42 protein-coding genes, 1 tRNA gene and 3 pseudogenes (1 of these 46 running past the window's edge) are annotated in these 57,671 nt (G+C 46.0%); 30 read left to right on the plus strand and 16 right to left on the minus strand.

The features are described from left to right. Positions 1-18 precede the first annotated feature (18 nt). The 12 genes and pseudogenes from mef(A) to Q3C19_RS10735 all read left to right on the plus strand — a co-directional run bounded on the left by mef(A) (position 19) and on the right by Q3C19_RS10735 (position 11,618). A complete protein-coding gene (gene mef(A), locus Q3C19_RS10680; RefSeq protein ID WP_100788660.1) occupies positions 19-1,236 on the plus strand; it encodes a macrolide efflux MFS transporter Mef(A) in 1,218 nt (405 codons plus the stop codon). A gap of 120 nt (positions 1,237-1,356) precedes the next feature. Next, positions 1,357-2,820 carry an ABC-F type ribosomal protection protein Msr(D) gene (gene msr(D), locus Q3C19_RS10685; RefSeq protein WP_100788661.1) on the plus strand — a complete coding sequence of 488 codons (1,464 nt, stop codon included), beginning with the start codon at positions 1,357-1,359 and terminating at the stop codon, positions 2,818-2,820. Positions 2,821-3,050: 230 nt separating this feature from the next. Next, positions 3,051-3,921: pseudogene (locus Q3C19_RS10690) on the plus strand (nucleotidyltransferase domain-containing protein). Then, positions 3,902-4,642, plus strand: a complete 741-nt coding sequence (locus Q3C19_RS10695) for a class I SAM-dependent methyltransferase (protein ID WP_008766909.1) — start codon at positions 3,902-3,904, stop codon at positions 4,640-4,642. Before Q3C19_RS10690 ends, Q3C19_RS10695 begins: the two are co-directional and overlap by 20 nt. Before the next feature lie 37 nt (positions 4,643-4,679). After that, a complete protein-coding gene (locus tag Q3C19_RS10700) occupies positions 4,680-5,177 on the plus strand; it encodes an HD domain-containing protein (protein WP_071150069.1) in 498 nt (165 codons plus the stop codon). A gap of 117 nt (positions 5,178-5,294) precedes the next feature. Beyond that, a pseudogene (locus Q3C19_RS10705) lies at positions 5,295-5,732 on the plus strand (PDDEXK nuclease domain-containing protein); the annotation flags it as partial. Between the two features lie 10 nt (positions 5,733-5,742). Continuing rightward, the gene (locus Q3C19_RS10710; RefSeq protein WP_302729222.1) at positions 5,743-6,762 is read left to right on the plus strand and encodes a hypothetical protein; all 1,020 of its coding nucleotides are present in this window, start codon (positions 5,743-5,745) and stop codon (positions 6,760-6,762) included. A 223-nt stretch (positions 6,763-6,985) separates the two neighbouring features. Next, positions 6,986-7,294 carry a DUF3853 family protein gene (locus Q3C19_RS10715; protein ID WP_117666603.1) on the plus strand — a complete coding sequence of 103 codons (309 nt, stop codon included), beginning with the start codon at positions 6,986-6,988 and terminating at the stop codon, positions 7,292-7,294. A 14-nt stretch (positions 7,295-7,308) separates the two neighbouring features. Continuing rightward, the gene (locus Q3C19_RS10720; RefSeq protein ID WP_117666631.1) at positions 7,309-8,385 is read left to right on the plus strand and encodes an AAA family ATPase; all 1,077 of its coding nucleotides are present in this window, start codon (positions 7,309-7,311) and stop codon (positions 8,383-8,385) included. Positions 8,386-8,601: 216 nt separating this feature from the next. Further along, the gene (locus Q3C19_RS10725; protein WP_119204216.1) at positions 8,602-9,561 is read left to right on the plus strand and encodes a toprim domain-containing protein; all 960 of its coding nucleotides are present in this window, start codon (positions 8,602-8,604) and stop codon (positions 9,559-9,561) included. A gap of 211 nt (positions 9,562-9,772) precedes the next feature. Beyond that, entirely contained in the window at positions 9,773-11,176 is a 1,404-nt protein-coding gene (locus Q3C19_RS10730) for a hypothetical protein (RefSeq protein ID WP_004308779.1), read from the plus strand. Between the two features lie 88 nt (positions 11,177-11,264). Continuing rightward, positions 11,265-11,618 carry a nuclear transport factor 2 family protein gene (locus Q3C19_RS10735; protein ID WP_004308780.1) on the plus strand — a complete coding sequence of 118 codons (354 nt, stop codon included), beginning with the start codon at positions 11,265-11,267 and terminating at the stop codon, positions 11,616-11,618. A gap of 445 nt (positions 11,619-12,063) precedes the next feature. Here the strand turns inward: Q3C19_RS10735 and lnu(AN2) are convergent, their stop codons facing one another. From lnu(AN2) to Q3C19_RS10750, 3 genes are all read right to left on the minus strand, one after another. After that, positions 12,064-12,576 (minus strand): lincosamide nucleotidyltransferase Lnu(AN2), encoded by a 513-nt coding sequence (lnu(AN2), locus tag Q3C19_RS10740; protein ID WP_009038171.1) that lies wholly within the window; start codon positions 12,574-12,576, stop codon positions 12,064-12,066. A 24-nt stretch (positions 12,577-12,600) separates the two neighbouring features. Next, positions 12,601-13,806 (minus strand): macrolide efflux MFS transporter Mef(En2), encoded by a 1,206-nt coding sequence (mef(En2), locus tag Q3C19_RS10745; RefSeq protein WP_005786079.1) that lies wholly within the window; start codon positions 13,804-13,806, stop codon positions 12,601-12,603. 327 nt (positions 13,807-14,133) lie between these two features. After that, positions 14,134-14,218: transfer RNA gene (locus Q3C19_RS10750), tRNA-Ser, on the minus strand. Between the two features lie 128 nt (positions 14,219-14,346). Between Q3C19_RS10750 and Q3C19_RS10755 the strand changes: the two genes are divergently transcribed. Both Q3C19_RS10755 and Q3C19_RS10760 read left to right on the plus strand, forming a co-directional pair. Continuing rightward, complete coding sequence (locus tag Q3C19_RS10755) at positions 14,347-16,878, plus strand: endonuclease MutS2 (protein WP_302729230.1); 2,532 nt, start codon at positions 14,347-14,349, stop codon at positions 16,876-16,878. A gap of 41 nt (positions 16,879-16,919) precedes the next feature. Continuing rightward, entirely contained in the window at positions 16,920-18,131 is a 1,212-nt protein-coding gene (locus Q3C19_RS10760; protein ID WP_071150074.1) for an L-serine ammonia-lyase, read from the plus strand. A 379-nt stretch (positions 18,132-18,510) separates the two neighbouring features. On the opposite strand, the gene Q3C19_RS10765 is transcribed toward Q3C19_RS10760, so the two are convergent. The 7 genes from Q3C19_RS10765 to Q3C19_RS10795 all read right to left on the minus strand — a co-directional run bounded on the left by Q3C19_RS10765 (position 18,511) and on the right by Q3C19_RS10795 (position 28,853). Next, positions 18,511-18,948: a PepSY-like domain-containing protein gene (locus Q3C19_RS10765; protein WP_022162570.1), complete on the minus strand. Its 438-nt coding sequence runs from the start codon at positions 18,946-18,948 to the stop codon at positions 18,511-18,513. Between the two features lie 116 nt (positions 18,949-19,064). Next, the gene (locus Q3C19_RS10770) at positions 19,065-20,339 is read right to left on the minus strand and encodes a HAMP domain-containing sensor histidine kinase (protein ID WP_302729233.1); all 1,275 of its coding nucleotides are present in this window, start codon (positions 20,337-20,339) and stop codon (positions 19,065-19,067) included. Further along, on the minus strand, positions 20,336-21,013 hold the full coding sequence (locus Q3C19_RS10775) for a response regulator transcription factor (RefSeq protein ID WP_022162572.1): 678 nt from the start codon (positions 21,011-21,013) through the stop codon (positions 20,336-20,338). The genes Q3C19_RS10770 and Q3C19_RS10775 overlap by 4 nt, the downstream gene beginning before the upstream one ends. A gap of 40 nt (positions 21,014-21,053) precedes the next feature. Continuing rightward, positions 21,054-21,605, minus strand: coding sequence for a DUF4738 domain-containing protein (locus Q3C19_RS10780; RefSeq protein WP_022162573.1), 552 nt, complete (start codon positions 21,603-21,605; stop codon positions 21,054-21,056). Positions 21,606-21,942: 337 nt separating this feature from the next. Beyond that, positions 21,943-24,396 (minus strand): TIM-barrel domain-containing protein, encoded by a 2,454-nt coding sequence (locus Q3C19_RS10785; protein WP_302729236.1) that lies wholly within the window; start codon positions 24,394-24,396, stop codon positions 21,943-21,945. Positions 24,397-24,416: 20 nt separating this feature from the next. Next, positions 24,417-25,730: a glycoside hydrolase family 43 protein gene (locus Q3C19_RS10790; protein WP_302729288.1), complete on the minus strand. Its 1,314-nt coding sequence runs from the start codon at positions 25,728-25,730 to the stop codon at positions 24,417-24,419. 165 nt (positions 25,731-25,895) lie between these two features. Next, positions 25,896-28,853 (minus strand): helix-turn-helix domain-containing protein, encoded by a 2,958-nt coding sequence (locus Q3C19_RS10795; RefSeq protein WP_302729238.1) that lies wholly within the window; start codon positions 28,851-28,853, stop codon positions 25,896-25,898. A gap of 1,310 nt (positions 28,854-30,163) precedes the next feature. Here Q3C19_RS10795 and miaA point away from each other — a divergent pair. The 7 genes from miaA to Q3C19_RS10830 all read left to right on the plus strand — a co-directional run bounded on the left by miaA (position 30,164) and on the right by Q3C19_RS10830 (position 38,936). Next, positions 30,164-31,081 carry a tRNA (adenosine(37)-N6)-dimethylallyltransferase MiaA gene (gene miaA, locus Q3C19_RS10800; protein ID WP_022162581.1) on the plus strand — a complete coding sequence of 306 codons (918 nt, stop codon included), beginning with the start codon at positions 30,164-30,166 and terminating at the stop codon, positions 31,079-31,081. An 11-nt stretch (positions 31,082-31,092) separates the two neighbouring features. Further along, entirely contained in the window at positions 31,093-32,019 is a 927-nt protein-coding gene (locus tag Q3C19_RS10805; RefSeq protein ID WP_071150086.1) for a diacylglycerol kinase family protein, read from the plus strand. A gap of 77 nt (positions 32,020-32,096) precedes the next feature. Then, complete coding sequence (gene kdsA, locus Q3C19_RS10810) at positions 32,097-32,909, plus strand: 3-deoxy-8-phosphooctulonate synthase (protein WP_022162583.1); 813 nt, start codon at positions 32,097-32,099, stop codon at positions 32,907-32,909. Positions 32,910-32,995: 86 nt separating this feature from the next. Continuing rightward, positions 32,996-35,836 carry a pitrilysin family protein gene (locus Q3C19_RS10815; RefSeq protein WP_302729242.1) on the plus strand — a complete coding sequence of 947 codons (2,841 nt, stop codon included), beginning with the start codon at positions 32,996-32,998 and terminating at the stop codon, positions 35,834-35,836. Between the two features lie 257 nt (positions 35,837-36,093). Continuing rightward, positions 36,094-37,584, plus strand: coding sequence for a DUF5687 family protein (locus tag Q3C19_RS10820; protein WP_302729244.1), 1,491 nt, complete (start codon positions 36,094-36,096; stop codon positions 37,582-37,584). Positions 37,585-37,653: 69 nt separating this feature from the next. Further along, positions 37,654-38,427 carry an ABC transporter ATP-binding protein gene (locus tag Q3C19_RS10825; protein WP_022162587.1) on the plus strand — a complete coding sequence of 258 codons (774 nt, stop codon included), beginning with the start codon at positions 37,654-37,656 and terminating at the stop codon, positions 38,425-38,427. Continuing rightward, a complete protein-coding gene (locus Q3C19_RS10830; RefSeq protein WP_071150089.1) occupies positions 38,424-38,936 on the plus strand; it encodes a C40 family peptidase in 513 nt (170 codons plus the stop codon). Before Q3C19_RS10825 ends, Q3C19_RS10830 begins: the two co-directional genes overlap by 4 nt. Positions 38,937-39,067: 131 nt before the next feature. On the opposite strand, the gene Q3C19_RS10835 is transcribed toward Q3C19_RS10830, so the two are convergent. Next, a complete protein-coding gene (locus Q3C19_RS10835; RefSeq protein WP_302729246.1) occupies positions 39,068-40,834 on the minus strand; it encodes a glycoside hydrolase domain-containing protein in 1,767 nt (588 codons plus the stop codon). A 155-nt stretch (positions 40,835-40,989) separates the two neighbouring features. Between Q3C19_RS10835 and Q3C19_RS10840 the strand changes: the two are divergent. The 6 genes and pseudogenes from Q3C19_RS10840 to Q3C19_RS10865 all read left to right on the plus strand — a co-directional run. Next, positions 40,990-41,622, plus strand: a pseudogene (locus tag Q3C19_RS10840) (HAD family hydrolase); the annotation flags it as partial. Positions 41,623-42,110: 488 nt separating this feature from the next. Beyond that, complete coding sequence (gene rplU / locus Q3C19_RS10845; RefSeq protein ID WP_071150091.1) at positions 42,111-42,428, plus strand: 50S ribosomal protein L21; 318 nt, start codon at positions 42,111-42,113, stop codon at positions 42,426-42,428. 23 nt (positions 42,429-42,451) lie between these two features. Next, entirely contained in the window at positions 42,452-42,721 is a 270-nt protein-coding gene (rpmA, locus tag Q3C19_RS10850; protein WP_021847156.1) for a 50S ribosomal protein L27, read from the plus strand. 230 nt (positions 42,722-42,951) lie between these two features. Beyond that, positions 42,952-44,226, plus strand: coding sequence for a serine--tRNA ligase (serS, locus tag Q3C19_RS10855; RefSeq protein WP_302729251.1), 1,275 nt, complete (start codon positions 42,952-42,954; stop codon positions 44,224-44,226). A 177-nt stretch (positions 44,227-44,403) separates the two neighbouring features. Continuing rightward, on the plus strand, positions 44,404-45,615 hold the full coding sequence (gene gluP / locus Q3C19_RS10860; protein ID WP_071150092.1) for a glucose/galactose MFS transporter: 1,212 nt from the start codon (positions 44,404-44,406) through the stop codon (positions 45,613-45,615). A gap of 241 nt (positions 45,616-45,856) precedes the next feature. Continuing rightward, positions 45,857-48,211: a bifunctional dihydroorotate dehydrogenase B NAD binding subunit/NADPH-dependent glutamate synthase gene (locus Q3C19_RS10865; protein WP_302729254.1), complete on the plus strand. Its 2,355-nt coding sequence runs from the start codon at positions 45,857-45,859 to the stop codon at positions 48,209-48,211. A gap of 397 nt (positions 48,212-48,608) precedes the next feature. Here the strand turns inward: Q3C19_RS10865 and panD are convergent, their stop codons facing one another. Both panD and panC read right to left on the minus strand, forming a co-directional pair. Then, positions 48,609-48,962, minus strand: coding sequence for an aspartate 1-decarboxylase (panD, locus tag Q3C19_RS10870; protein ID WP_022162630.1), 354 nt, complete (start codon positions 48,960-48,962; stop codon positions 48,609-48,611). Positions 48,963-48,995: 33 nt separating this feature from the next. Next, complete coding sequence (gene panC, locus Q3C19_RS10875) at positions 48,996-49,841, minus strand: pantoate--beta-alanine ligase (protein ID WP_302729257.1); 846 nt, start codon at positions 49,839-49,841, stop codon at positions 48,996-48,998. Positions 49,842-50,089: 248 nt separating this feature from the next. Between panC and Q3C19_RS10880 the strand changes: the two genes are divergently transcribed. Further along, the gene (locus Q3C19_RS10880) at positions 50,090-50,914 is read left to right on the plus strand and encodes a glycogen/starch synthase (RefSeq protein WP_302729259.1); all 825 of its coding nucleotides are present in this window, start codon (positions 50,090-50,092) and stop codon (positions 50,912-50,914) included. 24 nt (positions 50,915-50,938) lie between these two features. Beyond that, positions 50,939-52,513: a DUF4270 domain-containing protein gene (locus Q3C19_RS10885; RefSeq protein WP_071150096.1), complete on the plus strand. Its 1,575-nt coding sequence runs from the start codon at positions 50,939-50,941 to the stop codon at positions 52,511-52,513. Positions 52,514-52,643: 130 nt separating this feature from the next. On the opposite strand, the gene Q3C19_RS10890 is transcribed toward Q3C19_RS10885, so the two are convergent. From Q3C19_RS10890 to Q3C19_RS10900, 3 genes are read right to left on the minus strand one after another with little or no spacing between them, the layout of a single operon-like run. Then, positions 52,644-54,008 (minus strand): glycoside hydrolase family 57 protein, encoded by a 1,365-nt coding sequence (locus Q3C19_RS10890; protein WP_302729262.1) that lies wholly within the window; start codon positions 54,006-54,008, stop codon positions 52,644-52,646. A 21-nt stretch (positions 54,009-54,029) separates the two neighbouring features. Continuing rightward, positions 54,030-55,295: a glycosyltransferase family 4 protein gene (locus Q3C19_RS10895; protein WP_071150099.1), complete on the minus strand. Its 1,266-nt coding sequence runs from the start codon at positions 55,293-55,295 to the stop codon at positions 54,030-54,032. Continuing rightward, positions 55,292-57,250, minus strand: coding sequence for a glycogen debranching enzyme N-terminal domain-containing protein (locus tag Q3C19_RS10900; protein ID WP_071150100.1), 1,959 nt, complete (start codon positions 57,248-57,250; stop codon positions 55,292-55,294). Before Q3C19_RS10900 ends, Q3C19_RS10895 begins: the two co-directional genes overlap by 4 nt. Positions 57,251-57,422: 172 nt before the next feature. Here Q3C19_RS10900 and Q3C19_RS10905 point away from each other — a divergent pair, with 172 nt between their 5' ends. After that, positions 57,423-57,671, plus strand: the 5' portion of a protein-coding gene (locus tag Q3C19_RS10905; protein ID WP_302729265.1) for a rhomboid family intramembrane serine protease. 453 nt of this gene lie beyond the right edge of the window; the window shows 249 of its 702 coding nt (coding positions 1-249); its start codon is at positions 57,423-57,425; the stop codon falls past the right edge of the window.

Here is a 57,671-nt window from a genome sequence, read left to right on the forward strand (position 1 = left end):
ATGCAGGAGATAATATCAATGGAAAAATACAACAATTGGAAACTTAAGTTTTATACAATATGGGCAGGGCAGGCAGTATCATTAATCACTAGTGCCATCCTGCAAATGGCGATCATTTTTTACCTTACAGAGAAAACAGGATCTGCGATGGTCTTGTCTATGGCTTCACTAGTAGGTTTTTTACCCTATGCGGTCTTTGGACCTGCGATTGGTGTGCTAGTGGATCGTCATGATAGGAAGAAGATAATGATTGGTGCTGATTTAATTATCGCAGCAGCTGGGGCAGTGCTTGCTATTATTGCATTGTATATGGAGCTACCTGTCTGGATAGTTATGATAGTATTGTTCATCCGTAGCATTGGAACAGCTTTTCACACCCCGGCTCTCAATGCGGTTACGCCACTTTTAGTACCAGAAGAACAGCTGACGAAATGCGCAGGCTATAGTCAGTCTTTGCAGTCTATAAGCTATATTGTTAGTCCAGCAGTTGCAGCACTCCTGTACTCCGTTTGGGATTTAAATGCTATTATTGCCATCGATGTGTTGGGTGCTGTGATTGCATCTATTACGGTAGCAATTGTACGTATTCCTAAGCTGGGTGATCAAGTGCAAAGTTTGAAACCAAATTTCATAAGAGAAATGAAAGAAGGAATGGCTGTACTACGGCAAAATAAAGGATTATTTGCTTTATTACTCGTTGGAACATTATATATGTTTATTTATATGCCCATAAATGCATTATATCCTTTAATCACTATGGAATATTTTAATGGTACACCGATGCATATTTCTATTACGGAGATTGCTTATGCCTCTGGTATGTTGATAGGGGGTCTATTATTAGGGTTATTTGGGAATTACCAAAAGCGAATCTTATTAATAACGGCATCCATTTTTATGATGGGGATAAGCTTAACCATTTCAGGATTACTTCCCCAAAGTGGATTTTTCATATTTGTAGTCTGCTGTGCAATAATGGGGCTTTCGGTTCCGTTTTACAGCGGTGTGCAAACAGCTCTTTTTCAGGAGAAAATTAAGCCTGAATATTTAGGACGTGTATTTTCTTTAACTGGAAGTATCATGTCTCTTGCTATGCCAATTGGGTTAATTCTTTCTGGATTCTTTGCTGATAGAATCGGTGTAAATCATTGGTTTTTACTATCAGGTATTTTAATTATTTGCATTGCAATAGTTTGCCCGATGATAACTGAGATTAGGAAATTAGATTTAAAATAAACAATATTGGAGGGATATTTATGTATCTTATTTTCATGTAATTCTTCCTGCTAAAATCGCAGGGTTTTCCCTGCGTACAAGCAAATGAAAACATGCGATTATAGACAGGAGGAAAATTTTATGGAATTGATATTAAAAGCTAAAGACATTCGTGTGGAATTCAAAGGACGCGATGTTTTAGATATAGAAGAATTAGAAATATATGATTATGACCGTATTGGTTTAGTAGGAGCAAATGGTGCTGGAAAAAGCACTTTACTCAGGGTACTTTTAGGAGAATTAACTCCCCCAGGATGTAAAATGAATCGTCTGGGTGAACTTGCCTATATTCCCCAGTTGGACGAGGTAACTTTGCAGGTGGAAAAAGATTTTGCACTTGTAGGCAAGCTCGGTGTTGAGCAATTAGATATACAGACCATGAGCGGTGGTGAAGAAACAAGGCTTAAAATAGCACAGGCCTTATCGGCACAGGTTCATGGTATTTTAGCGGATGAACCTACGAGCCATTTAGACCGTGAAGGAATTGATTTTCTAATTGGACAGCTAAAATATTTTACAGGTGCACTGTTAGTTATTAGCCATGACCGATATTTTCTTGATGAGGTAGTAGATAAAATATGGGAGCTGAAAGATTGCAAAATCACTGAGTATTGGGGAAACTATTCTGATTATCTTCGCCAGAAAGAGGAAGAACGCAAGAGTCAAGCTGCAGAATACGAACAATTTATTGCGGAACGTGCCCGATTGGAAAGGGCTGCGGAGGAAAAGCGAAAACAGGCTCGTAAAATAGAACAGAAGGCGAAAGGTGCTTCAAAGAAAAAAAGTACTGAAGGCGGAGGGCGTTTAGCTCATCAAAAATCAATAGGAAGTAAGGAAAAAAAGATGCATAATGCCGCTAAATCCCTAGAGCACAGGATTGCAGCCTTAGGAAATGTAGAAGCTCCGGAAGACATTCGCAGAATTCGTTTCAGGCAAAGTAAAGCATTGGAGCTCCATAATCCATACCCTATAGTCGGTACGGAAATTAATAAAATATTTGGGGATAAGGCACTGTTTGAAAATGCATCTTTTCAAATTCCTCTAGGAGCAAAAGTGGCGTTAACTGGTGGTAATGGAACCGGAAAAACAACTTTAATCCGAATGATCTTAAACCATGAAGAAGGAATTTCTATTTCACCTAAGGCAAAAATAGGTTACTTTGCACAAAATGGTTACAAGTACAACAGTAATCAGAATGTTATGGAGTTTATGAAGGAGGATTGTGATTACAATGTTTCAGAAATTCGTTCCGTGCTTGCATCCACGGGGTTTAAGCAGAACGATATTGGAAAAAGCTTATCTATTTTAAGCGGTGGCGAAATTATGAAATTATTGCTAGCTAAAATGCTTATGGGTAGATATAACATCCTACTAATGGATGAACCCAGTAACTTCCTTGACATACCAAGCCTGGAGGCCTTGGAAATACTAATGAAGGAATATGCAGGAACGATCATGTTTATCACCCATGACAAACGGTTACTTGAAAATGTGGCTGATGTAATTTATGAAATTAAAGATAAGAAATTAAACTTAGTCCGATAATTATTTTACTTTTCGTATTTGACAGATCGTAAGTAGGCCGTGAAAGAGGTTATTGATTTTAACTAAACGTTAAGTAGGTTAGACCTCTAATCAGAAAAAATAAGGCCTTCAAGATGAATTTTGAAGGCCCTCTTTCCATAGAAATATACGTAAAGCATAAGGAACACATGGCAAAAAAGGCGTTTCTCAGCATGGGATATAGCTTTTGATATTGAAAGGAGTGATTCAGTATGATAGATAATATTATTCAATCAGTGACAGAAAAATTATCCTCTTTGCCTTATATAGAAGGCATCGTATTAGGGAGTTCCCGTGCAAGAGGCACCCATACAGAGGATTCTGATATAGATATCGGAATCTATTACAATTCAGAATCATTTGACCTGACAGCGATTAATCAAATTGCTACAGAATTGGATGATGAGAATAGAAACGACCTTGTTGTACCTCCCGGAGCGTGGGGTGATTGGGTTAATGGCGGCGGATGGTTAGTTATAAACGGGTATCATGTTGACTTGATTTTACGTGATATAAAACGGGTGGAACAAATAATCAAAGATACGGAGCAAGGAATTGTTACTGCCAATTATCAGACTGGGCATCCCCATGGTTATATAAGTGCTATGTATCGTGGAGAATTGGCGATCAGCAAGATACAATATGCTAAGAATGAAAGCTTATGCGAATTAAAAAATCAGGCAGAAATTTACCCTGGTGCTCTAAAGAAGAGCTTGATAAACTTTTTTATATTTGAAGCAGAGTTCTCTTTAATGTTTGTAAAAGCAAATGCGGGAGCAGAGGATAAATATTATATTGCAGGCCATGTTTTTCGTATTATTTCATGCTTAAATCAAGTACTATTTGCATGCAATAATGCTTATTGCATTAACGAAAAGAAAGCTATAAAACTGCTTGAAACTTTTGAATATAAACCTGAAAAATATGCCGAAAGGGTTAATCATATTTTTGAAGTACTCGGTCTTTCACTTTTTGAATGCTACGATATGACCGAGAAGCTTTATAAAGAAGTGAAAAAAATTGCAACGGAGATAAATAACTTTTTAAACGAGGGGGAATTCAGATGAAAGAAAACAAATATGATGATAATATATTTTTTCAAAAATACAGTCAAATGAGTCGCTCACAGCAGGGACTAGCCGGTGCAGGAGAATGGGAAACATTGAGAAAGCTGCTGCCGGATTTTAAAGATAAGCGTGTGCTTGATTTAGGATGCGGCTATGGATGGCACTGTATTTATGCGATGGAACACGGTGCTTCTTCTGTTGTAGGTGTTGATATTTCTCATAAAATGCTCGAGGTAGCCAAAGAAAAAACACATTTTCCACAGGTTGAATATAAATGCTGTGCTATAGAAGATGTGGAATTCCCAGAGGAGAGTTTTGATGTAATATTAAGTTCACTTGCGTTTCACTATGTAGCAGATTATGAGATTTTAGTAAAAAAGATATATAGAATACTGAAGTCTGGTGGTAAGCTAGTTTTTACGGTTGAACATCCTGTTTTTACTGCCTATGGAACACAAGACTGGCATTATAACGAAAAAGGAGAAATACTGCATTTTCCGGTGGATAATTATTATTATGAGGGCAAACGGACAGCTGTGTTTTTGGGAGAAAAGGTTACAAAATATCATAGAACACTGACCACATATCTAAATACACTGCTTTCAAATGGTTTTATAATAAATCATATTGTGGAGCCGCAGCCGCCGGAAAACATGATGGATATTCCGGGGATGCAGGATGAAATGCGCCGTCCCATGATGCTGATTGTATCGGCGAACAAAAAAGTGGATAGATAGAACTAAAACACCTATAAGGTATAAATGGAGGTAATTTATGTTTAAAGAAAAAATTATTATAGAGATGAAAGAAGTATTCAAAGAAATTCCTTTTGGCATAGAGCATACTCTCAAAGTTTTGAAAAATGCAGAAGATATAATGAAAGGAGAAAATATCGGAGAGGAAGAAAAAGAATTCATCAGTATTATTGCTATACTACATGATATTGGTGCGGTTGAAGCACAAAAAAAATACGGTTCTATTGATGGTGTCTATCAAGAAAAGGAAGGACCAGCAGTAGCGAAAGAAATATTAAAAAAGGTAGGCTATAACAAAAATATTGATAGAATATGCTTTATAATAGGCAACCATCATACTCCATCTAAAATTGATGGACTTGATTTTCAAATACAATGGGAAGCTGATTTGCTTGAAAATTTAACGGTTATGGATAAAGAAAAAGAACAGGAAAAGATAAAAAAGTGTATAGGTGAAAACTTTAAAACAAACACAGGAAAAAGGATAGCTTATAATCGCTTTATTTTAGATTGGTAGTAGATTATTACAGTTATGTATTTTATATCGCAAAGAAAAATAGTAGTTAAGTTTAACCCTAGGGAACCTCTGATTTTATCCGCACTACCATGCGGGTTCCGGATATGGTATAATTATAAGCACGTTACCCGTTACTTGCTGGAAATGGGCAATGGCTTTGCTTTCGTTGCACGACAGAAACATTTCCAAGTCGGAAACAGCGATTTCTATGCAGACCTGATACTATATTCTATTCCACTGCACGCATATATCGTGGTAGAATTAAAGGCTACCCCATTCAAACCGGAGTATGCAGGGCAACTGAACTTCTACATCAATGTGGTGGATGATAAACTGAGGGGAGAAAATGATAACAAGACCATCGGTCTTTTGCTGTGCAGGGGTAAGGATGAGGTCGTGGCACAATATGCCTTGGCTGGATATGACCAGCCGATAGGTATCAGCGACTATCAATTGAGCAAGGCAGTACCCGAAAATCTGAAATCTGCCCTACCGAGTATAGAAGAAGTGGAAGAAGAACTGACCTTATTCCTTGACAAGGACAAGAACCCATAATATAAAGTATATGGCAGGAAAGATACAGACGATGATTCCCCAATATGGAGAACTCAACAGAATATACAGAGACTATATAGATAATTACGCTTTTTCTTTTGACAGGCAGAAATTCATATCGGATTTCTATCAGGAGTATAATGACATGAAATCCTTTGAAGCCGCTATCCTTGAACTGGTGCTTGACAAGCAAAAAGAGCAATACACCTTGATACTCAACAGCCTGAAAACTGAAATAGAAAAGAGCATACAGGCTTATGAGATACGCCCGTTAAGTGACAGAGCCATAGAACGTGCTTGCTATCAGCACATGGAAAGGTATTCTCTGGAAATTGAAGCCCAGCTGGATGTTACAAGAAGTCTGAGCAAGCCGCTGAATGAAGCCAACAACAGGTATGATTCCATTGGTTACAGGGAGCATACAGCCGAAGAGGAAAAACAGGCAGAGAAAGAATATGAACGCTGCAAGGCTGAATATGACAGGGAAAAAGCCAAACTGAACAAACTCTATGATCAGCAAAAGGCTGCAAGAACAGAGGCATTCCAATACATGAAGAAATGTTGTGCGGACATATACCGTCAAAGCTGCCTTTTTCTGGATATATTGAAGAAATACATTCCTGACGGAAAGCAAGAGAATAAATCAAGCGAGCCAATCAGTCAGCAGGAAACGACAGAAGAACAACAGGAATATTTCAGCATGAAATTACTTTCGCTCATTCATGAGGTGTGCGAAGGAGAACAGTTCGAAGAAATTTCCGCACCGGATTTCTATGCCAATATGAATCTTCACCCCTGCAACTGTAAGCTGAAAATAAAACCGAGAGAGAAAATACGTGTATGCTATCTGATATTCCTGATGAGCGAGAAACTCTCCAAACAGGACAGGGACAAATGGAAAGACAGAATGCTGAAACTGCTGGATATTGACGACAGCTACTACAAATCCAAATACAAGGAGCCTGTTTCAGATTTCCCCAGTGACAGCAACCAAAATTTCGCCAAGGAAATGGAACATATATTCAGATAATCCGTGATATATCCTGATACTTTACGAAAGTTCCACTTTTACCACTCAAAATAATTTTTGAGTGGTATTTTTATTTTCTGATATTCAATAAGATACAATGATATTCAGTTTGTACCGTCCCCATCCTTACCACTCATAACCCTACCTAATTTTGCATCGTTCGAGAACAGAAATAACAGCCAGTGCGCAGGGTTGATTGTTTAACGACTAAATAGATTGGACGATGACAAATATCCAAGAATTATTATCAAAACCCGTCTGGCAAATGACAGGCGAAGAATTCATATTCCTGAGTAAGCACGCTTCAGGTCAGGCCGAAGCATTGCCGCAACCCGTTACAGACACGGAAAAGAAGTATGTGTACGGAATACTCGGTATAGCCAAACTGTTCGGGTGCAGTCTGCCCACTGCCAACCGCATAAAGAAAAGCGGTAAGATAGACAAGGCGATTATCCAGATAGGGCGCAAGATTATCGTAGATGCGGAATTGGCTCTTGAGCTTGCCGGGAAGAAAACAGGAGGACGGAAATAATGGGAGGTATGCTTATGGACTATATGAAAGAAATAAAGGAGATTTCGGCAGAACAGGCAATAATCCTTTGGCAAGCTTCACGCCTGAGCCTGTCGAAAATCTACGAGAAAGCACCTGAGATTCTAAAAGTGCAAGGTTCGGTCATTGGTACACTGGGCAATTTCAGTGCATCCATCGGCAAAGCCAAGAGTAAAAAGACTTTCAATGTATCGGCTATCGTAGCCGCCGCATTGAAAAACGGTACGGTACTGCGGTATGTGGCAGAACTTCCGGAAGACAAAAGGAAGATTCTTTATGTGGACACAGAACAAAGCCATTATCACTGTCTGAAAGTCATGAAACGTATTTTACGGCTGGCCGGTCTTCCTGATGACAGGGACAATGAACATCTGGAGTTTCTCGCTTTGAGGAAATACACGCCCGAGCAGCGCATCAGGATTGTCGAACAGGCTATCTATAATACACCGGACATAGGGCTTGTAATCATAGACGGCATCCGTGATATGGTATATGACATCAACAGTCCGGGAGAATCGACACGCATTATATCCAAACTGATGCAGTGGACGGATGACAGGCAGATACACATCCATACGATACTCCACCAGAACAAAGGCGATGAAAACGCAAGAGGGCATATCGGTACGGAGCTGAACAACAAGGCGGAAACCGTTCTGCTGGTGGAAAAGGACAAGAGCAACGGGGATATAAGCAATGTTTCAGCCATGCACATCCGTGCAATGGATTTCGAGCCTTTCGCTTTCCGTATCAACGACAATGCATTGCCTGAACTCATAGAGGGGTACAGACCCGAAGCGAAGAAACCGGGAAGACCGGAAGAGGAAAAGTTCGACCCTTACAGGCATATTACCGAACAACAGCACCGCATAGCACTGGAAGCGGCTTTCGGGCTAAAAGAGGAATACGGCTACAAGGATCTGGAAACCGCCTTAGTCAAGGCATATATGTCGGTAGGTGTAAAACTGAACCATCAAAAGGCGGTATCACTTATCACCATGCTCCGGAACAAACGGATGATAGTACAGGAGAACGGCAGGAAATACACGTTCAAGCCGGACTTTCACTATTAGACCGTCTAACTTGTAATCACTTCACTTTATTCGGCAGGTCTATATATTAAGGATAAAGCGAAGCGGTTGCAGAGAATGTAAAACCGCTTCACTTTATTACCGTATCCTATATATACGAAAATAAAGTGAAGTGATTATACAGACCGTACTTCATAAAAAGGTACGGGCGAAAAGAGAAATAAATATTCCAACCATTATTCAAACACTCATCTTATTATGGATATACAAACAGCAAAACAAATCAGGATAGCGGATTTTCTGTACAGTTTGGGACATTCTCCCGTCAAGCAGCAAGGTATCAACCTGTGGTATAAATCCCCGTTACGGGAAGAGACAGAGCCCTCGTTCAAAGTGAATATCGAGCGCAACCAATGGTATGATTTTGCAATTGGTAAAGGTGGAAATATCATTGCACTGGCACAGGAACTTTACTGTTCCGACTATGTACCTTATCTTCTACAGAAAATCGAGGAACAGACACCACACATACATCCCGTGTCTTTCTCTTTTGGCAAGCAGTCATTTTCCGAACCGAGTTTTCAGGAGTTGGACATTGTACAGTTGACTTCTCCTGCACTGCTTGCCTATCTACAGGAAAGAGGGATAAACACGGCGCTGGCGAAAAGAGAATGTAAAGAAGCCCGTTTCACCCACAACGGCAAACGTTATTTCGCCATTGCTTTTCCGAACATATCGGGTGGATATGAAATCCGCAACCGATATTTCAAGGGATGTATCGCACCCAAAGAAATATCCCATATCAGACAGTCAGGAAAGCCAAGGAGTGCATGTTACGTTTTTGAGGGATTTATGGATTACCTTTCCTTTCTGACCTTAAGACTGGAAAGCTGTCCGCAATCACCCGACTTCGACAGACAGGATTACATAGTTCTTAATTCCGTAGCCAATGTTCCCAAGGCACTCTATCCGTTGGGAAGCTATGAGCGCATCCACTGTTTCTTTGACAATGACCGTGCAGGAATGGAAGCAATACAGCAAATCCGAAAGGAGTATGATGCTACCCGGTATATGCGTGACGCCTCGCAAATCTACAGTGGATGTAAAGATCTGAACGAATATTTACAGAAACGAATAGCCGATAGGAAAGAGCAAGCGCAATCTGTCAAAAAGAGGAATGATACGCTATCCAAGAAACCGAAAGGCTTCCGGTTATAGCCCACTATAACTACACGCTTCGCTTTCGTAGTTGTGGGCTCTCCCGAGGGGATTAGGGCTTTGCCCTAATGACCCACTCAGGGCGTTTCACCCCTGAGAACCCCGAGCAAAGAGTGACCCTCTCTTTGCAATCTCCGCTTATGGGTTACCCCTAAGAACCCCTCTGCGAAAGCGAGCAAAGTAAATCAATTGTAAACAAAGGAAAGAAGCTATGGCAACAAAATCAAGCATACATATCAAGCCTTGCAACATCGCATCGAGCGAGGCACACAACCGAAGGACTGCCGAGTATATGCGTAATATCGGGGAGTCCAGAATCTATGTCGTTCCCGAACTTTCCACCGATAACGAACAGTGGATAAATCCCGACTTCGGCACTCCCGAACTGCGAACTCATTATGACAATATCAAGCAAATGGTCAAGGAAAAGACCGGACGTGCCATGCAGGAAAAGGAAAGGGAACGCAAGGGAAAGAATGGAAAGATTATCAAGGTGGCGGGATGCTCACCCATCCGTGAAGGAGTATTGCTTATCAGACCGGACACCACACTGGCTGATGTACGCAAATTCGGTGAAGAGTGCCAAAGACGCTGGGGCATCACTCCGCTACAGATTTTCCTGCATAAAGACGAAGGGCATTGGCTGAACGGTCAGCCGGAAGCAGAAGACAAGGAGAGCTTCCAAGTCGGTAACAGATGGTTCAAACCAAATTATCATGCTCATGTCGTATTCGACTGGATGAACCATGAAACTGGAAAGAGCCGAAAGCTCAATGACGAGGATATGGCAACCATGCAGACCCTTGCTTCCGATATTCTCCTGATGGAACGTGGACAGGCAAAAGCTGTCACAGGTAAAGAGCATCTGGAACGAAATGATTTCATCATTGAGAAGCAGAAAGCCGAACTGCAACGTATAGAGGAAACCAAGCGACACAAGGAACAACAAGTAAGCCTTGCCGAACAGGAACTCAAACAGGTAAAAGCAGAGATACGCACGGACAAACTAAAGAAAACAGCCACCAATGCTGCTACCGCCATAGCAAGCGGTGTAGGTTCTCTTTTCGGAAGCGGTAAGCTGAAAGAACTGGAACATCACATCGAGCAGCTACATCAGGAAATTACCAAACGGGACAAAGCTACTGATGAATTAAAAATTCAGATACAACAAATACAGGAACAGCATAGCAGACAAATTCGTAATCTTCAAAGAATACATAATCAAGAACTTGAAGCCAAAGACAAGGAAATATCACGATTGAGCACCTTGCTTGAAAAAGCCCACAAATGGTTTCCCATGTTCAAAGAGATGTTGAGAATGGAAAAATTATGCGCTGTTATCGGGTTTACCAAAGACATGATAGAAAACCTCTTGACAAAGAAAGAATCCATACAATGTAGTGGCAAAATTTATTCCGAAGAACACAGGTGGAAATTTGACATCAAGAATGATATTTTTAGGGTTGAGAAACATCCGATGGATAGTGGTAAGCTTATGCTGACCATAAACCGACAACCCATAGTACAATGGTTTAAGGAACAATGGGAAAAGTTACAGCAGAATCTACGTAACTCGGTGCAGAGAGAGCAAAAATCCAGAGGATTTAGAATATAGAATAGCCTATTATTAATAAAATCAAGTATCTATGCATCCAAACAGATTGTTTTTATTACAGAATCAAAATCCTAAGAATTTATAAAAAATGAAGCCTAAAGAAGTTTTGGAAAAATGGATAGATTGCTTTAACAAAGCAGATGCTTATCATATAGCAGAGCTGTATGCTACTAATGCAGTAAATCATCAAGTCGCAAACGAACCAATAATAGGTAAAGAATCAATCTACAAAATGTTTGTGAATGAATTTGCCACTGCTAAAATGGTTTGTATGGTGGAAAATATTTTTGAAGATGGCGAATGGGCTATCATGGAATGGAAAGACTCTCTTGGACTTCGTGGATGCGGATTTTTTCATGTAAAAGATAACAAAATCGTCTTTCAAAGAGGGTATTGGGATAAACTTTCATTCTTGAAGCAACACAATCTTCCAATTGAATAAGTACTATCAGAATACGGACTGGGAAATTGAAATACCCAGTCCGAGTTATATAATGAATTTTACTTGTTAAACTATTTAAAGTCAGTTGGATAACAAACCATACCTTTCACATTCTCAGTAGCTCCAGGTATTAATTCAGCCACCATGCAATATTCATGAGAGACTTCGAAAGGAAATTCAATTCCTAAATCGATAGCCTTGCGATAGCCAAATCGAGGATAATACTCTTTATGCCCCAATACGACTGCTGTGCCGTAACCCAAAAGTGCTGCCCTCTGATGGGCTTACTGAATCAACATCCCCCCCAATTCCCTTACGCTGGAATTCCGGCAAGACTGCCAATGGAGCTACACTCAGGGATGTGACAGACTGGGTGTCACTGTCTATCTTTACTTCTGTAAGTAAGATATACCAGACAATTTGTTTTTCTGTCATTTTCTTGTTCTTATCTAATTGTTAGGCTCATTGTTGTTATACATTGTTTAATTATAGATAAATCGTGAATATCCTTCTCTCTTAAATCGTAGCCCGAATGGAATACTTGTTGCCCTTTTGCAGAAATGCAAGGGATGCTTCTGCCTTCAAAGACTGCTGTTCCAAAATAGTCCGGTTGAAATTCATACCAGCCTCCATCCAAGTCGGCTTGTTTGGAAGTGCCGTCCGCATTCAAGACAAAAGGATGGATATCAATATAGCCTAATTCTTTGCTATACAGTTCCATACGGGTGGGCAACCAATTTGTTTCAATTTGATATCCTCTCTCCTGCAAAAGATCAAGGAGTTGGTCTGTATAATTGGCATCAAAATCAATGTCAATATCTCTATGCAAGCGGGTTTGCTGTCCGTACAAGACATCCACTCCCCAGCCTCCATCCAACCAAAACTGCATGTCCAGGCTTTCCAACAAGTCCAAAACTTGAAATAACTCTGTAATCGTAGTGTGTTCTTTCTTTGTCATATAATAATTCTTTAATAAATAATACTATGCGTAATTATCCAACTGCTTGATTGAAGAAATAAAATTTGCACCCACTCCAATCAGAAAGATAACCCATCCGCTGATCATAAAGACGGATGTGATACCCCATGCTTCCACCCAATATCCTGAAGCTACGATACCCAGCATTGATGGAAAGGTACTCAAACTAAAGATGAGAGAAAAAGTCCGTCCAAGCATGTCCGAAGCCAAGTTCTGCTGAATAATAGCGATGAAAAGCGCATGGTAAATGGAATAGGCTATGCCTCCTGTAAATGTTAGGCAAACAAAACCTATAAATGCGCTTGATGGTAAATAACTGGCGCTAATCAGATACAATCCCAATATCACATAAGCCGTATGCATCACTAATGTTTGCTTGCTTTTCAAAGCCTTACAGGCAAGTACTAAACCGCCCAACAATGCCCCTGAGCCCCAACCCATTTCCACAACTCCCATTTGCAAAATGTTTCCGTTGAAATGCAGAAGCGTCATAAAAGGAAATAACGTAAAAACAGGCATAAGGACAAAAGTCACCAGCGTAAAGCATACGAATAAAGGCAAAATGCCCATTGTACGCCGCAAGGTATGCCAACATTCCGTCAGTTCTTTTTTGAAATCTGGAAGAACTTTCGTTTTTTGAAGAGAAGGAATCTGGACACAAAGTAAGGTCAGACAAGCAGCAACAGCTCCGATCACATCTATGAGCAGAATATACTGTATGGGAAGCCAAACAACGAGGCTTGCCCCTACAACGGGAGCTATCACCTCACTGAAGGATTGAATGGAATGGTACAAACCTGATACCCTGACAAGATGGTGCTTGGGAACCAGTAGAGGGATGCTTGCCTGTAAAGCAGGTGCATGAAACGTACTGCCTATTGAACGACAAGCAGTCAATAGATAAAAAAAAGAAAGGTCTTTATAACCCTTGGTTATCACAATAAAAAGACATAGGGTACAGAACGCGATGAACAAGTCCGAATAAAACATCGTTTTCTTTCGATTCCATCTGTCAACATAGACCCCGGCAAACAAGCCTAATACAAATTGTGGTAAAAATCCAGCTAAAATAGCCAGAGATAAAGCTGTCGGGGATTTAAATTCGTTGCTAATCCAAAAAATAATGGAGAAGCCAACAATCGTACTTGTTAAAATAGATATGAGTTGGCCTATTCCTATCACGGCCAAAGTTGATTTCCAATGATTCATTGTGCTAATATTTCATGCGTTTATAGATAAGTACTTTCGTACATTAAGCAAAACGAAATTCTATCCACACAAAAAACTTGTATTATAATCCACTCCTGACGTTGGAATACAATAACAAATACTTTCAGGACGATGTAAAGTCCTGAAAAATCAAACTGAATGGATAGATAAATATTAGTCTTTTCTCATCGGATTCTTTTAATATCGCTACTCTTTTATTATGTAGTGGTTGTATTATCTTAAATAAAACAAAAACACCCGACTTTACATTCTTGGGTGTAAAACTGGGTGTTTGTTTTGCAATTTGCTGATTTTCAGCGTTTGTTGCGGAGAGACAGGGATTCGAACCCCGGGTGCCTCGCAGCACAACGGTTTTCAAGACCGCCGCAATCGACCACTCTGCCACCTCTCCAATACTATTTTGTTGTTTGCTTCTCTCTTAAAGCGCTGCAAAGGTACGGATATTTTTTAAATCTGCAAACTTTTTGAGCTTTTTTTCATGAATAAATCGTATTTTTGTCTCCAAATTAGGCTAAGCCAATGATATACCCACAGAATTTTGAACAGAAAATAGGTTTCGACCAGATACGCCAGCTGCTGAAAGAGAAGTGTTTAAGCACGCTGGGAGAAGAGAGAGTCACAGACATGGAGTTTTCCGACCGTTTTAATGAGGTAAAGGAAAAACTGGACCAGGTCAGCGAATTTGTCCGCATCCTCCAGGAAGAAGACAACTTTCCCGCACAATATTTTTTCGATGTACGGCCGTCACTGAAACGTATTCGCGTAGAAGGCATGTACTTGGACGAACAGGAATTGTTCGACCTGCGCCGCTCGTTGGAAACCATCCGGGACATCGTACGCTTTCTGCAAGTGAAGAACGAGGATGAAGAAGAAGCCTCCCCCTACCCTTGCCTGAGCAGACTGGCAGGTGACATTACCGTATTCCCACAGCTGATAGCGAAAATCAATGGAATTCTGTCGCCCTACGGCAAGATAAAGGACAATGCTTCTACCGAATTGGCACGCATCCGGCGCGAACTGGCCAGCACCATGGGAAGCATCTCGCGGTCGCTGAACAGCATCTTGCGCAATGCGCAGTCGGAGGGCATCATTGATAAGGATGTCACGCCCACCATGCGCGACGGACGACTGGTAATTCCCGTTGTACCTGCTCTGAAACGAAAGATAAAAGGTATAGTACACGACGAATCGGCCAGCGGAAAGACGGTATTCATCGAACCGGCCGAAGTAGTAGAAGCCAACAACCGCATCCGTGAACTGGAAGGCGAAGAACGGCGCGAAATTATCCGCATACTGACGGAGTTCTCCAACCAGTTACGGCCCTCGATACCCGACGTACTACTGTCCTACGAGTTCCTGGCCGAGATCGACTTTATCCGTGCCAAAGCCCTGTTTGCCGAACAGACAGCGGCACTGAAGCCGGCACTCGAAAATAAACAGATCATAGACTGGACCATGGCTGTGCATCCGCTGCTGCAACTGTCGCTGGCCAAGCACGGCAAGAAAGTGGTGCCACTCGATATCGAACTGGACCAGCAACGGCGCATCCTCATCATCTCCGGCCCCAACGCGGGCGGAAAGTCAGTCTGCCTGAAGACGGTGGGCCTGCTGCAATACATGCTGCAATGCGGACTACTTATCCCGATGCACGAACGCAGCCATGCCGGCATCTTCGGCAGCATATTCATCGACATTGGCGACGAGCAATCCATTGAGGACGACTTAAGTACTTATTCTTCGCACCTGACCAACATGAAAATCATGATGAAGAACTGCAACGAGCGCAGCCTCATCCTGATTGACGAGTTTGGCGGAGGCACCGAACCGCAGATAGGCGGCGCCATCGCCGAAGCCGTACTGAAGCGTTTCAACCTGAAAAAGACGTTCGGCGTCATCACCACCCACTACCAGAACCTGAAGCACTTTGCCGAAAACCACGAAGGAGTGGTGAACGGTGCCATGCTGTACGACCGCCATCTGATGCAGGCCCTCTTCCAGTTGCAGATAGGCAACCCGGGCAGTTCGTTCGCAGTCGAGATAGCCCGAAAGATAGGTCTGCCGGAAGACGTCATTGCCGACGCCTCGGAGATAGTGGGCAGCGAGTACATCCAGAGCGACAAATACCTGCAAGACATTGTGCGCGACAAACGTTATTGGGAAACCAAGCGACAGAACATCCGCCAGCGCGAAAAGCAGATGGAAGAAACCATCGCCCGCTATCAGGCCGAGATGGAAGAGTTGCAGAAGTCGCGCAAAGAGATTCTGCGCAAAGCCAAGGAAGAAGCCGAACAACTGATGCAGGAAGCCAACGCCCGCATCGAGAACACCATACGTACCATCAAGGAGACACAGGCCGAAAAAGAAAAGACCCGTCAGGCGCGGCAGGAACTGACCGACTTCAAGGAGTCGCTGGAAGCACTGGCCAACAAGGAGCAGGAAGAAAAGATTGCCCGCAAGATGGAAAAGCTGAAGGAAAAGCAGAACCGGAAAAAGGAAAAGAAGAACCGCGCATCCAACGCCGCCACTTTGTCGGCGGAAGAGCAGGCTGCACGCCAGGCACGTCTGGAAGCCGAACGTCTGGCAGCCATCGTACCGGGAGCAGCCGTCAGGATAAAAGGTCAGACCACCGTAGGCGAAGTGATGGAAGTAAATGGCAAGAATGCCACTGTGGCTTTTGGCAGCATCAAGACTACCGTACGCATAGACCGCCTGGAGCGGACCAACGCCCAGCCGCGTCAGGCCGACGTGTCGACCAAAAGCACCTTCATCAGCAGCCAGACGCAGGACAGCATGTACGAAAAGAAACTGCACTTCAAGCAAGACATCGACGTGCGCGGCATGAGGGGCGACGAAGCCTTGCAGGCCGTCACCTATTTCATCGACGATGCCATACTGGTAGGTGTCTCGCGCGTACGTATCCTGCACGGCACGGGCACAGGCATCCTGCGCACCCTAATACGCCAGTACCTGCAAACCGTACCTGGTGTCCGTCACTTTCAGGACGAGCACGTACAGTTTGGCGGAGCCGGCATCACAGTAGTAGACCTGTAATACATATATATATAGAACAAACGTAACCCTAACATATACTTATGAAATCGATCAAAGAACTCTATCGCATCGGAACAGGCCCGTCGAGCAGTCACACCATGGGACCGCGCAAGGCCGCCGAAATCTTTCTGCAACGGCATCCCGAAGCCGCTGCGTTCAAGGTGACCCTGTACGGCAGCTTGGCCGCAACGGGAAAAGGACACATGACCAACGTGGCCATCACCGAAACTCTGCAACCGGCCGCACCGGTAGAAATTATCTGGGAACCGAAAGTATTCCTCCCCTTCCACCCCAACGGAATGAAGTTCGTATCGGTGGATGCTGAAGGCAAAGAGACCGACTCGTGGACGGTGTTCAGCGTAGGCGGAGGTGCACTGGCCGAAGAGAAAGACGGCAGTACATCGGTCAATACTCCCGACGTCTACGAAATGAACCACCTGACCGAGATACTGCACTGGTGCGAACGTACCGGAAAAAGCTACTGGGAATACGTAAAAGAATGCGAGGAAAGCGACATCTGGGACTACCTGGCCGAGGTATGGACTACGATGAAAGATGCCATCCGCCGCGGACTGGACAACGAAGGCGTACTGCCCGGTCCGCTGAACCTGCGCCGCAAAGCCTCAACCTACTTCATTCGGGCCAGCGGATATAAGGCATCACTACAGTCGCGCGGACTGGTATTTGCCTATGCCCTTGCCGTAAGCGAAGAGAACGCTGCCGGAGGCACCATCGTAACGGCTCCCACCTGCGGCTCGTGCGGTGTGGTACCCGCTGTGCTCTACCACTTGCAGAAGAGCCGCGAGTTCAGCGACATCCGCATCCTGCGCGCGTTGGCCACAGCCGGCCTCATCGGCAACATTGTGAAACAGAATGCCTCCATCTCGGGTGCCGAAGCCGGATGCCAGGCCGAAGTAGGAACCGCCTGCTCGATGGCATCGGCAGCCGCCAACCAACTGTTCGGAGGAAGCCCCGCCCAAATAGAGTATGCTGCCGAAATGGGACTGGAACACCACCTGGGCATGACGTGCGACCCCGTGTGCGGACTGGTTCAGATTCCTTGCATCGAGCGCAATGCCTATGCCGCCGCCCGTGCGTTGGATGCCAATCTCTACTCGTCGTTCACCGACGGTATGCACCGCGTTTCGTTCGACAAGGTAGTCGACGTAATGAAGCAAACGGGCAACGACCTGCCTTCACTCTACAAGGAAACCAGCGAAGGCGGACTGGCCAAGGATTACCGTCCGATGTAAACCCACGACAGACAGGTAGTTCGGCCCCTTCCCAACGGGAGTCCGCCTGCCAGAAATAAGACTTGTCGCCGACAACAACCAGTGTACAACTTACTGCATCCTGCTTGCAGCTTCACTGCAAACGGGGATGCAGTGACACTGCAAAGCCGTGTACAGTCGCACTGCAAACAAGGATGCAGTAACGCTGCAACCTGTGTGCAGTAACGCTGCAACCTGCGTGCAGTAACTGTGCAACCTGTATGCAGCGACAGTGCAACGTGTATGCAGTAACCGCAACCCGTAAGCTTGGCGAAACAAAGGCTTGCCGACAGACAATATAACAAAAAGGGTGTGTCAAATTAAGAGACACACCCTCACACATCGATGGCCGGTATTACCATCAGTCGTCAATATCGATCAGCTGACCTTTCTTGTTGAATTTCAGAGAAAGTCCGTTGCTCAATCCCACTTCCACTTCGCCGCGGTCGCGTTCAATCTTATTGCAGGTTACGCCCGGATACTGTGTTCCGATAAACGTCTTGGCATACGAAGGAACCAACGCTTCCGGCAAAACACCCCGTTTGCAGTCTACTTCTTCCCAACTGCCCTTACCGTCGAATTCGATCTTGGTACGGTCGGTCATCACTACTTCATAAGTCTTCGAAAACAGCTCGCTTTCCACTTTAATATACGAAACTTTTCTGTCGCCGAAATACTGTTTGATGAAAGTCTGGGCCGCAGCCGGAAGATCCTTCGGGTTCATGGTTATCACGTCACTGGCTACAGAGAATTGGATTGTCAGAAGAGCCATCACTAAGAATGCAAAAATCTTTTTCATACGCTTTGTTTTTTAATGTAGGGTTAAATACTTGTTTTACTAATTTTGATACTGCAAAGAAAGTATACGATTTAGGAAAGAATTGGGAAAAACAGAACACTTTCTGTCCTTTTACACTATTTAACCAACGAAAAGACATGCAAGCCTTCTTCCCAACGATACGTCAGCCGAAGCGAACTGTTCGAAGCAATGGCCTGACTGATGGCAAGGCCCAATCCGTTCGACTCCTTCTTGCGATCCACGCTGTGAGCAAAGCGGCGGAATAAAGTATCGGCATTCAATGGGGCTGTACCAGTGTTCTTTATTACAAGTGACGAAGGCGTCGTTTCGACCACCAGCCGACCACCGTCTACGTTGTGCAGCAGTGCGTTCTTCACCAGATTGCTCACCAGAATATGTGCCAGCGAGGCATTACAGCGGACGATGAAAGGACTCTCCCCTTTCACCCGCTCCAACACAATCTGCTTATGCTCGTAGATGTCCATCAGGTCGGGAAGCAACTCGTCCAGAAGGTCGTCTACCGACACGTCTTCCGTCTCGGCATACTGGCCGTTCTCGATGCGCGACAGTAGCAGCAATGCCTTGTTCAACTTCACGGCACGCCCCAGTGTTGAGTAAATCGCGTCGAGTTCCTTCAGCTGTTCTTCGCTCATGCCTTCACTTTCGGCCAGCAGTTCCAGCTTGCCGCGGGCAATGGCCAACGGCGTCTGCAGTTCGTGCGACGCATTTTCGATGAACTGTTTCTGTTCCTCGTAAGCCTTATGACTGCGCGAAGCCATGTCGAAAGCAGCATTGCCCAACAGGCGGAACTCGCGTATGCCGGTCTCGTTCTCCAGCGGAGGAACCTCACCACCGGGTTGCAGACGTTGCAACCATTCCATCAGGCGGTTCATCGGTTTGAATATTTTCTGCAGGATGAGGCGGGTACCAATCGTAGTGCAGCACAGGAAGAGGGCAAACAACGCCAGCAGATACCACAGCATGGCATTGACCATGTCGTCGCGTTCGAGGGTCGAAATCATCAGTTCCAGTTCATAGAACTGTCCGTCGGGCATTCGGAAAGCAGTACGGTAGACGCGCACAGGTTCGTCCTCGTTCTCGCTTTCCACATAGACAAACGAATCGTAGAACATGTCGCGATAGTGCTCACCTTCCTCCACCGAGATGGGACGAAAGTAGTAGAAAGACATCAGATTGTCGCCTTCGGTCTGAAGCGTGGAAGGGTCGTACAGGGCATTGTTGATGATAATCTGGGCATAGTTCTCCAACGTGTCGTCGGTCTCGTCCATCACCTCATAAATAATGGTATAGTAGAACAACACACCCCACACAGCCATCAGCCCCAGCAACCAGAGCGACAGCTTGCGATAGGTATAGTGCAGCAGCTTCATACTTCCGACAGTTTATATCCGAAGCCGTAAACGGCTTTCAGTTCCACCGTGGCACCGGCCTGTTTCAGCTTCTTGCGCAGGTTCTTCACCTGCGAATAGATAAAGTCCAGCGAGTCGGCCTGGTCGATATTGTCGCCCCACACCGATTCGGCCAGGCTCATCTTGTTGATGACACGGTTGGGATTGACCACAAAGTAGTAGAGCAAATCGAATTCTTTCCGGTTCAGCTGCAGGGCAACACCTTCGACCGTAGCCTGACGCTTGTCGGGATAGAGCAACAGATTGCCTATCGACACACTGGTGTCACCGTTGTTCTGCCGTCGGCGTATCAGCGACTTGATGCGCGCGTTCAGTTCGGCCAGATGGAAAGGTTTGGTCAGATAGTCGTCAGCTCCCAGCTCCAGCCCGTCTACCTTGTCGTCGAGCGAATCCTTGGCCGAGATAATAAGTACACTGTCGCTGCGACGCAGGCGTTTCAGCTCGCGAAGCAGGTCAAGGCCGCTACCGCCGGGCAGCATAATGTCCAGCAGGATGCAGTCGTAGTCGTAATCATTGATTTTGTCGAGTGCCGAGTAGTAGTCGGCAGCAGTCTCTACGACAAACTTTTCTTTCAGGAGCGAGGCGCGGATGGTTTCGCGCAAGTCCTGTTCGTCTTCAACAATCAGTATTTTCATGGCCACAAAGGAAATTCACAATTCTGGAATCTTTTAGGAATTACTGTGCATCTTCATCCTGATACAAATCCTCCAACAGTTCCTCCTGTACCATCGACACCTTCCCGTCGGGGGTTACCGTAATCCTCAAAGGAATATAAAGATCGGTTTGCGGATAGCAGACACTGGCTGCATAAATGAACCCCTGAGAAGTAGTCTGATCGAACACCAGCCCTTCGAGAATGGAGTTCTTCAGGAACTTTGCATCGACCAGCGAGGCAAAGGTCTCTTTGGTAAATTCCTTGTCGAGCACCGTGCGTTCGCCACAAGTAAGGCGCAGCCTGATACGATTGTCTACAAACTTCTCGCCCTGCTCGTTGACAACCAGCGGAAGGCTTTCGTCGGGCTGACGCTTGACGACCGAAACGTACTTCTTCCCCCGATAATCAATCGGAGTCTTTATATCGGACACTTGCATGCGCTGCGGCCCTTTTGCGTCCAGACTATCTTGGGTAAGTACCTGTAAATCGTCGGCCTTGTCTTTCTTGGAAGACGAACAAGCGGCCAGTAAGCCAATCGCAACCCATGCAAACAAATAGAGGAATCTCTTCATTTTCTTTTCTTAATTTATATCGCTTGACCCCGCAAAGATAGTGAAAGGTGAGTGTAGAGACAAATGAAAACCAAAGTTTTCAAATTTGTCTATGCCGAACCGCATCCTATCTTATCTAAAGATAGTGAAAGGTGAGCACAGAGACAAATGAAAACCAAAGTTTTCAAATTTGGCTATGCCGAACCGTATCCTACGGTTATCTAAAGATATGAAAAGTGAGCGCAGAGCAAAATCCCAAATAAAAAAGGAATGCAAACCAGACAAACCACGTTTTCTTCCGGCTTGCCCAGTTCACATTCCTCCTGTCAAACAACTAACTTTTAGAAAGTAACAGGCATCAGAACTTTACCGTCACCTTCTTACCCTTATAATCAACTACCTTTTCTTTTCCGTCTGGAGTGCGAACCGTAAACTTGCGCTCAGCCAACATTCCTTCGTAAGCACCCTTGCGTGCACCAATGGTCAAGGTGCGTTTGGCATCGTTCCAAGTCATAGGAATCTCGGTATAAGCACCCGACTCGTAATTGTAATTGTCGCCTTCGTCTTCGTAAAGAACAAAATCACCATTAGCACCCGGATAGACGCGTACTACCAGATTATCCCATTTCTTCTCGCCAGTATATTGCACATCAGGACCTATAGGAACAATGCTTCCGGCACGTACAAAGAGAGGAATACGGCCAAGAGTCGTCTTAATTTTCAGGTTCTGGCCACCTTCCGAGAAGTCGTTGGTCCAGTAATCGTACCATCCGCATCCGTCAGGCAAGTAAACCTCCATATCCTTGGATTGAGTAAAGTCGGCATTCAGGACGGGAGTTCCCTTACCTTTGTTTCCTTGTCCCCAGCCTTCATTCTCTTTCAGCTGTTTCTGCTTCTGTTCGGGAGTGTACTGGGCATGCAGAACCGGTGCTACCAGCAGCGACTTACCAAACATATATTCATTGCCGATGTTCCATGTCTTCTTGTCGTTCAGGAAGTCCATGAAGAGCGCACGCATGAAAGTTGACTGACGATGGCTGACTTCCCATGCTGTAGAATACAGATAGGGCAACAGCGAATAACGCAGTTTCACGGCATCGACCAACGCATCGTAAACCGGCTCGCCGGCCTTGCCATACCAGTAAAACTCACGAGACACGTCGGCACCATGGCTACGCATCATCGGACAGAAAGCTCCGAACTGTACCCAACGGACATACAATTCCTGATACATAGGATTCTTTGTAGCACTGTTGTCGCCAAAACTTGCATTGTACGAACCGGCAAAGAAGCCACCCAAGTCGGAATTCCAGTGCGGCATACCAGTCAGCGAGAAGTTCAGTCCGGCAGTCACCTGACGGCGGAACATATCCCACGACGACTGAACATCGCCCGACCATACATTAGAACCATAACGCTGTTGTCCCAAGAAGCCCGAACGGGTCAGGATAATCACACGTTTGTCTTTGGTTACTTCGCGTTGGTGATCAGAAACACCACCTACCGTCATCAACGGATAGGCATTGCGCACACTGCGGTAAGAGCCCAGATAAGTCTGACGGTCAAAGTCGCTGTCCTTATGGTTGAAGTGGTCAGGTTCAGTAGAATCCATCCACCAGCCATCCATACCCAACTGGAAGATACCTTTGTTCAGATGATCCCAATAAATATCGCGAGCCTTCGGACTGTAAGCATCGTATACACGTACGCCCGACGGATATTCTGGATTGGGCGGCCAGCCTTCTACTCCGGATTGCGGCCATGTCTCAATGTCGAACAACAAGCCTTCCTTATCCAATGCACGGTAAGGTTTCGTGGCCGGTCCGAAAGAAGACCAGATAGAAATCATCATGTGTGCATTCAGCGCATGTACATCGTCAATCATCTGCTTCGGACGGCTGAAAGTCGGATTCTGGAAGTCCATGGCGTTCCACAGATAATTGTGTCCCCAATATTGCCAGTCCTGAATAATACAGTCCAAAGGAATGCCCAGTTCGCGGTACTTCTTTACTACTCCTACTGTTTCTTCCTGGCTTTTATAGCGTTCCTTGCTCTGCATGAAACCGTAGCTCCACAACGGCATCATGGGCACTTCGCCTGTCAGCGCACGTACCTGTGCAATAACACCGTCGGCCGAACCGCCGTACATGAAATAGTAATCAATGCATTCGCCTACTTCCGAACGGAAAGAAGTTTCCTTTTCGTTATCGGTATAGGTAGTAGCTGAATAATTGTCCCAAAATACGCCATAGCCTTTGGTCGACTGGAAAATGGGAGATACATCTTCCACATTGCCCTGTACCAGTACTTTGGTCATATTGCGTTGCATCATCTGACCGTTCTGCAACTGTCCGAGACCGTAGAGGCCTTCTTCTTTATCTACCGTAAAGCCCTGATACACGGAGTAAGTGGACTTTCCGGCATCGTTGAAGGGAGTAAAAGCCTTGTTGTTCTCCTGCTCCTTCAGCAACAGGCTACCGTCTGCCTTTGCATACGACAATACACCCGTCTTCGTATCAAGTGTCACCACCAGCACGGGACTCTTCATAACAATCTCGCCATTGCCCGATGTAGACACTTTTACGTCCGACTTCTCTGGAAGAGCAATCACCGAAAGACTCTTCTTTTCTACTGTCTTACCCTGCGGAGTCTTCAACACCCGCAAGCTGTTGGGATTGAACCACTGTACTTCCACATCCACCTGCTTGCCGGGAATGGAAGTCTTGATTCCGTTTTCTGTCTGCTGATAAGTTTGCGCCCAGCTCCAGGCTACACACAGACAGAAAGCCATTGTTGCAATGTTTCGCTTCATATTTTTACCTTATTTATATATTACTTAATTTCCCACCAATCCAACATAAAGAGGTTACCTTTCTGCATGGGTGAACCTTTGAATACGAAATACAGGTCGTGTACGCCTTGCACACTCTTCAGCTTAGTCTCGAATTCGCGCAATTCGCCCTTGGTATGGTCAATCTTTACAGTACCGATGCAAGTACCTTCCTTGGAGTCAAGACGTATTTCCATAAAGCCGCCGTAAAGATGGCAGGAAGCTGAAACCTTAAACGAAGAAGCCCCTTTCTTGAAATCAACGCCTTTCACCATCAGATATTCGCCTTCATCAATGTCGGTCACTAACTGATTCCAACGATCGCGTGCCCAAGGATTCTTTTGAGTAGTTTTCAGGCCATATCCCCATGCCATGGTTTCAGCCTCAACCTTCCGATAAGGATTGAAGTTTTCTATCTGCTCCAGCTTACAATCCTGGAAATAAGGCAGCTCCTTGATTGTTCCATCGGCATTATATTCCATTTCGGCTGCCGACACCGAACGACGCTCGGCATGACGGCTGGTCTGGAAACGGAAGATGTCGTAGTTCTGGCCAAAGCAATAGGATTTGCCCTTGTAGTCGATAATACCGGGATGATTGCCACGAGTGCGAGGCGTATGATCCATGATGTGACCCTTATACTCCCACGGACCCGTAGGACTGTCGCTCATGGCATAGCCAATACCTTCGGGACAGCAGGTGGAAGCAAAAGCCAGGTAATAATGTCCGTTGCGTTTGTAGAACCAGGGACCTTCCTGATAGTCTTGTATCTTCGGAAGTTTCACAATGTCGCCCGAATAAGAAATCATATCCTCGTTAAGTTTTACACAATAGAGATTAGGATTTCCCCAATACATATAAGCCTGGCCATCATCATCAATAAATACAGTCGGGTCGATGTCGTCCCAATGCTCTCTTTGCCAAACCAAAGGCTTTCCAATAGGATCCTTGAATGGTCCGAAAGGAGAATCGCTCACCAACACGCCGATGCCATGACCGTGTATCGGGCAATACATGTACCACTTTCCGTTACGGTTGACCACGCTGATAGCCCAAGCACCATTGTCTCCTTTATACCACTTGTTAAAGTCGCGTAAGGATGCCACCGGTCCGCGATCCTGCCAATTCACCATATCGGTCGAAGTATAGAGCAGCCAGTTCTGCATCTTGAAGTTCTCGGCATCGTCTTCATCGTGACTTGTGTAAAGATAAATCGTATCGTTATAAACAATCGGTGCTGGATCGGCCGTATATTTAGTCTGAATAATGGGCATATTCAATTTGGGCCACTCACTATTGGCATTTTGTGCCATCATCAACCCGGACACACCTAAAAGCAATCCGGCAATTCCTAATTTTACTCTTTCCATGATATAGATGTAATTGATTTAACAACTGGAGCAAAATTAGTGAAAAACAGCTGTAGAAGGGGGATACAAATGTTGAAACAAACAACACTCTCGTTGAAAAAGGCACTTTATTTACTTATTCCTTATGCTATTGACGTACTGCGAAGGCCGCACACCAAACTCTTCCTGAAAACACTTACTGAAATAACTCGATGTACTGAAACCTACGCTATCGGTTACTTCGGCCACCGTATAGCCCTGTTCCAGCAATCGGGCGGCACGTTTCAAACGAACGGAACGGATGAAGTTTGTCGGAGTTTTTCCAACCACAGCCACCAACTTCCGATACAATCCGGTGCGATCCATTCCCATGTCGTGGCTCAATATTTCTACGGAATACTCCGGATTATTCAGGTTCAATTCGACAAAGTGCAATGCCTTTCGTATAAACGCTTCGTCAACATCGGTCAGCAGCGTCTGTTCGTCGGCCTGCTCCTCCGATGCCGTACGCAACTGCTCCTTCCGAACTTCCTGCTGCTCCAGCAACCGCCGCATATCAACCAGCAGTTCTTCCAGCTTCAACGAACTCTCATCGGCAGGAAGCGGCAACAATACACCTTCGGAAAGCTGACTCACTACAGACTTCAACTCGGAGACATTCTGCTGTATGACTTGCAACTGAATCTTATCCCTCCCCTCATCCGTATGTTTTAATAAGGAGTCCAACGGGACAGCAATCTTTTTAATCGGCTCTTCCAGTTCCTGATTGATGTTTTGGAGAAATGTAGTCTTCATCTCGTCCAACCGTTCTTTCTGTTCGCGTACCAGAATACGACGTTTGCGCTTGATATACCCCATGAGAAGCAGACAGACACTTCCTGCCAGCAGAAGCACATAGATCGTAATAGCATATCCGGTACGCCAAAAGGGAGTTTTCACCAGAATATGAAGCTGGGCATAATGCTCCGTCCAAGTCTTGTCATTACCTGCCGCACGCACCTTGAAGACGTAATCTCCGGAAGGTAAATCAGTGTACGTCGCATATCCCTTGCCGTCGGCCGAGTGAATCTCGCGTTCCGCCTTGTCGATGCCCTCCAGCTGATAGCGGTAATAGGTCTGTGTAGGGTTTGCATAGTTCATGGCCGAAAACTCTATGGTAAAGAAATTCTGGTCATGCTCCAACACAATATCACGAGTCACCGTCATCGGACGCTCCAATATCACATTTCCATGATATGCCTTGCCACTCTCTATCCGCTCACCAAAAAGGCTAAAACCCACGAACAAAGGGAAATAAGTTGTCGGTTCTTCTACCACGGACGAAGGATTCAGACGGTTGAAGCCATCAATTCCACCCCAGTACAACGTTCCGTCCGAAGCCTCGAAGACAGAACGCTCACAAAACTCATTGGCTATAACCCCATCAAAGCTATTGAAATTCACAAAAGTGTACAGCGTGTCATTGGCCGTCCGTTGAACCGTCAGTCTGCTGATGCCGTTAGCCGTCGAAATCCACACCGCACCATCGGAAGTACGGATAACAGAACGTACGGAGTTGTTCACCAGACCATCCGACGTATAAAAGATACGTTGCCGACCCGTAACCGCCTCCCACAACATAAGTCCGTCTTCCAATCCTATCCAGAAACATCCTTGTCCGGCATCGGCTATCGCATGGCAAGGATGACAAGACGGATAGAAATCGGTCTTCCCACTTCGCCTGTCACTGACAAACCATCCGTGACGCGTAATGCCGGCCAACGTATCGCGGCCTGCAACGACCGTCTGAAGGATAGCTTCGTCAGTCTCCTGTATCTTCAGGTCCGGTATTGCATCGGCAAAAGGAAGTCTTTCCCGACAAACGGACAATTCCCCAAGCGAGGGAACAAAAAGATAATCCTGATCATTGGATCTGACTATTATCTTCCCGGCAGCAGTCTCAGCAAATCCCTTCACAGCCACTGCTTCCTCGTCCGACAGAGGAAACAAAGCCTTGCCGATATTCTGAAAGCGGAACCGGTTCGGATGATAATAGAACAGACCGCGGTTCAGTGTACCTATCCACATGCCTCCCTGACGGTCGTTATAAAAGGTACTTACCTCTGTATCAATCTTCTGTCCGTCTACCAGCTTTAAGGTAGGGATATATTGTTTCTTTTTCAAATCAACCGAGATATTGATCAGACCTTCCGGACCACTGACCCAGATGCTTTTGTCCCGGTCAATAGACAAATAGTTGAACCAGGCATCCGTACTCATCACTACTTCCCAGTTCTTTTTGTCGACATCATAATTCAACATTATTCCACCCGAATATCCGTTGCATAACTGATAGAAAGAATGCTCACCCTGCACAACATACGACGTATTTCCATAGTGCCCCGCCGGCAGCCCCTCGGGCTGTTCGAGCCGATAAAGTTCTTTCCCTGATGCAAGATCGTGGCAGACCAGCGTACCGGAACGGTAAAACAGATACAGCTTGCCTTCGAGCACACCCAAATCATAAAGCTGGTCATCACTTCCTGAAACATTCCGCATGAAAACTGATGGCTCCCGCTTGTCTTTGCCAAGCCGAAGCAGCTCGTCACGTCCGTTTATCAGCCACAACGTCTGTTCCTTATCCATAAACAGATCTTTCACCGGAGTATCTATTCCCCACTGTGCCAGCAAACTGTCCGGACGTTCCACAAACTGTTCACGCCCGATATCAACCACCATGAATGTATACTGATTCTTGATCCAGACGTAACCGCTATCATCTATATAAGAATGGTGAAACCCCGAATACTCGGACAAACGGCAAAAGTGCCTTTGGTCATAGTGCAAATAGCTGAAGCTTGTTCCATCGTAAATGTTCAGTTGGCCTTCCGTCATAATCATCATACGTCCGTCGGGCAGCTGGGCAATGTTTCTCACCTTGTTACTCGATAACCCTTGCGAAGCGCCTATCGGAGTAAAAGCGTAATGCTTTTCCGGGAAAACTGGTAAAGCAACAGCAAGCAGACATGCCAGGCATACCAATCTCCATACGGCACACCATCGACTGCCTGCTACCACACATTCCCCTTTTTTCCCTGTTATAACCAACATATTTTATTTTCCATTTGATGCAGCAAACTTACGGAAAAATCTTTGTTTTTCCACTCCGATGCGACAAAAATCAATTTCCCAAAAATCTGTTCACCGATTATCAGCAAGGCATCTAAAGTGCCACTTTAGCCTGCCAAAGAGGCACTTTACGCCGCCAAAGAGGGACTTTAGCATGTTCAACGGCCACATTACTCATGCTTTCACCCTACTTTGGATTTTATTTCCCCGAAAGCGCCTTCACGCTTTCACTTCACCGTAACGCATTCATTACAAATGTGTTCCGGTGAAAGCAAGGTTTCACGGCTGGTGTCACCGGCAGAGTAGCTGTGTTTTTTTCACCAGCTTGCAGGATGAGGTTTCACCGTAATATCTTAATAATGAAATGTTTGCGGTGAAAGATGGATACGCGGACGACACAGATGGAGCGGATAAACGCGGATTTTATTTTTTATTATTTCGTTTGGCTGAGTTTTGGGGGTTGAAGTTTCACCTTAAGCAGATAGGTATGAATGGACTGTGGTGAAAGATATACGGGAAACTGACTTGGTTATGGCAAAAAAAATACGGACAGAATGAATTTTCTCAAAAGAGGTGAAAGCTGATGCCAGTCTTGCAATTATTTTTCCCCAGTTAGGAAAAAATAATTGCCTAGTTAGAAAAAAATTTTTTCCTAACTGGGAAAAAACAGACGGTTTATACAGCCATCCTGTTATCATGTGGTGAAAACCTCAATGCAACAATTGTGAAAGATGAAGATTCACCATATCATACTGTATATCAATACTTAAACCGTGCGTGAAGGCGTGAAAGCAATTTCGGAAAGAATAAAATCAAGTGGTGGGTGAAACCACAGTCTGCCACATTCCGGCAACAAGCGATGTTTCACCCACCACGAGTAAACATTTCTAGCACACAAGTGTCGCTCGCGAGCCGTGCAAGTGTGGAACGCGAGCCGTACAAGTGTTGTTCAGGAGCAATACAAGTGTTTTATACAAGCCTCTTTCCACTAATCCGAACCCCTTCCGACTGTTCATAACATATCTGGGCAAGCGTCCCATTACATTTTTTCAAGCGAATAAATAGAATTGGCTACACTTTTTGGAACGAATATCATCATTCCCACACACTTTTCCAAGCGAATCAAACCGGCAATAACCAAAGTTACGTTAGTACCCCATAGCCGTAATCCACATCAGAATTTCGACCTTGAACCACAAAGAAAATATTTCGCATAACACCTTTTTAACAGTCAAGTACACAGATTTCACGTCCTTTTGCTTATCTTTGAAGCCTAAACTATGTAATCAAATATGTCCGATTATGATTTAATAGCCATTTTAGGCCCGACCGCTTCCGGAAAAACCCAATTTGCAGCCGCTTTGGCCAGCAGACTGGATACGGAAATCATTAGTGCCGATTCGCGCCAGATTTACAAAGAAATGAACCTTGGCACCGGAAAAGATCTGGCCGACTATACCGTAAACGGCAAGCAGATCCCATACCACCTTATCGACATAGCCGAGCCGGGATATAAATATAACGTATTCGAATACCAACGCGATTTTCTGAAAGCATACGAAACCGTCAGGCTCAAAGGCAAATTGCCCATCATGTGCGGAGGTACAGGCATGTATCTGGAGTCGGTATTAAAAGGTTACCGCCTGCTCCCTGTTCCTGAGAACCCGGAACTGCGCGCACGGCTGAACGGCAAATCGCTCGATGAACTGACCGAGATATTGAAACAATATAAAACCCTGCACAATACGACCGACGTTGACACCGCCAAACGTGCCATACGCGCCATCGAAATAGAAGAGTATTACGCACATACACCAGTAGACGAACGGGCTTTTCCGCAACTGAACAGTCTGATTGTGGGAATAGACATTGACCGCGAACTGCGCCGTGAAAAAATAACACGACGCCTGCAACAGCGGCTCGAAGAAGGAATGGTGGAAGAAGTACGCGACTTGATAAAGAAAGGTATCAAACCTGAGGACCTCATTTATTATGGTCTGGAATATAAATACCTGACTCTGTACGTCATAGGAGAACTGACTTACGAACAGATGTTCCACGACCTGGAAATAGCCATCCATCAGTTTGCCAAACGGCAGATGACATGGTTCAGAGGCATGGAACGCCGTGGATTTACCATCCACTGGATGAATGCCCAATGGAGTATGGAAGAGAAAATAGCATTTGTAACCCAATTAATCGAACAATAAAAAAGAGACTCATGAGCGTAGAACCCAATAAATGGGGAATCATATATAACCCCAAAGCCGGAACACGGAAAGTCCAAAAACGATGGAAAGAAATCAAAGAGTACATGGACAGTAAAGGTGTGTCTTACGACTATGTACAATCCGAAGGATTCGGGTCCGTGGAACGGCTGGCTGGCATACTGGCAAACAACGGCTACCGCACCATTGTCATCGTAGGGGGAGACGGCGCACTGAACGATGCCATCAACGGCATTATGCACTCCGACGCAGAAGACAAGGAAAACATTGCCATCGGAATCATCCCCAATGGCATCGGGAACGACTTTGCCAAATATTGGGACATCGGCTCCGAGTACAAAGAGGCCGTGGACTACCTCATCGAAGGCAGACGACGCAAGATAGACGTCGGTACCTGCTACTATTATGATGGTGAAAAGCATCAGACCCGCTATTTTCTGAATGCCATCAATATCGGACTGGGAGCACGTATCGTAAAAATCACCGACCAGTGTAAGCGTTTCTGGGGAGTAAAAGCCCTGTCGTACTTCATGGCCTTGCTTTCCATCATATTCGAACGCAAGCTCTATCGGATGCATCTGAAAATCAACGGCGAGCACATCCGCGGACGCATCATGACCGTATGCATAGGCAGCGCATGGGGATATGGACAAGCCCCCAGTGCCGTTCCTTATAACGGATGGCTGGATGTATCGGTCATCTATCGTCCGGAATTACTGCAACTTTGGTCCGGATTGTGGATGCTTATCCAGGGACGAATCCTCAACCACAAAGTAGTCAGACCCTACCGGACTCAGAAAGTCAAAGTATTGCGGGCTCAAAACGCTTCTGTCGATTTGGACGGACGAATTCTCGACCGCCACTTCCCGTTGGATATCGGAGTGTTGCATGAAGCTATCACGCTGATTATCCCCAATTGACAGTAAGCCATACTATTTCAGCTAATAAAAAGCAAATTAAATAAGTCTTATTACAAAGACAGATATTAGAACTTATTATGATAGAACTAAAAAACAATCCTGCCGGCAACTTTTTCCTGATTGCCGGTCCTTGTGTAATTGAAGGAGAAGAAATGGCCTTGCGCATTGCAGAACGCATTGTGGGCATCACCGAAAAGTTACAGATACCTTACGTGTTCAAAGGCTCTTATCGGAAAGCCAACCGCTCGCGTCTGGACTCATTCATGGGAATCGGCGACGAAAAAGCCCTGAAGATACTCAAAAAAGTACACGATACGTTCGGCGTACCGACTGTAACAGACATCCATGCAGCCGACGAAGCAGAAATGGCAGCCGAATACGTTGACATTCTGCAAATTCCTGCTTTCCTTTGCCGGCAAACGGACCTGCTGATAGCTGCAGCCAAGACGGGTAAGACCATCAACATCAAAAAAGGACAATTCCTGTCGCCGCTTGCCATGCGTTTTGCCGCCGAAAAAGTGATTGAAGCCGGCAATAAACACGTCATGCTGACCGAACGCGGTACTACCTTCGGCTATCAGGATTTGGTAATAGACTATCGGGGTATTCCTGAAATGCAATCGTTCGGCTTCCCAGTAATCCTTGATGCTACCCACTCCTTACAGCAGCCGAATCAAGCCAGTGGAGTAACCGGAGGAATGCCTCAGCTTATTGAAACAGTGGCTAAAGCTGGTATTGCAGTAGGAGTAGACGGGCTGTTCATCGAAACACACGAGAATCCGGCTGTAGCCAAGAGCGACGGTGCGAACATGCTGAAGCTGGACTTGCTGGAAGGACTGCTCACCAAATTAGTAAGAATAAGGAAAGCCATTAAAGAAACAGAAGACTAAATTCCAAAATATTTTTAGGCTTCTGTGTGATTTATCGCTTTTCTTTCCGACAGATAAGTCAGAAAACAACTTAATTACAAAAAGAAATGAAACATCTATTTCGTAAATTAGGATTTGCCGTTATCATGTTATGCGGCAGTTTCCAACTGGCATCGGCTCAGATGCAGATGCCTCCCATCCCGGTAGATAAAGATGTACGTATCGGACATCTTGACAACGGTCTGACCTATTACATCCGCCACAACGCCCTGCCCGAGCATCGTGTCGAATTCCACATTGCTCAAAAAGTAGGTTCTATCCTTGAAGAACCACAACAACGTGGTCTGGCTCACTTCCTGGAGCACATGGCCTTCAACGGAACCAAGAACTTCCCGGGCGATGAAAAAGGACTGGGCATCGTACAGTGGTGCGAAACCAAAGGTATCAAGTTTGGTGTGAACCTCAATGCCTATACTTCAGTAGACCAGACTGTTTATCGCATCAGCAATGTGCCTACTGATGATCAAAGCGTAGTAGACTCCTGCTTGCTCATTCTGCATGACTGGAGCAACGCCGTACTGCTGTCAGACAAAGAAATCGATAAAGAGCGCGGCGTCATTCACGAAGAATGGCGTAGCCGGAACAGCGGCATCATGCGTCTGTACACCGAAGCCCAGGCAGTTATGTACCCGGGAGACAAATATGCAGACTGTATGCCTATCGGAAGCATTGATGTCATTGACAACTTCCCCTATCAGGCTATCCGCGACTATTACGCCAAATGGTATCGTCCCGACCTGCAGGGAATCATCATTGTGGGTGACATAGACGTTGACCAGATGGAAGCCAAAATCAAGTCAGTATTTGCTGACGTGAAGAAGCCCGTCAACCCGGCCAAACGTGTTTATTATCCGGTAGCCGACAACCAGGAACCTTTGGTTTACATCGGTAAGGATAAAGAAATTGACGACCCGACTATCGAAATCTACTTCAAGCAAGACCCGACACCCGACTCCATTAAAGGGAACATGGCTTACCTGCTGCAGCAATACATGCTTAGCATGACTACCAGCATGCTCAACTCCCGCTTGAACGAATTGCGTCAGTCTGCCAATCCTCCGTTCATCTATGCCGGATGCTATTATGGAAATTACTTCCTTGCACAGACCAAAGATGCCTTTACTTTAAGCATCAGCAGCAAGGCAGAAGGCATTAACGAAGCCCTGAAAGCCGGATTGACCGAACTGGAACGCGTACGCCGCTACGGATTCACCGAAAGCGAATACGAACGCGCACGTGCCAACTACCTGCAACGTCTGGAATCGGCTTACAATGAACGCGAGAAGACCAAAAACGATTCTTACGTCAACGAATATATCAACCACTTCCTGATGGCAGAACCGATCCCCGGCATCGAATTCGAATATACGACCATGAATCAGATTGCTCCGAACATCCCGGTAATGGCCATCAACCAGGCAATCCAGCAAGGCGGTCTGCTGCCCGACAACAACCAGGTAGTATTCATTGCTGCTCCTGAAAAAGAAGGAATTGTTTGTCCTACCAAAGAAGAGGTTGTCGCACAGCTGAAAGGCATGAAAGACCTCAAGGTAGAAGCTTATGTTGACAAAGTATCCAACGAACCGCTGATGAAAGAAGCTCCGAAAGGTGGCAAAATCGTATCGGAAAACACGAATGCCATTTACGGAACAACAGAACTGACCCTGTCGAACGGTGTGAAAGTCTACATCAAGAAGACAGACTTCAAAGCTGACGAAATCCAGATGAAGGGCGTAAGCCTGGGCGGTACAAGCCTCTTCCCCGATAATGATAAACTCGAAATGAGTTACCTGAACAGTGTCATACAAGCTGGTGGACTTGGCAACTTCAGCAAAGTAGACCTGACCAAGATGTTGGCTGGCAAGAAAGTATCTGTCAACGCCGCAGTCGGTGCCAATACAGAAGGCATCACCGGAAGCTGCTCGCCCAAAGATTTCGAAACCATGATGCAGCTTACTTACCTGAGCTTCACAGCTCCCCGCAAGGATATGGATGCCTTTGCATCACTGAAAAGCCGCATCAAAGCCCAACTGGAAAGTGCTGAATCGAATCCGTTGAGCAGCATCAACGATACTATCCAGAAGATGATGTACGGTTACCACCCACGCTACTTCAGCATGAAGCCTGAAATGGTAGACCAGATCAACTACGATCGCATCATCGAGATGTACAAAGACCGTTTTGCCGATGCCAGCGACTTCCGTTTCTTCCTGGTAGGTAACGTTGACATCGAAAAGGTAAAACCGCTGATCGAGCAATATCTGGGCGCACTGCCTTCGACCGGACGCAAAGAAACCTTCCGCGACAACCACATGGATATAGCCAAAGGTATGCTGGAAAATACTTACGCCAAAGAACAACAAACCCCGATGGCTACCGTATTCATGCTTTATTCCGGCAAGTGCAAATATGATCTGAAAGACAATCTTCTGATGAGCTTCCTGACTCAGGCTCTTGACATGGTTTATACTGAAGAAGTTCGCGAAAAAGAAGGTGGTACATACGGTGTAAGCAGCTACGGACAACTGTCTAAACATCCGAATGAGAAATTCATGCTGCAAATCGTTTATCAGACAGACCCTGCCAAGAAAGATCACCTGAACGGTATCATCGACGCACAAATGAAGAAGATGGCTTCCGAAGGTCCGACTGAAGAGCATCTGCAGAAGATCAAAGAATACATGCTGAAGAAGTACAAAGACAACCAGAAAGAAAACGGCTACTGGCTGAACAATCTGGACGAATACTTCTATACAGGTGTAGATTACACTCAGGGTTACGAAGAAGCTGTAAACAGCATCACCGTCAAAGACGTACAGAAATTTGCTGCCGACTTGGTTAACCAAGGTAACAAGATTACAGTTGTGATGACAGTGCCTGAGAAGTAATAATCTAATTTAAGTTTCGCAAATGCTCAACTTAGTAGTTGACAAGGCTTCAGTCAACAAGTCTACAAGGTTGGAAATGCCTTGTCAACTCGTCAACTTGTTACTCGTCAACTGTAACTTGAGCTTGCGAAAGTTGAATAATCTGAAAAGATAATCAAGCACAAACATACGAGGGTGTGTCGAAACAACAAAATATTGTCCGTTTTCGACACACCTTCTTCTTTCTAAAATCGTATATAACTGCCTATTAAAAAACAATGAACCTTTTCTTAGAACTCCGACGCCACGGCAAACTTGCCAATCAGCGCAATCCCATGTACGAGAAAAGCCGCTTCGCCAAATTCTGGATCTATCTGATGGTAGTATTCTGGGCCGGCTATCTCATCTTTTTGGGCATAACGTTTGCCTTTGCTTTCAGTGAAGGGGCACAGGAAGCCTATCATTTACTGAACGGCGGACTGCTTTTTATCCTTGCACTCGATTTCGTTATCCGCCTGCCTTTTCAAAAAACACCTTCGCAGGAAGTCAAACCCTACATGCTGCTCCCCATTAAGCGAAGCCGGCTCATCGACTGCCTGCTGATACGTTCCGGTCTGGATTCATTCAATCTGTTCTGGTTCTTTTTCTTTGTCCCGTTTGCCATTCTGACCATTGCCCGCTTCTACGGAGTAACAGGAGTCTTAACCTATCTGATAGGTATCTGGCTACTAATGCTGCTCAACAACTACTGGTTCCTGCTTTGCCGTATGCTTATGGGAGAACGCTTCTGGTGGTTTTTACTCCCGGTCTTGGTTTATGGCGCATTGGGAGCAGCCTTCTTCATTCCCGATGAAAGTCCGCTATTCGACTTCTGCATCAATGTGGGCGAAGGTTTCATTTTGGGTAACTGGCTGACGTTTGCCGTAACTTTGGCCATCATTGCTCTGTTCTATCTGTTAGACCGCTATGTAATCGGAAAGATGATTTACGGCGAAATCAATAAAGTAGAAGATACGACTGTGCAGGTAAAACATGTATCGGAATACCGTTTCCTGGAACGTTACGGCCAGGTGGGCGAATACATGAAGCTGGAACTGAAGATGCTGCTACGCAACAAAATCTGTAAGCGCGGACTCTATTCGGCCGGTGGCGTGGTACTGGTATTCAGTGCTCTCATTGCCTTCACAGATGCCTATCAGGGAGGAATGAAAGATTTTCTGGTTATGTACAACTTTGCATTATTCGGCATTCTGTTCCTGAGTACCATTATGGGCTACGAAGGAAACTATATAGACGGGCTTATGAGCCGCAAGGAAAGCATTTACTCACTTCTGCAAGCCAAATACGCCATCTATAGCATTGGACAGGTTATTCCGCTGGTTATGATCATTCCCGCCATCATTATGGGCAAAGTAACACTGCTCACCGCCATTTCATGGTTTTTCTTCATCCCCGGCTTTGTGTACTTCGGTATGTTCCAGATGGCTGTATACAACAACCGGACAGTAGACATGAACAACAAGATGACTCAGCGAAACGTCGGTACAGGCATGCAGAACCTGATTTCGTCGGCTGTATTCATAGTCCCCTTGCTGCTATATTTCCTGCTGCACTTCCTGACAGGCGAAACAACAACCGCATGGATATTCATAGCCATCGGACTCGCCTTTATACTGACTTCGAGATACTGGCTGCGCAACGTCTACAACCGCTTCATGAAACGGCGGTATAAAAACATGGAAGGCTTCCGCGACAGCCGACAGAAATAACCGGGCTATCCCATAGAAAACAGTTCTTCGGATATCCCCATCATCAACTATCCAGCTTAAAAACAAACTATGATTCAGATTACCAATTTACAGAAAAAGTTCGGCGAAAAAATAGCCGTCAACATAGACAATTACACCATCGGGAAGGGCGAAATGCTGGGTCTCGTAGGTAACAACGGCGCCGGAAAAACTACTTTATTCCGCCTTATCCTCGACCTGCTGCAAGCCGACCAAGGCGAAGTCACCATCAATGATATCAACGTAGCCCGAAGCGAGGACTGGAAAAGCATAACCGGAGCCTACATCGACGACGGTTTCCTGATCGACTACCTGACTCCTGAAGAATACTTCTACTTCATCGGCAAAATGTACGGTCTGAAGAAGGAAGAGGTAGACGAACGGCTGAAACCATTCGAACGCTTTATGAACAACGAGGTGCTGGGACAAAAGAAGTTCATACGCAACTACTCCATGGGAAACAAGCAGAAAATAGGCATCATCTCTGCCATGCTGCACTATCCCCAGTTGCTGATACTCGACGAGCCGTTCAACTTCCTCGACCCCAGTTCGCAGGCTGTCATCAAGCATCTGCTGAAAAAGTATAGCGACGAACATCAGGCCACGGTCATCATCTCCAGCCACAACCTGAACCACACGGTCGACATCTGCCCACGCATCGCTTTGCTGGAACACGGTGTCATCATCCGCGACATCCACAACGAAAACAATTCAGCAGAAAAAGAACTGGAAGACTACTTCAATGTCCGTGTCGAAGAAGAACTGGAAGAAGAAGCCAGCCAGCAAAACGAAGAAAAGCAAGATAACCAAACCGAATTGCAATGAAACAGTCCATCGTCCATGCCCTCTGCCTCCTGCTTCTGGCTATCGGAGTGAGTTCGTGCCACACGTCGGCTCCCCGACTGAACTATCAATCTCTGGCCCGCGCTTCCCTCAAACTGGGTATGGACATCGAACGGACCGACAACCACCAGCTGTACATACAAGCCGCCGAATGGATAGGCACCCCCTATCGTGCCGGCGGCACCAGCAAGCGTGGAACGGACTGTTCGGGACTGGTAGCACAACTCTATAAAAAAGTCTACCACATACGTTTGCCACGCAGCACTTCCGGCCAACTGGAAGAAAGCCGGAAAGTGTCACGACGCAATTTGCGCGAGGGCGACCTTGTATTTTTCACCAGTCGCACCTCGCGCAAAAAAGTGGCTCATGTAGGCATCTATCTGAAAAACGGCAAGTTTATTCATGCCAGCACCAGTCGTGGGGTAATCGTAAGCAGTCTGAAAGAAGACTATTATTCCCGACACTGGCTTCGGGGCGGAAGAATAAAGTAAACCATCTGCCTGTTTCGGTACGATTCTCTGCATTTCCCCATGTACCGGTTTGTTACGACTGATGCAATAACACAATAGTCTTTTGCAACCAAACTCTCAGACGATGCTATCCCCGAAAAACGTTTCAAGCGTCAGAGACTATTCACATAATCGTTCAGTTCGTTCACCACTGCGGCAGCAGTCTTGGCCGTGCTGTTACCGGGCATGAAGTTTCCGACAAGCCTGTTCAGTTTGTCCAGCGCACGGGTCGCCTTCCGGCGAGTCAGCTCTTCGCGTAATAACAGGATTTTCTCACAGCACTGCAAGCCCTCGACCAAACGTTCGAAACGTATGCTACTGCGAGGTCCCGGATACAGACAGTATGTATCGCCTGCTGCCCAAGTACGGAAACGGGAATCGCGCAACGGGTCAAGCGGCCAGCTCATGGTAGACCATCGCAAATAGCCATCATAACCTCCTGCAACTGCATGAATGGCAGTCCAGGCTGCCTCGGCCGGCGATGAAAACGTAAAGATATTTGGGAAAGCTTCCGTGCAACAAGTATAATATGTACTGATTTGACCTTTCCGCTCGCGCTCGGCTTTGACTTCTTGAGGGAATACCTGTCCGTAAGGAATGCACAAGTAATAAAGATCGGACTGAATCTCTGCATGATAGTTGCCGGCAAGCATTATCTTGAAGCCGGGATCGGCAGCCTTCACTACTTTAATAGCTTCCTGCATGTCTTTCAAAGGACGCTCGTCCATCGAAATGGCCGTCTTTCCAAACCATCCCTTTGCCTTAAGATGGCGCGCAAAATCTTTCAGGAAGGTTCCCCAATAGTCTGCATATGCACGGTCGCCCGGCTTAGCCTCAACGAAAAGCACCCGATTAGTAGCCTGGTCATAATAATCGAACTTCAAGTCCCAGGGAACCATTGTGTAGCAGCTTATCAGGTCATCAATTCCTACCTCATTCATCATGAAATCGACCCACTTGTCGAATACCGTATAATCGAACTTCCAGGTTCCGTCCAGTTGCTTCATCCGGAATATCATACTGTCATAATGGTCTTGTGTCTGACCGGCCCAAGGCTTGTGCATAATGCTGGCAGTAATAGTCCGCTGCCCGGCATCGGCCAACATTCGCATAATGGGACGCATGGCATCGAAATGCTCTTTACTCCACAACGGAACCTGATAGTAACGGGCTACGGCATAAGGATTCTGCCACAAGTCGACATACATCTTCCAGTCTGCAGGAGCCGGCAACACCCGGTTGCTCACCTTTATCTCGACCATGAGAGACTGCTTGGCCAACTTTTCGCCCGACACTGACAACTTACCACGATAGATGCCCGGCTGACTGTCGGACGGAATCCAGACATTCATCCAGATGGGTTGTGTGGTACGTGCTTTGACCGGAAGTTCCAGGTTGATATCAATCATATCGGCCACCAGAGACGAGTCCCAGTCTGCTTTATTGGGCCGATGACCGCATCCGCCCTGGCCGTCCTTATTCAATTCGTCGGTCATGACATATCTGACAAAGCCTGCCTTGACCGCCGATGCCGGAATCCGGTGCTTGCCGTTTGTCAGGTCGGATACCTCTATCCTGACCTTGCCCAAGTCTGCTTTTGTCCAAAGCACAGCCTGCGCATTCACTCTTTCGCCCCGCCAGCCTTTCAGACGGAGCGAACTCTTCCGGCTGATGTCGGGGACATCCAGTTTTCGGTAACGCACATCTGTACTGCCCCAACTGAAACAGGCAGTCTGTTTCAGCTGTTCCCACACTGTTGCATCGTCGTGAGGCTTGGTATCGGTTAATTCATCGAACTGATGTAGCGGAAAGCGATCCGCCTGCTGGGCACCGGCATACAAGCTACAAAGCGCCAACACAAAAAGAAAGATTTTTTTCATAACAAATATAGATAATTACAGGTTATAGTAAAGCCAGCACCTATCATACGTGCAGATGCCACTGGACAGACGAAATGGTCCGTCTGGCAGACAAAGATAAAGCTAATCTGCCAAAAGAAAAACAAAATCACTACCTTTGCCACAAAAAGCGACCAATGAATTACTCTACTTATCTGTTCGACTTCGACTATACACTTGCCGACTCCTCGCGCGGCATCGTCACCTGCTTTCAGCATGTGCTGCAACGGAACGGTTATCTTCAGGTAGCCGACACGACCATCAAACGGACCATCGGCAAGACGCTGGAAGAATCGTTCACCATCCTGACCGGCGTAACCGACAGCGAACGCCTGGAAGAATTCAGAAAACAGTATGTCAAGGAAGCCGACGTCTACATGACTGCCAATACGTTTCTTTTCCCCGAAACCATCCAGACACTGACTGCCCTGAAAAACGCAGGCGCCAACGTTGGAATCATCTCGACCAAATACCGCTACCGCATCAAAGAACTGCTCGACCATCACCTGCCCGACGGGGTAATCGACATCATCGTAGGCGGCGAAGACGTGAAACAACCCAAGCCCTCGCCCGAAGGACTGCTGTATGCCATTGAGCGGCTGCAGGCCGACAAAACACAGGTGTTGTACATCGGCGACAGCACCGTCGATGCCGAAACAGCCCAGTCGGCAGGAGTAGACTTTGCCGGAGTGACACACGGAGTAACCACAGCCCACGAGCTGGCCTGCTATCCGCACGTCTGCATCATGTCGTCGCTGGAAGAACTGCTCTGAAGAAAAGCCGGAACTGATACGAAAAGAAATAACAAACTGCGTCTGCTTACATCCCCTGACAGACTATCTTTAACAGCCCCTACGAACAACACTTGCACGGCTCGCGAGCCACACAAGTGTTGTTCGCGAGCCGTGCAAGTGTCGAACAAATGAATTGCAAGTGTCCCACAAACGGAATACAGACATCTTTCATCCGACGTGTACAACACGGACTAACTCGCTATTGATGAGCCAATTGCGTCAAAGCAATCAGTTTCTCCTTATCCATCCTTTCCGCCTCCATCCCAGCCTAACCGGATTTTCGTCCGAAATATAAAAATCACGACACGCACCATTTCCTCAAGAAAATAGTTACAGAATTATTTGTTCGTCTGAATGAAAAACAGTACTTTTGTGCCCGATTATTCCGAACCGGGTCCGACAAAGAGCTTTCCAAGTGATTGGAGACCACCCGACGGAGCTAACTTATACATTATATATAAGAAATGTACGCAATTGTAGAAATCAACGGTCAGCAATTCAAAGCAGAAGCTGGCAAGAAACTGTTCGTTCACCACATGCAGAATGCAGAAGCTGGTGCAACAGTAGAATTTGAAAAAGTTCTTTTGGTAGACAAAGACGGCAACATCACCGTAGGTGCTCCTACAGTAGAAGGCGCAAAAGTTGTTTGCGAAGTAGTTACCGCTTTGGTAAAAGGTGACAAAGTTCTCGTATTCCACAAGAAGAGAAGAAAAGGTTACCGCAAGTTGAACGGTCATCGTCAACAATTCACAGAGTTAACAATCAAAGAAGTAGTAGCTTAATCAATTTAAAACAGTAAGAAGAAATGGCACATAAAAAAGGTGTTGGTAGTTCTAAGAACGGCCGTGAATCAGCAAGTAAGAGATTAGGCGTTAAGATATTCGGTGGCGAAGCTTGCAAGGCAGGTAACATCATCGTTCGTCAGAGAGGTACTGAATTCCATCCGGGAAACAACATCGGTATGGGTAGCGACCACACTCTGTACGCCTTGGTAGACGGAACTGTACAGTTCAAAGTAGGTAGAGAAGACAGACGCTATGTATCTGTAATCCCCGCCGAAAGTGCAGAAGCATAACGCTAACAACAGAAAATAATCAGGAAAAGAGGATAAGCCCTAAAAGCTTATCCTCTTTCTTTTTATACGAAAAACTACACCCTATTTGTTTTTTCCCTATCTTTTGATAAGATAGGATGCGGTTCGGGATAGCCAAACCTGAAAAACTTCGTTTTTCGTTTGTCTCTCCTCTCACCTTTCACTATCTTTGCACTGCAAATTAAGGTTATTATAAAAAACAAATTCAAGATATGCTTACCATTAAACAAATCACAGAAAACACAGACGCGGTGATCCGCGGACTGGAAAAGAAGCACTTCAAGAATGCCAAAGAAGCCATCGAGCAAGTGCTGGCCTACAACAACAAACGTAAAAGTACACAAGCTGTATTAGATAACAACCTCGCTGAAGTCAACTCACTCTCCAAGTCTATCGGCCAACTGATGAAAGAAGGCAAAAAAGAAGAAGCCGAAACAGCCAAAGCACGTGTTGGCGAACTGAAGGAAGTCAACAAAACCCTGCAAGCCGATATGGATCAGGCTGCTCAGGATCTGCAACAGCTGCTCTACACCATTCCCAACGTGCCCTACGACGAAGTGCCCGAAGGCGCTACTGCCGAAGACAACCTCGTTGTGAAAATGGGTGGTATGGAGACTGAACTTCCCAAAGATGCCCTGCCCCACTGGGAACTGGCCAAGAAGTACGACATCATCGACTTCGACCTGGGTGTTAAGATTACCGGTGCCGGCTTCCCCGTCTACAAAGGCAAAGGTGCACGCCTGCAACGCGCCCTCATCAACTTCTTCCTGGACGAAGCACGCAACTCGGGCTATACCGAAATCATGCCGCCCACAGTGGTGAATGCCGCTTCGGGTTACGGCACAGGCCAGCTGCCCGACAAGGAAGGACAGATGTACCACTGCGAAGTAGACGACCTCTACCTCATCCCGACAGCCGAAGTACCCGTAACAAACATCTACCGCGACGTCATCCTCGACGAAAAGCAGCTCCCCATCAAGAACTGCGCCTACACCGAGTGTTTCCGCCGCGAAGCCGGTTCTTACGGTAAGGACGTACGCGGACTGAACCGTCTGCACGAATTCTCGAAAGTGGAACTGGTACGCATCGATACCCCCGAGCACAGCAAGCAAAGCCATCAGGAAATGTTGGATCACGTCGAAGGCCTGCTCCAGAAACTGGAACTGCCTTACCGCATCCTGCGCCTTTGCGGTGGCGACATGAGCTTTACGGCTGCCATCTGCTACGACTTCGAAGTATACAGCGAAGCACAGAAGCGTTGGCTGGAAGTCAGCTCTGTATCTAACTTCGACACCTATCAGGCCAACCGTCTGAAATGCCGTTACCGTACAGCCGAAAAGAAAACCGAACTGTGCCACACGCTGAACGGTTCCGCCCTGGCTCTGCCGCGCATCGTGGCCGCCTTGCTAGAGAACAACCAGACACCCGAAGGTATCCGTATCCCCAAGGCATTGGTTCCCTACTGTGGTTTCGACATGATAGACTAAAAACATTGCAAGGTCTGTCATCCTAATCATACATTATAAAAATAAAGGCTTGTACTGGCTGCTTCCGCTTGCCGCAAAAAGACAATCAAAAAAGAAGGCATCCCCGTACAAGCCTTTATCATATAAAAAATAATACGGATTATCATTTTATTTTCTAACCCCATAAATCTACTTATCATGAGTGCTAAAAACAAAAGTTACGCATTGCCGCTGACATTCGTCGGCATCATGTTCTTTGCCATCGGCTTCGCGCTGGGCATCAACTCGCTGCTTGTTCCCGTTCTGCAAGGTTCGCTGGGCATTTCGAACGCTGCTTCGTACCTGATTATCGCCGCAACGTTCATCCCCTTCCTTGTTTTCGGCTATCCTGCCGGACTGACGATTAAAGCTATCGGCTACAAACGCACCATGTCGCTGTCGTTCATCATCTTTGCCGTGGCCTTCTATCTGTTTATTCTGTCGGCCAATTACAAGAGTTTCAGCCTGTTCCTGCTGGCATCGTTCATCAGCGGAGCGGCCAATGCCTATCTGCAAGCGTCCGTCAACCCCTACATCACCATTCTTGGCCCGTTGGAGAGTGCTGCCAAGCGCATCAGCATCATGGGTATCTGCAACAAGCTGGCCTGGCCCATCCCGTCCATCTTTATCGTGTGGCTGTTGGGCAAAGACGTGCACCTCATCGGTATTGAAGACCTGAACAAACCGTTTGTAATCATCATCTGTGCCTTCATCGTACTGGGCGTTATGGCCTTCTTCGCTCCCCTGCCCGAAGTGAAAGCCGAAGGCGAGGACGAAAACGACAACACTTCCGAAGCTTCCAGCTATGCCGCGGGAAAGACTTCCGTATTCCAGTTCCCGCACCTGCTGCTGGGCTGCCTGGCGCTGTTCCTGTATGTAGGAGTCGAGACAGTCTCGTTGGGCACACTTGTCGACTATGCCAACTCACTCGGCCTGCCGGGTGCCGCCAACTATGCGTGGATTGCGCCTATCGGCATCGTCATCGGTTACATCTGCGGTATCATTTTCATACCTAAATACATCAGCCAGGCTGCTGCCCTGAAGATATGTTCAATTCTGGCCATCGCCGGTTCGCTGCTTGTTGCACTGACGCCGCAGGACATCTCCATCTACTTCATCTCGTTCATGGCACTGGGTTGTTCGCTGATGTGGCCTGCCCTGTGGCCGCTTGCCATGGCCGACCTGGGTAAGTTCACCAAAGCCGGTTCGTCGCTGCTCATCATGGCCATGTTCGGTGGAGCCGTCATTCCTACCCTGTACGGATGGTTGAAGGACGTAACCAGCCCTCAGCAAGCCTACTGGCTCTGCCTGCCCTGTTTCCTCTTTATCCTTTATTATAGCATATCGGGCTATAAGATCCGGACGAAATAAGATTTAAAAATCTGAATTCAGGAGTTAAGAAGTTAAGGAGTTAAGCCGATACCTTGGTGTGCAAAAAAACATTTGGCTTAACTTCTTAACTCCTGAACTCCTTAACTCCTTATCTCCTCCCCCTCTCCCTTTCCCAAACTTTCTTTCCTTTCTTTCTTTGTAATTTACAAATAAGCCGTATCTTTGCAAAACCTATCAATCTGATAGTAATTACGTAATTATACCAACAAAAAATAAGGAAATGAATAAAATCATCAGCAAAGAACAATTTTCGGAGAAAGTGTTCAAGTTCGAAGTGGAAGCGCCGCTCATTGCCCGTTCCCGCAAAGCCGGACACTTTGTCATCGTGCGTGTTGACGCCAAAGGCGAACGCATGCCACTGACCATAGCCGGCGCCGATATACAAAAGGGCACCATCACGCTGGTGGTGCAGGAAGTCGGACTATCGTCCACCAAGCTTTGCCAACTGAACGAAGGCGACTACATCCTCGACGTAGTAGGACCGCTGGGACAAGCCACGCACATCGAAAACTTCGGTACTGTAGTCTGCGCCGGAGGCGGTGTAGGTGTAGCCCCCATGTTGCCCATCATACAGGCACTGAAGGAAGCAGGTAACCGCGTCATCTCCGTACTGGCCGGACGTAGCAAAGGCCTGATTATCCTGGAAGAACAAGTGCGCCGTTCGTCCGATGAGGTTATCATCATGACCGACGACGGCTCGTATGGCAACAAAGGCCTCGTGACCGAAGGCATCGAAAGCGTCATCAAGCGCGAGAAGGTGGACAAATGTTTTGCCATCGGCCCCGCCATCATGATGAAGTTCTGCTGTCTGCTGACTCAAAAATATAATATTCCTACCGACGTTTCGCTGAATACCATCATGGTAGACGGTACGGGCATGTGTGGTGCCTGCCGTATCACCGTGGGTGGAAAGACGAAGTTCGTCTGCGTAGATGGCCCCGAATTCGACGGCCATCAGGTAGACTGGGACGAAATGTTCAAGCGCATGGGCTCGTTCAAGGATGTAGAACGCGAAGAAATGAGCCATCTGGCCGATTCCGTTTGTCATGCTACTGCCCAGGAAGGCGCACAGCCGGATGCATTGGCCTCGCAAGCAAACGCTCCTCAGGCCCAGGCTCCGATGGAAGAACTCCTCGACCGCAAAGCCCCGTGGCGCGAAGCTTTGCGCAAAAGCATGAAGCCGAAGGAACGCACCGCCATTCCCCGCTGTCCGATGAACGAGCTCGACCCCGTTTATCGTGCCACAACCCGCACGGAAGAAGTAAATACCGGCTACACCAAAGAGCAGGCCATGACCGAAGCCAAGCGCTGTCTTGACTGCGCCAACCCGACGTGTATGCAGGGCTGCCCCGTCAGCATCAACATTCCGTCGTTCATCAAGAACGTAGAGCGTGGTGCCTTCCTCGAAGCAGCCCGCGTGCTGAAGCAAACCTCGTCGCTGCCCGCTGTCTGCGGACGCGTATGCCCACAGGAAAAACAATGCGAAAGCCAGTGTATCCACCTGAAGATGAACGAACCGGCCGTAGCCATCGGCAATCTGGAACGCTTCGTGGCCGACTACGAACGCGAAAGCGGTAACATCGTTCTGCCCGAACTGGCTCCGAAGAACGGCATAAAGGTGGCCGTTGTAGGTTCAGGCCCTGCCGGACTGACTTTTGCCGGTGATATGGTGAAGTATGGTTACGACGTAACCGTGTTCGAAGCCTTGCACGAGATTGGCGGTGTGCTGAAATATGGTATCCCCGAGTTCCGTCTGCCCAACAAGATTGTGGACGTTGAAATCAACAACCTCGAAAAGATGGGCGTACACTTCGTGAAGGATTGCATCATCGGTAAGACTGAAAGTGTAGAAGAACTGCAGAAGGAAGGTTACAAAGGCGTATTCATTGCTTCGGGAGCCGGACTGCCCAACTTCATGGGTATACCGGGCGAGAACAGCGTGAACATCATGTCGAGCAACGAATACCTGACACGTGTCAACCTGATGGACGCTTCCAATCCGGAAACCGACACCCCCATCAACCCTGCCAAGCGCGTGATGGTAGTGGGCGGCGGAAACACCGCTATGGACTCGTGCCGTACAGCCAAGCGTCTGGGAGCTGAGAAAGTGTTCATCGTCTACCGCCGTAGCGAGGCCGAAATGCCTGCCCGACTGGAAGAAGTGAAGCATGCCAAGGAGGAAGGCATCGAATTCCTTACGCTGCACAACCCCATCGAATACATTGCCGACGAGAAAGGTGCCGTGAAGCAGGTAGTACTGCAGAAGATGGAACTGGGTGAGCCCGATGCCAGCGGCCGACGCAGTCCCGTAGCCATTCCCGGAGCAACGGTTACACTGGACATCGACATGGCTGTCGTTGCCGTAGGCGTATCGCCCAACCCCATTGTGCCCAAATCGGTAAAGGGTCTGGAACTGGGTCGCAAGAACACCATCGCCGTCAACGAAAACATGCAGTCGTCCATCCCGACAATCTATGCCGGCGGTGACATCGTACGCGGTGGAGCTACCGTTATTCTGGCCATGGGCGACGGCCGACGCGCAGCTGCTGCCATGCACGCCAACCTGCAAGAATAATACCTCTGACAGACATTAGCCTTCGGGCATCAGAAGCACATACCAACAGTCCCTTCTGCCTCTCCGCAGCTTCTCCTTCAGCCGAAAGAGAAACACGGAAAGCAGAAGGGACTTTTCTTTCCCTTCGTCCCGAGCAGCCTCTTCTTCCCTCAAATCCATTCCTCAGGACTTCCGAAACAAAACGCCGGGAGTTTCGAAGCAAAACTCCACGACTTTTGAAGCAAAATCCCACGAGTTTCAAAGTAAAACCCCACGAGTTTCGAAACAAAAGCCCACAGGTTTCGGACACAAACCCCAGCCATCCACACACAAAAAGCCCCGTCGGCAGGAAGACTACTGTACCTTTCCTGCGACGGGGCTTCAGAATATTTTTTGTCAGCCTCGACCGAGGACAGACTTATTTTACAATGCTGTTGGTCTGCGGATCAGGGAAAATGACCGTCGGTTTGAACGTCTTGGCCTCTTCAAAGTCCATCAGCGCATACGACATGATAATGACAATGTCATCAGGTTGCACCTTGCGGGCTGCTGCACCGTTCAGACAAATCTTACCCGAGCCACGTTCGCCCTTGATAATATAGGTTTCGAAACGCTCTCCATTGTTGTTGTCGGCAATGTAAACCTTCTCACCGGCAATCATGTTGGCGGCATCCATCAGGTCTTCGTCAATCGTAATACTTCCCATGTAGTTCAGGTTAGCTTCCGTAACACGTGCACAGTGTATTTTCGATTTCAGCACTTCAATCATCATACGACTATTCCTTTTTATATATTGATATTGAATTTACTCCTTATACTTGATGTTGTCAATCAAACGAACCTCTCCGCAGAACACGGTGATACAGCCTACCGCATACGACGTATCTTCCCAGTTGGCAATCTTCTGCAACGTGTTTCCGTCTACCAGTTCAAAGTATTCCAGACGCAAACCGGGAGCGGCCTCAATGGCATCTTCCACGAACTTTTGTGTTTCGGCTACCGTATGCGACTTGGCGTAATCGCAGCTGGCAAACAACGTTTGCGAAATCTTCAGTGCCTGCTGACGTTCTTCGGCCGAAAGACGTGCGTTACGGCTACTCAAAGCCAAGCCGTCTTCCTCGCGGACAATGGGACAGCCCACAATCTGCAGCGGGAACTTTAACTGACGCACCATCTCGCGAATGATGGCCAACTGCTGGAAGTCCTTTTCACCAAAATAAGCACGGTCGGGCTTTACGACCTCGAACAGCTTGCTCACAATCTGGCAAACACCGTTAAAGTGCCCCGGACGATACTTACCCTCCATCACCGTATCCAGCGGGGCATAGCTGAACTGACGTGTATCGGGTTCGGGATACATCTCTTCCACAGAGGGAGCAAAGGCAAAGGCTGCGCCACACTGCTCCAGCAGACGGCAATCGGCATCCAGCGTACGCGGATACTTTGCCAGGTCGTTCTTGTCGTTAAACTGCGTGGGATTAACAAAAACACTCACTACGGCTGCATCGTTCTCGGCAACACAACGCTTCACCAGCGAAGCATGACCGGCATGCAAGGCACCCATTGTAGGTACCAGTCCTACCGTTTTACCCTGGGCTCTCAGGGCTGCCAAAGCAGCCTGCAAGTCCTTGATAGTATGTACTATTTCCATTTCTATTGGTTATAAAAATAACTTTGTTGTTCGCTAAAACGGTGCAAAATAAACCAATATTTAGCACATAAAGAAGAAATATCGTAAAATTATGCAGGTTTCAGCCACTTTTCCTGTTCAGAGGGGTTAATATCGCCACTGATATACAATTAGTTAACAAAACATAAGGAATAATAGGACTGGTTATTTTGTCCGATTGCCTGTTTTTTTTGTATCTTTGCCAAATAATCGAGAACATTGTTATTATTATGACAAAGGCTAACAAGGTTTTATTTATAACACAAGAAATCACTCCATACGTCTCAGAGACTGAAATGTCTCTCGTAGGCAGACACTTACCGCAAGCCATTCAGGAACGAGGCAGAGAAATACGAACATTCATGCCCAAATGGGGAAATATCAACGAACGCAGAAACCAGCTGCACGAAGTGATACGCCTTTCCGGTATGAATCTGATCATTGATGACACGGACCATCCGCTTATCATCAAGGTAGCATCCATACAGGCTGCACGTATGCAAGTATACTTTATCGATAATGACGATTACTTCCAGAATCGCCTGCAAATCACTGACGAAAACGGAAATGAATACGAGGACAACGATGCTCGTACCATATTCTATGCCCGTGGCGTACTGGAAACCGTCAAAAAACTGCGCTGGTGTCCGGACATCATTCATTGTCACGGATGGATGACCGCTTTGGCTCCTCTTTATATAAAGAAGGCCTACAAGGACGAACCTTCTTTCAGAAATGCCAAAGTAGTATTCTCGTTATACGGCGACGACTTCAAGCAACCTTTCCACCCAGACTATCCCAACAAGCTGTTGCTGAAAGGCATTGCTAAAAAAGATGTGGCACACCTGAAAAGCCCAATAGACTATGCTACGCTCTGCAAGCTGGCTGTCGACTTCTCCGACGGCGTTGTCCAGCAAAGCGAGCACGTCAACGAAGAAGTAATGGAATACGCACGACAGGCCGGAAAACTGGTATTAGACTATCAGTCACCCGACAATTTTGCCGACGCCTGCAACGACTTCTACGACAAAGTATGGGAAACTGAACAACAATAAAAGCAAATCCAAGACACTAAATTTATGAAAGCCAAGTATATAGGAATCCTGTCATTGGCACTGTTAAGCATCTTCGGATGCGACGACAACACCGGAACACTGGGAATGGGAATGCTACCCGACTCAGACGGTTTGTCAGCCCACACTGCTTCATTTGATGTAACAACTTATTCAGTTGAAGCAGAGCAAGTTTTTTCTAAAACAAGCACCGGATATATCGGCCGATTCACGGACCCTGATTTCGGATATTATGAATCCAGCTTCCTAAGCGAGCTGAATTGTACAGACGACTATATATTCCCTGCCGTATACAAAGAAAGTGCAGACGGAACAAGCGGAACCGGTATGATGGCTGGTGACACGGTAGTATCCGTAAGCTTGGTACTATACTACAAAAGTTGGTTTGGCGATTCGCTGAATGCTTGCCGCATGAGTGTTTACGAGCTGAATGACGAATGGCTGAACGACCGCAAGACAGCCGACAATTACCGTTATACCGATTTCGACATTACCAAGTATTACGACCCCAACAAATTGCTTGGCAGAAAAGCATACAGTGCTTACGACGCAACGATTCCCGACTCTGTAAGAAATGCAACAGACTCATATGGTAATCCCATTTATTATCCTTACGTTGCTTTCCGTCTCGACAAAGAACAGTATGGCAACAGGATTCTGAAACTGAACCGGGAATACCAGGAAGGCAAAAACGATTATTTCAAGAATGCCGAAAACTTCATCAACAACATCTTTAAAGGTATATATGCCAAAAGCGATTACGGCGATGGCACAATCCTTTATATCGACCGTGTGGACTTACAGATGCAATTCCGTTTCCACTATGTAGACGAAGAGACCGGACTTGCCCTGAAGAAAAAGTCTGATGATGAAAATGGAAAAGCAGGCGAAGACTCTTTATATTATAGTACTGCTACCGTTTTCGCTTCGACCAAAGAGGTTGTTCAGGCAAATAAGTTCACCAATTCAGACAAATTACAGGAACGCTTGCAGGAAACAGACTGGACATACATCAAATCGCCAGCCGGAATCTTTACTGAAGCTGTTTTGCCCTACGACGAAATTTACAAGGAACTTGCCAACGACACACTGAATGCCGTTAAACTGACCTTTACCAATTATCACCAAAATGATAATTACGAGTTCAGCATGAGTGCGCCCGACAACGTATTGCTGATACGCAAATCCGATTACAAGAAATTCTTCACAGAAAATCAGTTACCGGATAATATTACATCGTACACCGTTGCTCACAACAATATTGCAACCAACCAATACACATTCAGCAATATTGCACGCCTGGTAACATCGTGCATCGGCATCAAAAATACAGCGAAAGCCGAAGCACAAAAGGAAGCTGGAAGCAACTGGAACGAAGCCGAATGGGAAGCCAAGTGGACTGCCGAGAACCCTGATTGGGATAAAGTCTGGTTAATTCCGGTTTCAGCGTCATACGATACCAATAAAACCACTTTAATAGGTATACAGAACGATCTAAAACCCAGCTATGCCAAACTTAAAGGTGGAACGACCGGCGACAAGTTGAAACTGGAAGTAACATACACGACTTTCAAGAAATAAAAGCAAACAAGTTATACAAGAAATAAACGGGTACTTGTCAACTATCTCTTCACAAGTATCCGTTTATTTTTTTATATAATAATAAAGGCTGCCCTTTCGAGCAGCCTTTATTATTGAAATGTACGTTTGTTTATTTGCTTTCCTTTACCTTCTTGGTTGTCTTAGCAGCAGCCTTCTTGGCAGTTGGCTTCTTTTCGGGCGCCAATTTAGCTAATTTAGCCTGTGCCTTTTCCAACTCCTTATTCAGCTTCTCAATCTCATCTCCCTGATTCTTGATAGTAGTCAACAAAGCATTCAGTTCTTCATTGTCTATATCTTCAGGATAAAGAGAATCTACGCGTTTGATGAAGTCACCCAAAATATTCATATAATTGGTAAAAGCATCGTATGGCGACTCATAAATGCCTCGATTCAGCCCCACACCACTGTTTTTAGTTGTCATAAAACGGAAATTGTTACTTGCCTGCAAGTAATCCCAATCCTGCTTTATACGGCGATCATCGCAAAGATGTACACGCTCTGCCACACTATACAGTTTATTAAAGGCTTCACGTTGCATAGCATTACCCAACCAGCAGCTTGTATCTCTTTCCTCATCTACCCAAGACATCGGATAAGGTACGTCAAGCTGAGATACAGACTTCAGCTTGGTGACGATTTCGGTCGGTGTAGAGAAAGTAATGCCTTTTTCCTTTGCATAAGCCGGCAATGCCTTCAAGAATTCCAATATATTGGAAGACAACGGTTGCGACATACCCAATGCACAAAGCTCCATAAAGATGTTGATTACCTGTTCTTCCTGTGGCAGCGAATCAATCCAACCGATATATTTATCTGCAAACAACGGATATTCATTCCACTCTGAATTGGAGAAGCGCAAACTGATGTCATCGGACAACTTATAGTCGCGCAACAGCAACTTCAAGTTAGGATTCATGTTGCAATGATATACATAATGCGGACTCTTCCAACCCAGAATGTATTTAGCACCTTCGGTCAGCATTCCCTTGAATCCCATGCTGGCTACCATAGCACCGATTTCATCATTATAGATCAAACTTGAATTGCGGAATATCTTAGGTTCCTTACCGAACATTTGTTTCATCTTGGCACTCTGGCGCATAACTTCCTCTTTGAAGCAATCTTCGTTGGCCAACGAAGAAAGGCCATGAGAATAAGGCTCTGCCAGGAACTCACAACAGCCAGTTTCATTCAACTGATGCAACAAGTCGATAACAGCCGGAGCATGAATTTCCAATTGTTCCAATGCTACGCCCGAAATAGAAAGTGCAACCTTGAATGTTCCACCGGAATTCTTGGCCATCTCGATAAGCGCATTCAAAGCCGGAATATACGAACGTTCAGCTACTTCATTAATGCTGGTTTCATTGGCGTAATCATCATAATAATAATGATCATTGCCTATATCAAAGAAACGATAACGTTTCAGATGAATAATTTGATGTATTTCAAAATAAAGACAGATTGTTCTCATTTCTAATTATTGTTTTAGTGTTTACCTATAGTTTCTTAACACATCCTCGTAAAGGGCACGGATTCTCAGGCCCACTTTCTCCCAAGTAATTCCATCCACCTCCTTCTTTCCTTCTTCCTGCAAATAATGGAAAAGCGAAGGATAGTTACAAATGGCATAAATAGCGTCAGCCATTGCATGAATATCCCAATAGTCAACCTTGATAACATTATTGAGAATTTCACCGCATCCCGACTGTTTGGATATGATAGAAGGCGTACCACACTGCATCGCTTCCAACGGGGCTATACCAAAAGGCTCGGAAACCGAAGGCATCACAAACACATCGCTATCCTTATACACTTCATATACCTGCTTCCCTTTCATAAAACCCGGGAAATGGAAACGGTCAGCAATACCACGCTCAGCCACTAAATTAATCATCGCATTCAGCATATCGCCCGAACCTGCCATCACAAACCGGATGTTACGGGTACGCCGCAAAACCATAGCTGCCGCCTCAACAAAATATTCCGGTCCTTTCTGCATGGTAATACGCCCTAAGAAAGTCACAACCTTTTCTTTGGTATGTTCCGGACGAGGAATATCCTGATACTCTTGAGAAAGCGGATATACAGCATTGTGCATGGCAAACACCTTACGCGGATCCTGATGATATTCGTTGATGACGGTACGTCGGGTCAATTCAGACACACACATAATGCAATCTGCATAGTCCATACCGTTCTTTTCAATGGAATAAACCGTAGGATTCACCTTACCGCGCGAACGGTCGAAATCAGTAGCGTGTACATGAATACACAATGGTTTTCCACTAACCATCTTGGCATGTACACCGGCCGGATAGGTCAACCAATCGTGAGCATGAATAATGTCGAACTGCTCCTTACGAGCTACTACACCAGCTATAATAGAGAAATTATTAATTTCTTCATGCAGATTTCCCGGATAACCTCCGGCAAACTCCATACAGCCCATATCGTTCACATGCATATACGAAAAGTCTGCATAAATATGATCCCGATATGCATAATAGTCTTCAGGTGTCATCTGCCCATACAAACGTGACTTCAACGTGTCATGATCAAAATCACGCCATACAATAGGCACCTGATTCATTCCAACAATTTTCAGAAACTGTTCTTCCTGTCCGGTAGGTTTAGGCATACAGAAAATCGTTTCCATATCCCCCTGCAGACTCAAGCCTTTCGTTATACCATACGAAGCTACAGCAAGGCCACCATATATTTTGGGAGGAAATTCCCAACCAAACATTAATACTCTCATCCTTTTTCCTCCTCATATAATTTTAATTTCGACAACAATTTCAATATTCTCAGAATTTCGGCCACATTCATTGCAAACGACACAGCGCCACGTCCTGTAAAAGGAGGATTCCCGTCAAACAGTTCCGGCAAAGTTCCGATGCAGTGACAGGTCATTTCGTCTTCCATACCAATCAGGTAACGCTCTACAAATGAGATTCCGCTCATTTTATAGATACGCAAATAAGCCTCCATATAGAAACCCATCAGCCACGGCCACGCACTTCCCTGATGATAAGCATAATCGCGTTGAATCTGTGGACCTACATAATAAGGATTGTATCCACCGCTCTTCGGACTAAGAGTACGCAAGCCTTTGGGAGTAAGCAATTCTTTTGTCACAATATCCAGAACTTGCTTCTTCTGCGAACGGTCCAACGGAGAGTAGTCGAATGCTACAGTAAAGATCATGTTGGGACGGACACTCCAATCCATCATATAACCATCCACATAATCGAAAAGGTATCCGTATTCGTTACGGAATACACTTACAAATGATTTTCCTGCAGTCTCAGCCTGCATGTCCAGTTCATCAGCAAGAGCAGTATTTCCTCCTTCGCGCGACATATCAGCTACAAAACGAAGTGCATTATACCACAGAGCATTAATTTCAACTACATACCCTGTTCTCGGAACTACAGGACGTCCATTGGCTGTAGAGTTCATCCATGTTACCGCCTTTTCAGTTCCGTTAGTATAAAGCAACCCGTTATCATGCAAAAAGAGGTTATCATGTTTTCTTCCACGGATATAAGCCATTATATCTTCTAACAAATTACCGTATTTTTCACGGCATTGCTCGCGCGAAGTAGCTTTAGCATATTGTTGCAGCGTCCACACAGCCCACAGCAGAATGTCCGGATGCTCCATCTCATAAATTTTGTAGGTACGTGGTTCGCCATTCATGAATTCATAAATAGCTTTTGTAGCAGTCCGCATCACATCCTCGAATTCATCAAGTTCACCAATCGCTAATGTAAGGCCTGGCAAAGAAATAAACAAATCGCGCGCACGGCATTTGAACCATGGATAACCGGCCAGAACATAATGTTCATCACCTTGCTTATTATGGAACTGATGTGCTGAATTTACCAAACAATGGTAGAAGCTGTCCCGTGGAGTACGGTCTGCAACTTCTGCTTCAAAAGTCTGCTTCAGCTTGCGAGTCGACACTTCGGATATACCAGCAGAGAAAACAATACTTTCTCCCTTTTTGATATCCACTTCAAAATACCCGGGAACATACAAATCTTCATTAAAATCGTAACCGCGTTCCTGCTCTTTGGCATACTCAATTCCACGATACCAGTCTGGCTGAAAATGGAATTCGTTTTTCTTATTCAACTGCATGAATAATTCAGGATATCCTGGATACATGCAAGTCTTTATTCCATTTTCTACAAGCTGATAATCGCGGCTTGCCTGAGCATTCTCATGGGTATATTCGCGCACACTGCGGAATGCCAGGAAGGGTCGAAAACGAAGAGTAGTTGCCGAGTGGGCATCAACCAAGGTGTAACGGATCAGAATCCGGTTCTCATGATGTACAAAAATCTTTTCTTTACGGAGGATAACGCCTCCTACACGGTAAGTAGTTGCCGGGATATGCTCACAATCAAACTCACGAATGTACTTATGGCCATTCGGACTGTAGTGATTGCCTTGATATTTATGCAAACCCAGGTTAAACTCTGCACCATGCTGAATTACCGTTTCATCCAAAGAAGATAGCAGCACATGATTTTCATCGTCTAAGTTGGGGACAGGAATCACCAACAGTCCATGATATTTGCGTGTGTTACAATCTACAATAGTTGTACAATGATAAGCGCCCGATTTATTTGACCGCAAAATCTCCCTTGGCAAAGATTCTTGCAGGTTAATCATCAGGGTCTTGTCAAATCGTAAATAACTCATAGTTGTGCTATTATTTAAAGGTTAATTATTCAGGCCAAACACCGCTACACAACGTGTAGCTGTGCCAAAAGTACAAATTAATGCCTATAAACAAAATAAAAAGTCCGATTTTTTTCGGTTTTTACCCAAATAATCAGTAGTATTGTAGAAAATAAAGACAAATCTGTGAAATATGAAACCTGATATACGTAGAATGGCGTTAGCCACAGCCGTTCCATTGTTCATCCTATTTATTATGTATATATTAAAAATATTGGAGGTTGGCATGGATTGGGAGTTCACAAAGCTAGGCATATATCCAATGCAGCAAAGAGGCGTGTTCGGCGTTTTCGCACATCCACTGGTGCATAGCAGCTTCAAACATTTGTTTGCCAACACCCTGCCTTTTTTCTTTCTTTCATGGTGCCTGTTCTATTTTTAC

Origin of the sequence: Bacteroides sp. ET489 (genome assembly GCF_030518095.1) — a bacterium.
Lineage (GTDB): Bacteria > Bacteroidota > Bacteroidia > Bacteroidales > Bacteroidaceae > Bacteroides > Bacteroides ndongoniae.

What these genes read in the sequence shown, in the direction of transcription:
- Q3C19_RS10770 (WP_302729233.1), bottom strand. Translation starts at nt 20,339, where the DNA reads ATGAAGCTGCTGCACTATACCTATCGCAAGCTGTCGCTCTGGTTGCTG.
- Q3C19_RS10825 (WP_022162587.1), top strand. Translation starts at nt 37,654, where the DNA reads ATGATTCAGATTACCAATTTACAGAAAAAGTTCGGCGAAAAAATAGCC.
- Q3C19_RS10775 (WP_022162572.1), bottom strand. Translation starts at nt 21,013, where the DNA reads ATGAAAATACTGATTGTTGAAGACGAACAGGACTTGCGCGAAACCATC.
- miaA (WP_022162581.1), top strand. Translation starts at nt 30,164, where the DNA reads ATGTCCGATTATGATTTAATAGCCATTTTAGGCCCGACCGCTTCCGGA.
- Q3C19_RS10780 (WP_022162573.1), bottom strand. Translation starts at nt 21,605, where the DNA reads ATGAAGAGATTCCTCTATTTGTTTGCATGGGTTGCGATTGGCTTACTG.
- rplU (WP_071150091.1), top strand. Translation starts at nt 42,111, where the DNA reads ATGTACGCAATTGTAGAAATCAACGGTCAGCAATTCAAAGCAGAAGCT.
- Q3C19_RS10785 (WP_302729236.1), bottom strand. Translation starts at nt 24,396, where the DNA reads ATGAAGCGAAACATTGCAACAATGGCTTTCTGTCTGTGTGTAGCCTGG.
- Q3C19_RS10795 (WP_302729238.1), bottom strand. Translation starts at nt 28,853, where the DNA reads ATGTTGGTTATAACAGGGAAAAAAGGGGAATGTGTGGTAGCAGGCAGT.
- Q3C19_RS10805 (WP_071150086.1), top strand. Translation starts at nt 31,093, where the DNA reads ATGAGCGTAGAACCCAATAAATGGGGAATCATATATAACCCCAAAGCC.
- Q3C19_RS10790 (WP_302729288.1), bottom strand. Translation starts at nt 25,730, where the DNA reads ATGATGGCACAAAATGCCAATAGTGAGTGGCCCAAATTGAATATGCCC.
- Q3C19_RS10890 (WP_302729262.1), bottom strand. Translation starts at nt 54,008, where the DNA reads ATGAGAACAATCTGTCTTTATTTTGAAATACATCAAATTATTCATCTG.
- kdsA (WP_022162583.1), top strand. Translation starts at nt 32,097, where the DNA reads ATGATAGAACTAAAAAACAATCCTGCCGGCAACTTTTTCCTGATTGCC.
- Q3C19_RS10835 (WP_302729246.1), bottom strand. Translation starts at nt 40,834, where the DNA reads ATGAAAAAAATCTTTCTTTTTGTGTTGGCGCTTTGTAGCTTGTATGCC.
- Q3C19_RS10715 (WP_117666603.1), top strand. Translation starts at nt 6,986, where the DNA reads ATGACAAATATCCAAGAATTATTATCAAAACCCGTCTGGCAAATGACA.
- panC (WP_302729257.1), bottom strand. Translation starts at nt 49,841, where the DNA reads ATGGAAATAGTACATACTATCAAGGACTTGCAGGCTGCTTTGGCAGCC.
- Q3C19_RS10865 (WP_302729254.1), top strand. Translation starts at nt 45,857, where the DNA reads ATGAATAAAATCATCAGCAAAGAACAATTTTCGGAGAAAGTGTTCAAG.
- Q3C19_RS10880 (WP_302729259.1), top strand. Translation starts at nt 50,090, where the DNA reads ATGACAAAGGCTAACAAGGTTTTATTTATAACACAAGAAATCACTCCA.
- Q3C19_RS10900 (WP_071150100.1), bottom strand. Translation starts at nt 57,250, where the DNA reads ATGAGTTATTTACGATTTGACAAGACCCTGATGATTAACCTGCAAGAA.
- gluP (WP_071150092.1), top strand. Translation starts at nt 44,404, where the DNA reads ATGAGTGCTAAAAACAAAAGTTACGCATTGCCGCTGACATTCGTCGGC.
- Q3C19_RS10820 (WP_302729244.1), top strand. Translation starts at nt 36,094, where the DNA reads ATGAACCTTTTCTTAGAACTCCGACGCCACGGCAAACTTGCCAATCAG.
- Q3C19_RS10725 (WP_119204216.1), top strand. Translation starts at nt 8,602, where the DNA reads ATGGATATACAAACAGCAAAACAAATCAGGATAGCGGATTTTCTGTAC.
- Q3C19_RS10815 (WP_302729242.1), top strand. Translation starts at nt 32,996, where the DNA reads ATGAAACATCTATTTCGTAAATTAGGATTTGCCGTTATCATGTTATGC.
- Q3C19_RS10735 (WP_004308780.1), top strand. Translation starts at nt 11,265, where the DNA reads ATGAAGCCTAAAGAAGTTTTGGAAAAATGGATAGATTGCTTTAACAAA.
- Q3C19_RS10885 (WP_071150096.1), top strand. Translation starts at nt 50,939, where the DNA reads ATGAAAGCCAAGTATATAGGAATCCTGTCATTGGCACTGTTAAGCATC.
- Q3C19_RS10830 (WP_071150089.1), top strand. Translation starts at nt 38,424, where the DNA reads ATGAAACAGTCCATCGTCCATGCCCTCTGCCTCCTGCTTCTGGCTATC.
- Q3C19_RS10730 (WP_004308779.1), top strand. Translation starts at nt 9,773, where the DNA reads ATGGCAACAAAATCAAGCATACATATCAAGCCTTGCAACATCGCATCG.
- Q3C19_RS10710 (WP_302729222.1), top strand. Translation starts at nt 5,743, where the DNA reads ATGGCAGGAAAGATACAGACGATGATTCCCCAATATGGAGAACTCAAC.
- Q3C19_RS10695 (WP_008766909.1), top strand. Translation starts at nt 3,902, where the DNA reads ATGAAAGAAAACAAATATGATGATAATATATTTTTTCAAAAATACAGT.
- Q3C19_RS10760 (WP_071150074.1), top strand. Translation starts at nt 16,920, where the DNA reads ATGAAATCGATCAAAGAACTCTATCGCATCGGAACAGGCCCGTCGAGC.
- Q3C19_RS10765 (WP_022162570.1), bottom strand. Translation starts at nt 18,948, where the DNA reads ATGAAAAAGATTTTTGCATTCTTAGTGATGGCTCTTCTGACAATCCAA.
- panD (WP_022162630.1), bottom strand. Translation starts at nt 48,962, where the DNA reads ATGATGATTGAAGTGCTGAAATCGAAAATACACTGTGCACGTGTTACG.
- Q3C19_RS10755 (WP_302729230.1), top strand. Translation starts at nt 14,347, where the DNA reads ATGATATACCCACAGAATTTTGAACAGAAAATAGGTTTCGACCAGATA.
- Q3C19_RS10700 (WP_071150069.1), top strand. Translation starts at nt 4,680, where the DNA reads ATGTTTAAAGAAAAAATTATTATAGAGATGAAAGAAGTATTCAAAGAA.
- serS (WP_302729251.1), top strand. Translation starts at nt 42,952, where the DNA reads ATGCTTACCATTAAACAAATCACAGAAAACACAGACGCGGTGATCCGC.
- Q3C19_RS10895 (WP_071150099.1), bottom strand. Translation starts at nt 55,295, where the DNA reads ATGAGAGTATTAATGTTTGGTTGGGAATTTCCTCCCAAAATATATGGT.
- Q3C19_RS10720 (WP_117666631.1), top strand. Translation starts at nt 7,309, where the DNA reads ATGGACTATATGAAAGAAATAAAGGAGATTTCGGCAGAACAGGCAATA.
- rpmA (WP_021847156.1), top strand. Translation starts at nt 42,452, where the DNA reads ATGGCACATAAAAAAGGTGTTGGTAGTTCTAAGAACGGCCGTGAATCA.